This is a genomic window from uncultured Clostridium sp. (assembly GCF_963527835.1).
Taxonomy (GTDB): Bacteria; Bacillota; Clostridia; order Clostridiales; family Clostridiaceae; genus Clostridium.
Map to the genome: position 1 here is coordinate 1 of NZ_CAURTC010000022.1, position 57,671 is coordinate 57,671.

Sequence of the window (57,671 nt, forward strand, 5' to 3'; positions counted from 1 at the left end):
TTCAAATATGGGCTTTTTTTTTAATGTCGCACTTGATTATACAATTCATCATATATAAATTTAAGGCTTTGTTTTAGCAGAGTGTTAATATATGCATAAGTAAAGTGAATGGAGTAATATTTTTATTCTTTAGAAAATTATAAAAATCTTAAATCTGTGGATAATTTCTAGAATACCGTGTTTTAAAGGTATGAAGAGTACCTCTAAAGAATAAAAAATAATCATATGCCGCACCATTATTCCTGCACTGCGTTTGGAAAGGGTGCATGGCTAAAAAAATCGACGGCTCTAAAGTCGCCTTGGCGATTTTGCTCTATTTATATCTTGAAATATAAGATGAAGTAAATATTTTTTATGTGTTAGGAAATACTATTTAATATTAAATAGATAACTAAGGAGGAGTTAATATGAATTTTCCTAATTCATTTCCAGCACAACATCAAAATCAACATCCAGGATTTGAAGATGAAATGAGTCCAATTCCAATATATGATGATCTACAATATAATAAAAAAGGTGACTTATTAAATAATAAAGTCGCAATAATTACAGGTGGAGATAGTGGAATAGGAAGATCGGTATCAATAGCATATGCTAAGCAAGGAGCAGATATAGTAATCGTTTATTATAACGAAAATAGAGATGCAGAAGAAACTAAAAAACTTATAGAAAATATAGGAAGAAAATGCACTATTATAAATGGTGATATTGGAAGATCAGAGTTCTGTAATGATGTAATTAAAAGAACCATAGATGAGTATGGAAAGTTAGATATATTAGTAAATAATGCAGCTGTTCAATATGAATGCCAAGATATAAAAAACTTATCTGACGAGCAATTTGATAAGACTTTTAAAGTGAATGCATATGGAACATTTTATATGACAAGAGCTGCATTAAAACATTTGAAAAAAGGAAGTTGTATAATAAATACAGCTTCAGTTGTAGCTTTCAAAGGAAATGAAACTTTAATAGATTACTCTATGACAAAGGGAGCTATAACTACATTTACAAGGTCATTAGCACTTTCTCTTGCAAAGAATAGAAGTGGAATAAGAGTAAATGCTGTTGCACCAGGACCAATTTGGACTCCGCTTATACCATCTAGTTTTGATGCAACTAAAGTATCAACTTTTGGTTCAGATACTCCTATGGGAAGGGCGGGTCAGCCAGTTGAATGTGCAGGAGCATATGTATTTTTAGCTTCTGAGTGTGCTTCATATATTACAGGGCAAACAATACATATTAATGGTGGAGAAATAGTTAATTCATAATATAAATAATATTGTTTCTAAAATTGATAAAAATAAGGCTTGAATTTTGCGTAGAACAGGATTTAAGTCTTATTTTTAATTAAGCATGAATTATAAATAATTAAATTGATTTTTTATTAAGAAAAATAATATATAATTTTAAAAAAGAATATATCATTCTAGAGTGGAATTTTAAACTTAATTATCATATATCTATATTCAAATTACAATATTACAATATAATTTAAAATAAATAAATTGAGTCAGTATATAAGCAAGTACATGAGATATAAAAAGGAGAGTAAGCGAGTGAATAAATGATTTATAGTATCAAAGATGATTTCTAAAGTATATAGAAATCATCTTTTTAGTTTTATAAAAAACTAAATTATTTAGTAAAAAATATCAAAAAATAAAGAAAATATAGAATAAAATTCAAAAAATAGTATAATTTAAGTAATTATGGGTTGACATAAGATTAAATGTAGATTATTATAATATATGTTGGTAATATTTTACAATAAGGTATTTAGATAATTAAATAATATTTAATGATTATAATCTTTTTAAATAATTATCATGCGTTGAAAACAATTGGAATGGAGAAGTATGAATGAATATAAAGATAAGAGCTATAGAAACAGAATATCCAGAAAATATAGTAGATAATGAATTTTATATAAATCATTTTAAGCAGCAAGGAAAAGATATAAATAGATTATTAGAAGCTTTTGGAAGGAAAGAAAGAAGAATAGTAAATAATGATACAGATACAACAGTTAGTATGGGAATTAAGGCTTCATTAAAAGTATTAGAAAGTGCAAATCTTAAAGGCGAAGATATAGATTTAATTATATTTTCAAGTCAGTTTCCAGAATATATATGCCCAACTCAAGCGTTAATAGTACATAATGCTATAAAAGGAAAAAGTGATACTATAGTTATGGACTTGAATGTAAATTGTCTTGGTATGTTAGTAACTCTTGATACAGCATCAAGACAATTACTTCAAAATAATAAACTTAAAAGAGCATTAATAATAGGAGCAGATTATGCTTCAATTCACATGAAACGAAGTGATGAATTATGTTACCCAATGTTTGCAGATGCGGGTTGTGCAATGATTTTAGAAAAAACAGATGAAGATTGTGGATTCATTGATTCTGATTACTTTACTGATAGTAAAAAATATAATGCAGTAATGTATCCAGAATGTGGTTCATCTTCATATTATAAAGACGCTACATCTTATGATGATATGAAATTTGGATGGTCAGAATGTGATGATGATGTAGTTGAAATTGCAGTAAATTCTATTAATAAATTATTAAAAGACAATAATTTAAATGTATCAGATATAAGCGCTTTTTGTCTTTCACAATTTGCACTTCCTATAATAAATGGATGTATAGATAGATTAAGATTAGATTCAGAAAAAGTTATTTTTGTTGGGGACAAGTTCGGATATACAGGGACAAGCTCACCTTTTATGGCTTTTTATGATGGAATAAAGAGTGGAAAGATTAAACGAGGCGATTATGTAGTATTTTGGTCTATTGCAGCAACTAGAACAGCTTGCTCTGTTTTGTTTAAATATTAAGAAAAATGTTGATGTATGAATATGCAAAGTGGATGCAGTAATTAAATTAAGGAATTCTAAAAATAAGAATAAAATAGATTTTAATAAGAATATATTATATTTATATGAGTATATGGGGGAGAGAATTATGGAGAAAATTAAAAATTTAATTGAAGACTTTAGTAAAAGACCGGAAATAGAAAGTATTGCTCTTGGAGGGTCAAGAGCTACTAAATTAAATGATAATAACTCAGATTATGATCTGTATGTTTATTTAAATTCTGACTTATCTAAGGAAATTAGAAGAAATATTTTAGATAAATACTGCAATTATATAGAGTTAAATAATAATTATTGGGAAGCAGAAGATGATTGTTATTTAAATGATGGAACAATTATTGAAATTATTTATCGCAGTGTGGATGAATTTGAAAATGAATTAAAATCAGTAGTTTTAGATTGGAATGCACATAATGGATATACAACTTGTATGTGGTCAAATATTAATCAATGTGTAGTTTTATATGATAGAAATAATAAACTAAAAGAATTAAAGGATAAATATAATATTAAGTATCCTGAAGAATTAAGGAAAAATATTATAGAAAAAAATCTAAAACTATTAGATGGATACATTCCTTCATTCTCTATGCAAATAGAAAAGGCACTAGTTAGAGAAGATATAGTTAGCATTAATCATAGAATTACAGAATTTTTGGCTAGTTACTTTGATATAATTTTTGCAGTTAATGAGTTGCCGCATCCAGGAGAAAAAAGATTAATTTCAATATGTTTAAGTTCGTGTAAGTATTTGCCTAAAGATTTTGAAGGGGATTTAGATAAACTTCTTTCAGGAAATAGAAATAAAGAAGTTGTTATGGAAGTAGTAAAAAATATTATAGCTAATATAAAAGAATTAATTTTAAATATTAAATAATTAAGTTGGCTTTCAAAATTAATTATTTAATCAAAGTGAAAATAAGTATAAAAATATAAAAAATATATCCTTAAGATAAACTCCTAAGGATATATTTTTTTATTTATTAGCAGGTTCCCATTTACAACGAACTGGTGAGACTATTAGTTCTTCTTTTTTTAATTCTTTAAAAGCTTTATCAATATCTTTACGATCTAATCCTGAAAGTTTTTCAACTTCTCCAGCACTTAAGGGTTCATTTGCTTCATTCATAGTGTTTAATATTTGTTGCTTAAGATCCATGTTAAGTTACCTCCGTTTATAAATAATATATATTAAAGATTTTTACAATAATTATTATTAATTAATTTATTATATTATAACATAATAAATATCGATATAAAAGAATAAATTCAATATTTTACAAAAGTATATCAGTAGATTCCATATTTTCCGGTAGTGGAATCTATAAAAAGAGGTATTTTAGGTTGAATAAATGTAAATAGAGTAAATAAAAATATAGTTATGAAGAAGAGACTAGAATATAAACAATTATTACTTAAATCATAATTAGCATAAGCTTTAAATCCAATATATTGCCCTATAGTTACTCCTAAAACTAATGAGAATATATCTAAAACTAAAGAATGAATTCCAAAAGCACCAGTATAAGTATAGTAAAAAACAATTATTGTAATTGAAGCAATGATCATTGAAATTGTGCAGGTATAAAACCATTTTTTCCAATCTAATATTATATCATTGAAAATAATGTATGATATAATATACCAAATTATTGTTGGATATACTGCAAGTTTTAAGTGTTCCCAAATACTTTCGTTAACAGGGGTGAATATACCAACTAACAAAGAATTATTACTTAATTTGTATGTGTAATGAAAGAAGGTTGCTAGCAATGTTATAAAAGGAACTGACAATAAAAAATATAATTTATAATAAAAATACATTTCAAACATTATGATAAACCTCCTAATTTAAATATGTAAAGAAAATCTTTTTTATCATTACTATAATATATGGTAGTAATTCATTTAATTATGAGTTGTGTTTAAAATTTAATTTAAAATAAATTACATATTTTGTTGTTAGAGCAAGAGATTATTAAAAGATTTTTAGAAAAAATATTGAAAAATGCTAGTAGATTTTAAAGAAAATATCTATTAGAATATCTATTAAAGTAATATGCAATATATTTTTATAAATTGTAAAAAATACAATTATTATTGGGGGAATTAAAATGTTAAAAGTTACAAAAACAGATAAAGCACCAGCAGCTATAGGTCCATATTCTCAAGCAGTAAGCTTTGGAGATTTATTATTTGCATCAGGACAAATTCCACTAGATCCATCAAGTGGAGAAGTTATTGGAAAAAATATTGAAGAACAAGCTGCTCAAGTTATGAAAAACATTGGTTCTATATTAGATGCTAATGATATTAATTTTTCTAACGTTATAAAAACAACTTGTTTTCTTGCTAATATGAATGATTTTTCTAAGTTTAATGAAGTTTATGCAAAATATTTTATTAGTAATCCTGCACGTTCTTGTGTTGCAGTAAAAGAATTACCTAAAAATGTGTTATGTGAAGTAGAAGTAATAGCAGCTAAATATTAATAATTTAATACATTAAATAAGTAAAAGACTATACCTATTAAGAATGAATTTCTTAAGGCATAGTCTTTAATTAATTTAAGGAAAGATTTTAATTCATAGAAATAGTTTTTATTGTAACATTATTTTTTAATAATTCATTTTTAATATTTTCAGAAATATCATTATCATTGTTGCTTTTACAACTATTTAAATTTTTTCTAATTTTTATAAAAGGAATTTGGATTTCGATAATAAGAGTTGAAATGAATCCAGGAATACTGAGGATAGTATTATACAAATGATAATTAAATTTTAAAGATTGTCTAGCATTAGTAAACCATATCAATAATAATGGAAGTAAAACTATAATTAGTATTTCTAATAAAAATACTATATAGTACTAATGAAATTAACAAAAAGACCAATATGATGATAAAATCAAAATGAGCCTTAATATTTTAAGGCTCATTTTGGCGTCCCATTATCTTTTATGATGAGAATTAGTATTATTCATATTTCTATTCATGTTGTTCATATTATTTCTGTTCATATTATTCATGTTGTTCATGTTATTTCTGTTCATGTTATTCATGTTGTTCATGTTGTTCATACCGTTAAATGAATTGCCGCCATTATTTTGATTTCCCATAAGCATATTCATAAGGGGATTATTATTCATATTAGGACTATTCATCATGTTAGAACTATTCATCATGTTAGGATTCATTCCGCCCATAAGCATGTTTAAAAGGGGATTACCACCCATTCCTTGATTTTGGTTGTTATTTCCACCACCAAACATATTCATCATAGGATTACCATTCATCATTGGGTTATTTCCCATCATTTGATTTCCGCCCATCATAGGATTGTTTCCCATCATAGGATTACCACCCATAGCATTCATCATGCCAGATAGTGGGCTGTTAGGGAATAATGCACTAAATATCATACTTAATAATGGATTCATACTATATTCACCTCAAATATTTATTGCTGTTACTGTATAGTATTATGATTAAAGCTAAAACGTACTTAATTTATAGAAGATATAGTAATTAATAAATTTTTATATTTCTAAATTTTCTTGTGAATTAAAATATATTATTAGGATAAAATAACATAATAATATTATAGGAGGTGTGATTTTATGAATAATAATGAAGGAATGTTAGGGGGAGTACCAACTAATATTACTAAAGAAGTTACTACACCTAACAGTAATGCACAATCAATATCAGCTGTAATAAAAAATTCAGGAGAAATAACAGGATATGAACTTTCAAATGGTCAAAGAATATCCAAAGAAGAGGGCGTGAAAATGGCCAAAGATGGTAATATAGCTGGTGTATCAGTCAGTGTTTCTAGAAAAGGAGAAGAGTATCTTAGAAGTTTACCAGATCAAAATGAATCAAATAATTTAAGCGCGCTACCAACAATTAGTGAGTAAAAAATAGAAACATAAATAAATTTAATAGTAAATAAAAATAGTTGAGATTAAAATCTCAACTATTTTTATATAATGCAATTATTCTAAATTCAATTTATTTTTTATGATGTAATTAGTTATTAAGAAATAACATATAAAGAATATAGCATTAATAGCTATAGCAGAAATAAAAATTCCGTGAAATTGATTTATTGAAGATATATTCCATGAAATCATAGAATTAGAAATTTTATCTGAAAAAGTAATTGCTAAAGTAGAAAGTATTGTATTCATGATAAGATTTAAAACTATAAATGCTCCGAATGAAGACAATATTTTTCTTTTATTAAATAAGTGGCCTATTGATATAGAAGCATATATCATAATAATGCCCATGGCCATTTGAATTAATGCAGCAATTATAAATTCTAAACCAACCATATAACCACTTACACCCCAATGTTGATAAATAGATGAAAAAGCAGTATATAAATCCTTAAAGAAATTTGGGTTAAGTGCATTAGAATTAAATGCTAAAATTAATACTGAAAGTATTGCAACAATACCACTAACTATAGTCCACATAACAGCAATTAAAAGTTTACTAAATATATTTTGCCAAGGGGCTACAGGTAATGTATTCATTAAATAACCTTCATCCCCAAGAATGTTTTTATAAAATCTTTGTACAATTATAAAAAATGTTACTATAAATACTGCAGCCATAGTACATCCATAAGCAAATACACTAAGGAAAGCTGGAATTCCTCCTAAAGTATCTGTATTAATAACAGAAAAATCATTATTCATAAAAATTTTATTAATTAGTGCAAATATTAAAAGTGCAGCATAAAGTGGAAGTAATATTCTTCCAGTTGCTTTTGTCTCATATTTCATTAATTTTCCTAACATTTAAATACCTCCCTAAATAAAGCATCAACACTTTTCCCATGTTCTTCTCTAATTTCGTCAACACTTTTTGTCAAGTATATTTCACCATAAGATATAAATACAACATCATCTAATACTTGTTCAATATCTGATATTAAATGTGTAGATATAATTACAGTTGCATTTTCATTATAATTATTAATAATAGTGTTTAATATATAATCTCTAGCCGCAGGGTCAACTCCGGCTATTGGTTCATCTAAAAAGTAAAGTTCAGCCTCTCTACTCATTACTAAAATAAGTTGTACTTTTTCTTTTGTACCCTTAGACATAGTTTTTAATTTATCATTAGGATTAATATTCAAATTTTTTAACATATCATAAGCTTTATCAGAATTAAAATCTTTATAAAAATCCTTAAATAAATTTATAATATCAGATACTTTCATCCAATCATTTAGATAAGTTCTTTCTGGTAAATAGGAAACTATTTTTTTTGTTTCAACACCAGGTTTATTTCCATTAATTAATATTTCACCACTGGTAGGTGTTAATAGGGAATTAGCAAGTTTTATTAATGTACTTTTACCGCTACCATTTGGTCCTAAAAGTCCAACAATTCTACCACGATTAATTGTTAAATCAATTCCTTTTAATGCCTGTTTTCCACCATAATTTTTAACTAAACTTTTACATTCTAATATAGGTGTATTATTCATTATTTCATCTCCCTCATAAATTCATCCATAATATTAATTATTTCATCTTCAGTATAGCCTATATTTTTCATATTATTAAGAAAGCTTTCAATTTCTTTTTTAGCTAGATCATTTCTAATTTTATTAATCAAGTCTATATCCTCCGTAATAAATCTACCACTTGTTCTTTGTGTAAATACTAATTTTTTTCGTTCAAGCTCAGTAAGAGCTTTTTGCATTGTATTAGGATTAACAGAGGCTTCACTGGCAAGTTCTCTTACAGATGGTAATTTATCACCAGTTTTATATATACCTGAGATAATTCTTAATTGCAGCTGATCTATTAACTGTAGATATATCGGTCTATCATCTTTGAATTCCCAATCCATATTTTCAACTCCTTGTACTATTGTATTAATAACATAATACAATAGTACAACTATATACTAATTTTGTCAATACTATATTTGGAAAAAATATAATTAAATTTAAAAATAACAATTATTGATAAAATAAAAAGCACCTATAAAGTGTAAATTATTAATTACACTTTATAAGTACATAAATGCTACTTTAAAAAAATAATTTTCACTCAAATAATAAGTAGATTTATAATTTTATAAATCAAATAGGAATAAATATGTTTTTATGAAAGAGTGTGTATAAATGTGTTATTATAATGAAGCAACAGAACTAACAAGTTTATTTGATAAGCACTAAATAATAAGGTTATGTTTTAGTAGAATGTTGATATATGTATAAACAAATTGGACGGAGTAATTGAACTTAGGAATACTAAAATGAGTATAGTCCCATTTTAGCTTGTTCCCAATATAAAATTAAGACAAGCAGTAAATGTGACAATACTCATTAAGGATTCTCAAGGCCTAATTACAAGGCCGTTTTGTCTATTACATATATCAACACATATTTAAAACAGAGTGAATAATAAAAATAAGGGGCAATTAATGTTTGATTAATTGCCCCTTAATTATTATCATAGATATTATTCTAAAATATCTCCAGAAGTAGAAATGGTTACAATTTGCCAAGGTATTACTTTGCCACTTTCCATAAGCGCTTTTTTTATAGCATTAACTATTCCAGCACAACAAGGTACTTCCATACGGACTATAGTAATGCTATTTATTTCATTATAATTTAATATTTCTATTAGTTTTTCAGAATAATCAACATTATCTAACTTTGGACAACCTATCAAAGTAATTCTATTTTTCATAAATTTATTATGAAAGTCTCCATAAGCATATGCAGTGCAATCTGCTGCAATTAAAAGATTAGCACCCTTTAAATATTCTGCGTTAGGTGAAACAAGTTTTATTTGAACCGGCCATTGATTCAATTGAGAAGATACAATAGTTGTTTTTTCATTAATTAAATCATTATGTTTTATAACTTTAGCATTAGAACCAGGACAACCTTTAGGCATGTTTACATTATTATTTAAAGTTAAAGTTTTATGTATAGATGTTTTTTTATTTTCCATATTTAATTTGACTGCTTCCTCATCGTAGTCTAGAGCTTCTCTTTCTTCAAAAGAAATGGCATTTGTAGGACAAGATGGTAAACAATCTCCCAATCCATCACAATAATCATCACGCAATAATTTGGCTTTACCATTAATTAATCCAATAGCATCTTCATGGCAAGCATCAACACAAAGTCCACAACCGTTACATTTATTTTCATCAATTTTAATAATTTTTCTTATCATTAAATAATCCTCCATAACAATGAATATTTATTAAATTATGTATTTCATAATATTAATTATATTATATAGATAAAATATAATCTGTTTCAAATGTAACACATTTAAAGTGAACTTTAGAAAAGATAAGACGTTAACTTATATAATATTGACATTAATATAACTATCTGTATAAAATATTAATGATATTAAACAGATTTATAGTATTTATTTTTATAATTAGCATGTATAAAATTTTAATAATAAATAGTTAATTATTAAAAAGGAGGGACAAGATGAATAAAAGAGTTATGTACATAATGCTTCCTATTATTATAATGTTACTAACAGTTATTTCTTTAAATGTTTTTTTAGATAAGGAATTAAATGATATGTTAAATTCTAAAGATTTAACGAGTATAAATAAAGAATATGGGAGCATATATAAGGATAAAGGATTAGTATATAATGAGTATATTACTCAAAAAAATCAATTAGTATTACAAGGATCATCAGAGTTAGCTTCTCCAGTTTCACAATTACCTACAACATTTTTCCCTGTCAAGGGATTGGATGAACTTGTTACAAATGGAAGATCATATTCTCAACATTTACACCAATCATCTATATTAGGAAGTCAACAAGTTGATATGGAAGGTAAAAAAGTTGCACTAGTACTTTCACTACAATGGTTTATGGGGGAAAGTGGAATAGATTCAGATAGTTTTCAAGCCAATTTTTCACCAGTACAATTTTATAATTTTTTAAGTAATGAAAAAATAAGTGAAGGTAATAAAAAGCAATATGCAACTAGAGTATGTAGTTTATTATCAGGAAGTACTCAATTTGCACCTGAAAGATTGTATTCAAAAATGTATAGTAATGATAATTTTTTATATAACATGGCTGATATATTATGTAAGCCTTATTTTATTGCAAGAAAAGAGATTGTTGAACTTAAAGATAAGGGGTTACTGTATAAAAAGTTAAAAAAATTACCAGAAAAAAATGAAATTCAAAGTGAAGTAGTTAATTGGGATGAAGAATATAAAAGAGCAGAGGAAGAAGCAAGTCCACAAGTAACTAACAATGAATTTATGGTATATGATAGTTATTATAACAATAACTTAAAAAGCAATGTAGAATCACAAAAAGATTCAAATAAGAATGTTGATTTAATGAAATCAAAAGAATTTGAGGATTATGAGTTATATTTAGATACTTGTACTGAATTAGGAATAGAGCCATACATAATATTAATGCCAACAAATGGATTATGGTATGACCATACTGGGCTTAGCAAAGAAAAAAGAGATGAATTTTATGATAAAGTTCAAGAGATGGCAGAAGAAAAAGGTTTTGATGTCTTAAACTTAAAAGATGAAGAATATACACCTTATTTTATGTGTGATGTAATGCATTTAGGATGGAAAGGATGGCTTAAAGTAGATGAAGAACTTTATAAACGCTTTAAAGAATAATGAAGAATTAAAATTTGCTTTAATAAGTTCAATAATAGTGATTTTTGCTATTTTAATATTAGTATTTGAACCATTTAATGAGATTCCATTTATATACAATCAATTTTAAAGAAAGGTGTAATTAAAATGAAAATATTAGAAGGAATAAAGAAGTTTTCAAAAGGTGATAGAGTTGCATTAACTTGTGATGGACTATCTATGACATATAAAGAACTAGATAATATATCAGAAAGTATAGCAAGTTTTGTATTAAAGAAATTAGGCAATGATAGAACACCTATTATTATTTACGGAAATAAAGAAAATTTAATGATGGCACTTATGATATCAGCATTAAAGTGTGGGAGAGCATACATACCTATAGACATAAGTTATCCGAAAGAAAGAGTGGATGCAATTATTAAAGAGGTAAATCCTGAAGTTCTTATAGATTTTAGTGAAGGAAATACTTTCGATAATATATTAGTTTTAAAAGAAAAAGAAATTAAAGAAATAGTTAATGAATATAGGGGTTTAGAAGTAAAAACAGAAAATTGGGTAAAAGAAGATGAAAATGCATATATTTTGTTTACTTCTGGTAGTACAGGAAAACCTAAAGGAGTACAAATAAGTAGTAATAATTTAGATAATTTTGTTGAATGGATAGCAGATTATTTAAATTTAGATGAAAGCGAAGAAGTATTTATGAATCAAGCAGCATATTCATTTGATTTATCTGTAACTTCAATTTATCCAGGATTATGCTATGGAAAAACTCTACATGGATTTTCCAAAAATACACTTTCAAATTTAAAACAAATGTTTGAGGATATAAAACATTCAGGAATTAATATATGGGTATCTACGCCATCATTTGCTGGAATGTGCGTAACTGAGGACAACTTCAATTCAAATATGTTAACTAATTTAAAAGCTATGGTATTTGTAGGAGAAATACTTCCTAAGCCATTATGTGAAGAACTTTTAAATAGGTTTCCAAATACAAGAATGATAAATGGATATGGTCCTACAGAAGCAACAGTAGCGGTAAGTATAAATGATATAAATAGACAAGTATTATCACAAGAAGGAAGTTTGCCTATTGGATATCCTATGAAGAAATCAGTAGTTAAAATTGTTGATGAAGAAGGAAATATTTTAAAGGATGAAGAAAAGGGAGAAATTATAATAGTAGGTCCTAGTGTAAGCAAAGGATACTTTAATAATGAAGAAATGACTAAAAAATCATTTTATTATGATGAGTATAATGGAGAAAGATGTAGAGCTTATAGAACTGGAGATTTAGGATACTATGTTAATGGAAATTTATATTACTGTGGTAGAAAAGATTTTCAAATAAAACTAAATGGATATAGAATAGAGATAGAAGATATAGAAAATAATTTAGTAAGAGTAAGTAATGTAAAGAATGCAGCTGTTATTCCAGTAAATAAGGATGGAAAAATAGCATATTTAACTGCTTTCATTGAATTAAAAGAGGATAATGGATTAAGTGGATTAAAAAATGGAATAATGATAAAAAAAGAATTGGGTGAATTGATACCTTCATATATGGTTCCTAGAAATATAAAAATAGTTAAAGAATTTCCTACTAATATAAACGGAAAAATTGATAGGAAGAAATTAGCGGAGGAATTATAATGAAGTTAACGCAATATGGAGATTACTTTTATTTATATTTATTATTACTAACATTTATTCCAGCAATAATATTATCATTAAATGAAATTAAGCCAAAGTATTATGGAATAATGGTATCATGCATTATGATTTTATTAATCATGACTAGAAGCATAGGATTATTTTTATTCTTAATGTTTTTAGTTGTAGAAACTTTTATAATTTATGGATATTTGTTTATAAGAAAAAAAACAGATAATAAATACATATATTGGTTAGCATTATTTTTATCAATGCTTCCTGTTATTATAAGTAAATTGGCAGGGGTTACTAGATATTCATCAATTATTGGATTTATTGGTTTATCATATTTGAATTTTAAAGCTATTCAAATGATAATTGAAATTTATGATGGAAGAATTACAGAAATAAAATTCACTACATTTATATATTTTATAATATTTTTTCCAACTCTAAGTTCAGGTCCTATTGATAGATGGAAAAGATTTGAGGAAAACTTAAATAGTAAGATTGAAAAAGAAGAATATATAAATGAATATTTAATACCAGGATTTAAAAAAATAATTTTGGCCATAGGATATAAATTTATCTTAGCATATTTAATAGACACATATTGGTTATTAAAGATACCAGCAGATATAACTTTATTAAATAGCTGGAATTATATGTATGCTTATACATTATATTTGTTCTTTGATTTTGCAGGATATAGTTTATTTGCAATTGGAACTAGCTATATATTTGGAATTAAAACACCAGATAACTTTAATAAACCTTTTGTAAGTAAAGATATGAAAGAATTCTGGACTAGATGGCATATATCTTTATCAAGATGGTTTGGTGATTATATCTTTTCAAGATTCGTATTAAATTCAATGAGAAAGAAAAGATTCAAAAATAGAATTATAGCATCACATGTGGCGCAAATAATAACAATGTTTGTAATGGGATTATGGCATGGACTAACTACATATTACATAATTTATGGATTGTATCAAGGTTCAGCATTGGTTTTAACTGATATATATCAAAGAAAATCAACTTATTATAAAAAGCATAAAAAAGAAAAATGGTTTCAAATGATACAAAGAGTAGTAACATTCCATATAGTATGTTTTGGTATGTTAATATTCTCAGGATATTTGTTTAAATAAAGAAAATATTGTTATAGTAAATATTAAATGAATTTAATATTATCATTTGCTATACTATAGGTTAGAAGGATGTGTATTAATTATGAAAGATAAAGTATTAGAAATGTTTATTGAAGTTACTGGAAATGATGAAATTGCAGAAGATTTAGATTTAAATCTTTTTGAAGCAGGATTATTAGATTCTTTAGCAATAATTGAAATGTTACTTCAAATAGAAGAAAAGCTAGGAATAAAATTACAACCTACAGACTTAGAAAGAGAAGATATGTCAACTGTAAATAAGTTAACTAAGTTCTTAGAAAGTAGATAAACAAATTAAAAGTTCTTTTTTATAATTAAAAATTATAAAGAGAACTTTTTTGTTTTATTATAAATTTAAAGCTCTGTTTTAGTAGAGTGTTGGTATATACATAAGCAAAGTGGACTGAGTAATTGAACTTAGGAATGCCACTTTACCTATTGTATATATCAACACATATTTAAAACAGAGCCAAATTTAAAAATTAATCTATTGTAGATGATTATAAATAAAAAAATTCTAATTTTAAATATAGAATCTATTTTCTGTAATTTTTGTATTAATATGATATTTGACATTATATTTTTTATACTATATAATTTAGGAACAAAGAAAAATTGAATAATGAAGTTTCAAACTTCGTTACTAACATGGGGGCGTTTTGGCTTCGACGGGGGTAAGAGGAGTTTGATAAGCGAGTCGAGGCAGCATGTCACCTCGTTAATCAAGTATGCAAAAAGATAAACGCAGAAGACAATTTTGCAATAGCAGCCTAATTTAGCGCTGTTCATCAGCCCGGGGTGCCCACGCTTCGGATCACTGGTGTCATTAAAGTGGGAAACGAAGTTTAGCAAAGCTTTGAGCTAGAGGGGTATTTATGAAGCTAGCAAGTATGTTGCCTGTCTGTAGGCGTTCATATGAGCGAATTTTAATATATAGACTACACTCGTAGAAAGTCAGATGCATCTACTTTCGGACAGGGGTTCGATACCCCTCGCCTCCACCAATGATATGTACAAAAAAGAAGATAAGGTTTAAATCAACCTTATCTTCATGTACTAAAACAGATTCTACATAAGTGTTAATGATTGCTTTTAAATCATTAGCACTTTTATTATTTATAACCTTAATATCTTTTATTAAATACTGCTGTATAAGATTTTCATTAAGTTCACTACTATTCATTGTGGCTTTAATTTCATTCATGTAGCCAGACACTCTACTTTTTTCAGATTCTAGGTTATCCATCTTTTCTTTAAAAGATATATGAAACATTCCTTGTGATATAGCAATGACTATATTATCTATTTCAAACTGAAGTTCTTTAAGTCGTTTCTCTAAACTTTTTAATTCATCAGTGTTAGAAGTCATCATTTTTTTATAATGAGCGATAAGTTTTCTAGATAAGCTTTTAATGGAAGAAGGGTTTAAGATTTTATTCTTAATTTCAGTTAATACGATATCTTCTATAAAGTCTCTTGAAATATTTTTCATTTTACACTGTTTTGTTCTATATCTGGTTCCACAATTATAAGTTGAATATTTAGTTTTATTTCTTCCGGAACAGCTTGTATGGCCAATCATAGATGCACCACAGGAGCCACACAATATCTTACCTGACAATATATAAGGTTCTTTAGCTTTATTAGAAGCATTTCGTTTGTTGCTTATCATTCTTTTTTGAACTTTATCAAAGGTTTCAGTATCTACAATAGCTGGCATACCATTTTGAATCTTTATTATTTCTTCATCCTTTTTAGTTCTATGAGAGTTTCTTTTTCCATTTAACATTTTAGCGGACTTATTAAAAACATATGTACCTACATATTTTTCATTTCTTAGTATTTCTGATAGGCTATTCTTGCCAAAGGTTCTACCAGTCTTGGTTTTATATCCTAAGAAATTCAATCTATCTATGATTGGGCTATAGCCATAGCCTTCGGTATACATTTCAAATATAATTTTAATTGCTTTAGCTTCTTCTAAATTAATGACATATTTCTTATTAGATGGATCTACATTGTATCCAAGAGGAGGCAGTCCTCCAGTATGTTTACATTGAAGAGCTGTTTCATTCATTCCCTTCATAACCTCTCTAGCTAGGTTTTTAGAATAATATTCAGCCATACCTTGAAGAACTGATTCAAGCATAATGCTTTCAGGGCTATCATCTAAGTGTTCTAGGACTGATATAATTTTTACACCATTCTTTTTTAGTAGTCTTTTATAGTGAGCACTATCGTATCTATCTCTGGAGAAACGATCAAGCTTATGCACTATTACGGCATCAAATAAATCAAATTCACTATCCTTTATCATTCTAAGAAAATTTGGTCTGTTATCTGTGGTAGCTGATCTTGCCTCATCAGTGTAAATTTTAGTAATTATAATACCATTTCTATGGGCATAGTCTTTTATAGCTCTTATTTGAGCATCAATAGATTCTTCTCTTTGGTTGTTTGAACTGTATCTTGCGTAGATTGCTGCATTCAATATTAACACCTTCCTTTGTAATTTTAGAAATATAGATTTAAATAATTAAGCAGCCATAAAAGCTGTTATTTAAAATTAAGATTAGATTTTATATGTGCTATCTTACCAAGTACTTTAATGTTGGAATTTTTAAACTCGCTATTAAGATATGCAAATGAATCAAATTCAGGATTTTCTGCTTGAAGCATGATTATATTATTAACCTTGCTGAATCTTCTTATATATGATTCACCTTCAATCATTACAACTACTATATCCCCATTATTGCCATAATCCTGTTGTAAAACAAAAACTAAATCACCTTCTAGAATTCTTGCATTAGACATACTATTATCATCTACCATTAAGTAAAAAGGAGTTTCATTGTTTGTTACTTCATCTGATGTAACATAAAGCCAGTGAGAAATATTTTCATCATTCTTATTTATTAAATTCGCAGTATTCTCTATGTACTTTAACACTGGAACTTTAATAGGTGAAATATCCTTTTGTTTACTTTTTCTATAGATTTCATCATATTTTAGATTATCTAATAAATCTTTTTTGTCTACAGTATCATTACCTATAGCTTCAATCTCTTCTATAAGGTGTAATTGTGGATCTTCTATGTAGCCAGCTGCAATTAAAAAATCAGTTTTAGTTATACCATTACGTGCATTTTGTGAAAATTTATTAATTATATCTTCAGAAGGAGCTTTGTCTAATTTACAATTAAGAAATTTAGATATATAGGGTCTAGCAACATTGCAATTTGTGGAGAATTCCGTAATTGTTCTTGTAGAACCTATTGCGGTTTTTAATAGAGAACCAAATTCTTCTTTGTTGAATTTATTCATAGAATCACCTCATAAGTAGTATAATACATAAAATTTTAAATTACAATAAATATATTTTTGTAACCTAGTTTACAAAAAGTGAAACACATGTTATTATATGAATCAAACAACGGAAAATGTAAAAATGTACTCTAGGCAACAAAAAACAATGGAGGTAAGTAAAATTTAAGATATAAAAGCTTGTCAATGCCGACATGAGTGTTAAAGACAATGTTAATCAATTATATAAGAGGTGATAATAGTGGATGTAGTAATAGTTAAAGTGACATATGATCGAAAATCAAAAACTAAATTAAGTGAAGAACTAGCAGAAAAGAAATCAGTAACAGATGCATTTGATATGCAATTTATTAGTATTCTAATTAAAAGTCTTGTTGATGCAAGAGTAATTAAGGGAATAGGTACACAGGCTGATACTATATTGCAAAGTGATGTAGCATGATTTATGAAGAATAAAATTATAGGAGTGATACAAGTGTTTGTAAATATAGCAAATAATATATATAGTGAAATTGTTATTAATAATTTAATAGATATATTTAAAGATATAGAATTAGATGGATTAAAAAGGAAGGATTTGCAAAATATCATGGCATTCATAGATGGAATACAGAAATACTTAGATTCTATAAAGCAAAGAAGTGAAAAAGGGCAAATTTTACTTGATGTAAATGAAATAACAGATTTATTAGTACAAGCACGTGTTGTGTTGATGTGTATAAATTCAATTTAATAGGAGATGTATTAATGATAACCAAAATAAATGAATTTTTAAAAGTGTTACAGGGTAATAATAGTTGCATAATCAAAGTGGATGCTAAAAGAATCATTCAAGTTAAAGATATTGATCCTGAAAATAGAAAGGGTGGAGATATTTACTTTGTAGTTAACAGTGGAGGTACTAAAGATAAAGAAATTCATACATTTAATGCAGTATTTTTAGACTTTGACTGTGGTAAAGATAGAAATGGTGACTATAAGACTTTAAAAGAAGTAGGATTATATAAACAAGGGGTTATGAGTAGGGTTCAGGAGTTTGAACTTGAACCAAGTTATGTAATAGAAACTAGAAATGGATATCATGTTTACTGGTTATTGAATAACAACGATATAAAGGTTACGGTAGAGCAATGGCGAGAATGTATGCACCTACTTATAAATTATTTTAATTCTGATCCAAAAGTAAAGAATCCCTCAAGGTTGATGAGAGTTCCTTATACTTTATGGATGAAGGATAAGAATAATCCTTTTCGAGTAGAGATGATTAATGAAACTAAGAAGAGATACAGAATCGAAGAAATAAAAGATTATTTTAAAAGACAGTCCATCAATAGCAAATCATGTAATAAAGAGAAGGAGAGTTTTCAGTCGATACATAATAAAAATATTATAAATATCTTACCTTATGTATCGACTGAAAACTCAAAGTTAATAAAATATAGACAAGTTAATGCTTTAGAGAATAGGTTGAAAGCAGAGAGTAAAGTCTTTAATACCAATAATGAATGTATAAGATACATTACACATGAAATAGATATTAGAGTTTTCTTAGGTATAGAAGTTAACGGAAGTAAGAATTTTAATTGTATATTTCATAACGATAAAAGACCTTCCGCTAATATAATATATCCTTCCATTAATGGTGAACATCTTTATGTGTGCAACAGTAATTCTTGTGGATTTAAAGGCAACATAATTACTTGTGTTGAAAAATTGCAAGGTTGCAGTAGATTGCAAGCTATTGAATTTATTAAACAAGTGTACCACCTCAGAGTTGAAGAGTCAGAATGGGTTATTAAGACAAAAGATATATTAGATGAAAATATCAGAATTATTCTTGTTAGAGAATGGGAAGATAGCATGAATGAAATGCACTCTATCGTTAGAAGATATTATAATGATCTAGTAACATTAACTGAGATAGCACGTAATAATATATGTACATCAGAGTTTTCTGATTATAAAGATAATGTTATATTTTTTGTAAGTCAGAGATATATGGCAAGTTTACTAAATAGATCTCAATCAAGTGTAGCTGTGAGATTAGCACTTTTTGCTTATCTTAAGCTAATTACTAAAATCGACGACGATAAAGTCCCTGCACGATTGAAGAGGAAGGCTTTAGAATATGCTAAGTGTAATAATTTGAAGGATACAATTCAGTTCTATTCAATACCATCATATGGTTATAAAGCATTAAAAGAATCAACAGAAAGAGCAAAGCTATGGAAAGAAACAGGGTGCACGATAAAAGGGATGTCGCAAGAAATGCTACATAGAACCTTTGGAGAAGAAATAGCTAATGAGGTTTATCCAAAGAGAAAGGATGTAAAACCTACAGGGAAAGCAAATCGATTTAAATTACTATTTGAAAAATATTTAATTATGATGATTAATGAGAGAGGATATGCAACAGAAAAAGATGTTTTGAAAAGAATATCTGGTATAAAAGTTGTTAAAGAAATAAAAGAAAAAAGAGTACTCTGCCAAGTACTCACACAAAACAATCTTACCCGTATTAGAAGTAATAAAGAATTAAAAGAAAAATTCAATATTAAATCAAAAGGTTATCCGTTTATAATTATAAAGCAAAGTATAGGCTATTGCAACTGTGCATAATCTATAAAGTTTAAATTAAAGATAAACTAGAATTTAGCCTCATGCGTAGCAATAATTTACAGTGTGCTATGGATGAGGCTTTTATAATAAAGTTTAAATAACATTTTATTAGTTTTAAGAGTATTGTCTTTAACTGCTGTAACTATATAAAACTTCTTAAAAATATGCTATACAAGTTCATATTATACAGGTAGGATCTTAAATATAGCTATATGCTATTGTATTGGTTACAACCTAATGGATTAGCTGGTATATCTAAGGGGTTTACTAGGCTGATTTAGTAACTATCTTTAAATGCTTTATTATCAATAGTTGCTTTAAAGATAGTAACAGAATAATCACAAAACACCACAAAATAAGTTTAAGGGTAGTATAGGGGGGAAAGAAGTAAATGTACTAGTGAAAATAACCGTAGCATTAAAGAGAATTGAGAGGTTATTTTTATTCTTTTTATGATAACTTTAGAGTGGTTATTAGAGGGGGTGGTAGATTATGGAACTATTATTTAGGTTGTTATTAATAGCTAAGTAGTGAAAGAAAACATATTTTAAAAATCATCTTATAAACAAGCTAATTTAGAGTATAATTGATAAAATAAGATAGAAAGGAGGTGTGATAACAATTAATATTAAAGATGTTGTTTTAGGTATAGTTCTAGGAATATTAGTACATGTATCATTTGTATTAAGTATAATTATATATGTCACTAAAAAGCATAAGGTATCCATAAATTATGATAAAGATTTAGATAAGTTTATGGATAATGCATATCATCAAGCTAAATGGAAGAAAGGTAATATAAAGTTAGTGGATGGATTCAATATAGTTAATAATACGCTTCCATTTCATAACATAACTATAGAACCAAAGGATGAAGGGTACTGTTTAGGATATTGTTATTTTACGAGAGCGGTATTTGAGAGAAATTTGCCTAAAATTATTAGAAAGTATTTTAAGGAAGTATATAATGTTTCATTTTTAATCAATGCAGAACTAAATATATACACAATAAATGAGATAAGAACAGAAAAAAAGGTTAAATATGAGGTAAGTAAAAATATCTTTGAGATACTAAAGGCTGTGCGTTACTATCAGAGAATGATAGAAAACAAGGGGCTATTCTATAAGAGTGATGGGGTGATGCCCCAAAGATATATAAGTATAAAAACTGCTGTAATGTTTCATTTTAAATATCTATTAAGTAAAATGAGGATTTACAGAGTAAAGATACATAATAAGCTAGACCTAAATAAGTTTATACTACAAAAAGTTGAGGCAAATGAACTAGTTATGATAAGAATGAATGGATATTGTATAGAAAGGGATGTAGGACATTGTGTTTTAGCATATAAATATGAAATTCTTAGTGATGATGAGGTTAAAGTATTTGTTTACGACTGTAATATACCAATAACATATGAAAATGATGTAGCAGATGATGTATTTATATTATTTAAACTAATTAATGGAGAGTGGGAGTATCTATATAGACCTGTTATAGATAATACAGACTACTATAAAGATAGTAATTATAACTCATATTCACAAGAATCAGTTATTGTCTTCAGCTAATGAAGGGATCTCTATATAGAGGTCTAGAAGAGTTGTTAATTCCGACACATAATTTATAGATAAAAGCATTTATTTCTAAAATGTTTTTCTGTGTAAATAGGAGATGTAAAGACACTTAGGGGTTGTCAGAATTTTAATAAGAGATAGATGCCAGTTTGGATATGTTGGCATCTTTAGGAACTACTTAACTGGCTTCACAACTTTAATTTCAACACATTGATTGTCAAATTTTGTTCTTGTTTATCATCAATTAATATAGTATCAGCTGCAATAAGATTATCTTTTACAGCAGGATACATCACATTAAGTATGTTAGAAAAGAACTTCAATGCTTCTCGAAGCATAGGTTCAAATTGACCTTGTCTCAAATTTAATTCCTTTCTACCTGATTCAGTAATGGCATAGTACTTCTTATCAGAAATAGTTTTAACATTTTCTATGTATCCATATTTCATCAGCTCTTTTAAAACTGGATAATGAGTACCATGTGAAGGCGTCCAAACATTAGCATTCACAGCTTTTTTAAGCTCCGCTAAAATTCCACGACCGTATAAAGGTTGATCCTTCTTGTCTAGTATAAACAGTGTGTATAATGATAAAAAGCTTGAACTTGACATCTTAGTTGGAAACATCCTGTTATATTCAGCTTTATAGACATGCTTAGTGTCCTTCATTACACGATTATAGCAACCTAATAAGTTTAACTTTTCACTGGTTCCTTTTGTATTAATCATAATATAACCTCCTTCTTAATCAAGCAGTTTAACGTCCTACTTAGGACAATTGAATAGTTGAGTAGTCGTCAATATCACAGCCTACAGGTTTGATGGCATTGTTACCAATAGACTAACATTTTGAAAATAACCATCACTAATGCCCTGCTAAGGGCAACTTCTTTAAACAGAGGTAGGGAGACAAATAAAAGCCAATAAAGGTAATCAGATAAACCTACAGAATAATGTCTATATCTATTGAATGCTATGATGCTAAGAAATACACGGGTTGATATAGTTAGAATTGTAAAGTTAGTTTGGGGGATGTTGATATCAAATGGTTCTGGTAATAGAGAGTATAATAGCACAAGGATAAATTAGGGGAATACAATATTATGCAAAATATGACGTAGGAATAAATGCCATATATGTAGCAGTATCAGCAGATGTTCCGAAGGAATATGGATAGTGTTATTGGATACAGAGCGACGGTACCAGTTTGGCTTTAGTGATGATAGAGTGTCTAATGACTACGGTAAGAGCTTAGTATTGGTAGAATAAGACAATCGTGAACTTATCTAACTTTCTTCTCAGGAGGGGGTGGGGCATTAAACTATAGAATTGACTTCAATACATATAGCCTGGTACTGGGAGAATTTATATATAGTTTTTTTGTGTATATATGAGAGATTTATTTATATACACTTAATTACTATCAGTATTTTAGTATTGACATACTAAATTTCAAACAGTACAATATATATTATACTAATTTAAAAATATTGAAAGGAGGATTACCTTGAATATAAATATAGATGTAGCTTTAAATAAGTTATACCAAAGACAAATAGTTACCAGAGAACAGCTCTTAAATGAAATGTTAAGAGTTAAATTAACAGAGAAAGAATTGCAGCTAAACAATAAAAACACATATGATAAAGATAAGCTGTTTCGATTTATGAAAAAGACAACAGAAGATGAGCTAGGCTTCTTCCCAGCAGATAGAGATGACTTTGTAGATATTTATGAAGTTTTAAAAGAAATTGATATTGTAGACTTTACCCTTGAAATATTTAAGGATGATAGAATGGGAACTATTATTTCACCAAGTTATCTAACAACATATATAAAAGATAAGGCACAAAAGGTTAATCCTAAAAAAATACTTATAACTGAGGCTGAGAAACATTTAGCAGGGTTAAAGGAATTTGCAGACGAGTTTTCGAATGTAGAAAGTACATTAACTACTGAATCAAAGCAAATGTATTTACTTCTAAAGCTCATATTCAGTGATTATCAAAACATTAGAATAATATTTGAGTCCATATACAGTGATTGTTTGATAGATGAGAAGTTCGACTATATATACTCACTGCCTACCTTTGGATACAAGCCAGAGAATGCTTTACGTAAGTTTATTACAAGAGATAGTGATGGTATAGCTATGGAAAATATGCTAGAGCATTTAGATGAAAAAGGCACTTTAGATATCATTGTGCCTGCAAAGATAACTTTTACTAGCATGGGTTATGAAAAGCTAAGAGCGTTTATAACAAATAATTATAATGTAAAAAGTATATTTATATTGCCAGAAGGTACTTTTAGGCCATCAACAGCTATTAAAACTTACTTATTTACTCTTACTAAATGTAAACAAGATGAAATTGAAATAGGAACATTAAAACCAGATAATGAAATATTCTATAAGGAAGCTCCTACTCCTAACGTCATAGGAGTAAGCGATTCACACCAAAAGCAAGTTTTTGGTTCTCTGCTTATAGAAGACAAAAAACAAATAAAAACTAAAGAATTTTTGTCTCATGAGGATTGGAGGGTAGAACTTCTACTTTCTGGTGATGATGAAAATATACAAAAGTTTAAAAATTCTAACTTAGAAAAGGTAAAACTTAAAAATGTAGCAGAAGTCTTTAGGGGTAAATCTATTTTAAAGAAGGATACTACAGTTGGAAGTATTTCAGTTCTTAATATATCCAATATAGAAAATGGAGAGATTAACTATGACTGTATGGGTACCATTGATGAAGAAGAACGTAAAATTAAGAGATATGAACTAATAAATAATGATGTATTGATTTCTTGTAGAGGCACAGCTATCAAATCAGCAGTATTTAAACAGCAAGATAAGCTGATTATTGCTTCAGCTAATGTAATTGTAATTAGACCAAAGGAAAAAGTACTTGGTGAATATATAAAAATATTTTTTGAAAGTCCTATTGGTATGGCAATTATTAAAAGTTTCCAAAGGGGAACAACCATAATGAATATTAATCATTCAGATATTATGGAAATGGAGATACCATTACTATCTATAAATGAGCAGAAGGAAATGATAAAAAATTACAATGAAGAATTGAACATCTATAAAGCTGTTATAAGTAAGGCAGAAAGTAGATGGGATAATATAAAAAACAAACTTTACAATAAATTAATATAGGGGGATTAGTATGTTTAATAAAGAATTAATTGAATCTATTGGTAAAAGTTATCCTGAGAGAGTAAAGGATATTGGGGAAAGTCTTGGATTAGTAAATATAGTTATTGATGAATTATTAGGTAATATAAATGAAGATGTTACTAAAGCCTTAGATGATAGAAATCATGAGAGAGCTACTAACTATATAGATATGCATTCTAAAATATGTGAAATTTATGATAAAAATATTAATCTAATAGCATCTCTAGAAACTAATGAAAAAGAGGAAGATGTTATTGAACAAACTGATGAAGAAGAAAAACGAGTGATACCTGATTATAACAAATATGTTGTTGATCATACCATACCGCATGCATTATATGAGGATTTTGAGTTTAAGAGACCTATAAGTTTTAAACTAAAAGACAATGAAATGAAAGTATCAACTTGGATTGATGTATTCCTATTAACATGTGAAATTTTGTGTAAAATAGATTCACAAATATTTAAAAGCTTTATATATGACAAGAACATGAACGGAAGAAAAAAGAGCTATTTTTCAGTTTCAAAGAATAACATACGCAAACCTAGAAAGCTAGAATGTGCTGATATTTATATTGAGAGCAATCTAAGCGCTAATTCTATTAAACAAATTATTATTAAGATGCTAAGAAAATACAATATAAAGATTACTGACTATATAGTTTATTTTAGAGCCGATTATACAGAATTAAATAAGAATAATGGAGGATTAAAGTAATGGCGGTAAATTTAGAATTTGAAAATAGGCTATGGGAAATGGCAGATAAGCTAAGAGGGAATATAGAGAGTAGTGACTATAAGCATGTTATATTAGGTCTTATATTTTTAAAATATATATCCGATGCATTTGAAGAAAAATATGCAGAGTTATTAGCAGAAGGTGATGGTTTTGAAGAAGATAGAGATGCTTATGCAGAAGACAGCATATTCTTCGTGCCACCAAGTGCTAGATGGGAATTTATTAAACAAAGTGCAAAACAAAGTACAATAGGGCAAATAATTGATGATGCCATGATAGCAATTGAAAGAGAAAATGCTTCTTTAAAAGGAGTACTTCCTAAAAACTACGCAAGACCTGAAATAGATAAAGCAAAGCTAGGTGAGCTTGTAGATTTATTCTCATTTGATTTAGGTAGCAAAGAATCAAGAGCACAAGATGTACTAGGACGTGTCTATGAATATTTCCTAGGGAAATTTGGAAGTTCTGAAGGGGAATTTTATACGCCACCATCAATTGTAAAACTTCTTGTAGGAATGATTGAGCCATTCAAAGGCAGAGTATATGACCCTTGTTGTGGATCAGGTGGTATGTTTGTACAATCAGGAAAGTTTGTAGAAGAACATCAAGGAAGAAAAGATGACATTCACATATTCGGTCAAGAATATACAGCTACAACATGGAGACTTTGCAAAATGAACCTTGCCATTCGTGGACTTGATGGAAATTTAGGTGAAAGAGATGCTGATACCTTTGGTAATGATCTTCATAAAAACCTAAGAGCAGATTATATCTTAGCTAATCCACCTTTCAACATTAGTGATTATACATTAATGCAAGATGACGTACGTTGGAAACATGGTATTCCACCACAAAATAATGCTAACTATGCTTGGATAGAGCATATGATAAGCAAGTTATCACCTAGAGGTATTGCAGGTTTTGTATTAGCTAATGGTTCTATGAGTACTACAACAAAGGCAGAAGCTGAAATTAGAAAAAACATTATAGAAGCAGGACTTGTAGATTGTATTGTAACAATGCCAACTAACCTTTTTTATAATGTAACAATTCCGGTATGCTTATGGTTTGTTTCTAAAAAAAGAGAAAATAGAAAAGATAAGATTCTATTTATTGATGCTAGAAAAATGGGTACAATGGTTACTCGTAAGCATAGAGAGTTATCAGATGAAGAAATAAAAGAGATATACGATACATATCATGCTTGGCGTGATGAAAATGAATATGAAGATATTAAAGGCTTCTGTAAATGTGCTAGTCTTGAAGAAGTTAGAGATCATGAATATATTTTAACTCCTGGTAGATATGTAGGTATCGAAGAAGTAGAAGATGATGGAGAGCCATTTGATGAGAAGATGACAAGACTTACTGGTGACCTTGCTGAGATGTTTGCTAAATCTCACCTTTTAGAAGATGAGATAAAGAAGCGATTGGGGGCGATTGGGTATGAGCTTTAGTGAATGGAAAGAGGTTGTATTAGGAGATGTAGTAACTTTTAACCCTCGGGAAAGCATCCCTAAAAAGCAAATAGCTAAGAAAATAGCAATGGAAAAGTTAAAACCTTTCACTAAATTTATAGATAACTATGAATTTGCTGAGTTTAAAGGAGGGACAAAATTTAGAAATGGTGATACATTATTAGCACGTATTACCCCTTGTCTTGAAAATGGGAAAACATCTCAAGTCACAATATTAGATGATAATGAGGTAGGTTTTGGATCTACTGAATATATAGTTTTAAGAGAAAAGGTAGGAGTGACTAATAAGGATTATATTTACTATTTATCAATAAGTCCTAAGTTTAGAGACATTGCCATTAAATCAATGGTTGGTTCATCAGGTAGACAACGTGTGCAACAGGATATGTTGCAAAGTACAGAAGTATTGCTTCCGTCACTTATAGAACAAAAATCCATAGCTGATACTCTATCTTGCCTTGATGACAAAATAGAGCTAAACAATCGTATCAACAAAACCCTTGAAGAAATGGCACAGGCTATTTTCAAAAACTGGTTTGTGGACTTTGAGCCATTTCAAGATGGGGAGTTTGAGGGTAGTGAGTTAGGCATGATTCCTAAGGGGTGGAGTGAAAAAGCTCTTTACGATTTTGCTGAATATATTAACGGAACTTCATTTAAAAAGGATCAGTACTCTGATAGGGGCTGTCCTATTGTAAAAATCACTGAGCTAAAAAACGGAATAACAAGTGCGACACAATATTTTTCTGGAACTAAAGATGAAAAATATTATATTAAAACAGGTGATATTTTGTTTTCTTGGTCGGGAAACCCACAAACCTCAATAGATACCTTTATATGGTGTTGTGGTGATGCAATTCTAAACCAACATACTTTTAAAATTTCTATAAAAAACAATGATTATTGTTTTTTATATTTATTATTGAAATTTTTTAAACCAGAGTTTACAAGAATAGCAAGTAGTAAGCAAACAACAGGCCTTGGACATGTTACGGTTAGTGATTTAAAAAGACTGAAGTTTCCATATAATCACAAGGTTGTTAGTGAATTTTGTATTTTACTAAACCCAGTAATACAAATGTATGTAAAAAACTTACTTGAAAATAAAAAGTTGAATTATATTCGTGATACCCTACTTCCAAAGTTAATGAGTGGTGAAATAAGAGTGCCAACTGAGGAGGCGTAATAGCCATTGGAATTGTTAAATACTACAATCCACTTGGTGTAATAACAATCAAGGATTTATAATGGTTGTACTGACTACTATTTACGTAGTGGCTACTATATTTATAGTGCAAATAGTAAAAGTGCAAAAGCTACTGAAGAAACTCTTAAGCAAAATAGTGAAATACAGAAGCAAAATGTAAATATTCAATTATTTAATGATAGATTTGATTTGTATAATAGCATTAAGAGTATTTTAGATGATAAATATAATAGAATTTCGCAACCATTTGATAAGTTGAATAATGTGGTATCAAAAGTAAACTACAATAAAGATATTGAAATTAATATATTGAAAGTAAAATATCTATTTACAGATGAATGCTATGAAAAATTGTCAAAAGTAGTAGAAACAATTAATGAAATTTCATCTATATGCCACGATATAAACTACATCTATGAGTTAATTGAGAGAGATGTAGATGATAGTGATTTTATTACTGAAATTAAATCATTTGTTCAAGGATATGAACATGATCAAATAACAGATTTACAAGAAGAAAACTTTAAGAAGTTATGTGATGATAAGGAATTATATGTTGCAATAATATCAGATGAATATAGGCATTATAATTTTTATGAGATGTACAAAAAAATGGGGGAATTAGAGATGAAACTTAGAGAGGAAAAATGTATTCTATTTAAACATTTTGAAAGTGAATTGGATATTGGAGGTGCAATAAAATGAAAGAAGTAAATAAATATGATCTATTGGCAATTGATGCTGATAGTTGTCCAGAAAATGATCAACCAATAATTGATAAAGAATGTTCTGGTTGTAAGTTTTATAAAGGTTTTGAACTTTATAATGGGCAAAGATGTATTAAATGTTCAGCTTATCGAATCTGTTAAGCTGTTATGAAAAAATAGATTAATTTTTCATAGAATTACTCGCTCTTTGAAAATTATATAAGTTTGAATATTTTATTGCATGGCAAATAAGCCTGCAATAAAATGGATTTTTGCAGGTTAATCAAAGGTATTAAGTTTAATTTATGCCGCTGAAAACCAAGATGTTTTATTTAAGTTATCGCTGACGAAACCAGCAACTTCAGCTGGAGTTAAGCCATTTAATGAACCATGAGGCCTTATAAAGTTATAGTGAAATATAAAAAGGTATATTAAGTTATTAGCTTTTTCAAATGAGTTAAAGCCTTTTTTAGCTTTATACCATGCTTTAAAAGTTTTATTGAATGACTCAATTAAGTTATTGTTGGTATCACTAGACATAGGTGCTACAGGTGTATGCATTGTATTCGGCAAAATCGTAGCGGCAGCTTCATTATATGAAGGAAGTCTATCAGTTATAAAATTAGTGGGCTCACCAAAGCTTTTAGCTTCATTTATTAATGTGTATGCTGAATCAGAACTTCTTGATTTAGTTAAATGAAAAGCTAGAATAAATCTAGTTTCTGAGTCTATAGCTAACCAAAGATAATATCTTTCACCATTAATAAATACAACAGTTTCATCAGCGTGCCAATCGTTAGATTGTAAATCAAGACTAGCTTTAAATTTATCAGCCTTTTGTTTGAAAAAAGGTGCAAATTTATTAGTCCAACTAGCTATTGTAACGTGAGATACCTTGATACCAGAGTTTATCATCAAGAACTGAGATATAGCTCTAGTTGATGAATTATTTAAAAAATATAGCGTTAATGCAGTTAATATAACATGTAGTGGAAATCGCATACCTTTCATAGAAAGGGAGCCGATAATCAGTTCACTAGAGGCTTTATCTATATTGCATGTATGATGTTTAACTATTACATGGTTACATTTCTTATTTCCGCATCTGTAGCGATTATAATGTTTATATTCGTGATGCAAGTAGGTTGCTTTGTTACATTTAGGACATCTAGGATATTTAGATATTATCGGGGAACTGATGGAGTCAGGTGCGAATTGACGCTTACATTTTTTACATTGATACTTTTGATTAGCCTGCTTATCTAAACCAAACTTATATAGTTTATCAGAATGGCAGCGAGGACATTTTATATTAGTTTTGCTCATTGTTCTTCTCTCCTTTTTTAGGGGGATAATTAATTATTGTCAAACTTATTGTATTTCCTAAGGTTGAGAAGAGCAATGTTCATATAACTTAACAGATCGAACTTATCATGAGGGGGAAATGGTAAATGAAAAATAATTTTTGTGAATCACACTTAGAGGAAGCTACTCTTGAGTGGTTTGAGGAGCTAGGCTACGAGTTAGTCTTTGCTCCTGATATTGCTCCTGAGGGAGAGTATTCAGAACGTGAGGATTACAGTGATGTTATACTTAGTGAAAGGCTAAAGGATGCTCTTTCAAGGATTAATCCTAAAATGCCAAGTGATGCTATTGAGGAAGCTTATCGTAAGATTTCAATACCACAAAGTCCAAGTTTACTTATGAATAATAAAGCATTTCAAAAGATGGTAACTGATGGTATAGATGTTCAAGTAAAGAAGAAGGATGCTAGTTATAAGACTGAAAAGATTTATGTCTTTGATTTTAAAAAGCCACTAAATAATGAGTTTATGGTATCAAATCAGTTTACAATTATTGAACATGGAAAGGAAAAAAGACCAGATGTAATTGTATTTGTAAATGGTATTCCATTAGTAGTTATAGAGCTTAAAAGTGCTAGTGATGAGAATGTAGATATAACAGATGCTTATAATCAGCTTCAAACTTACAAGATGACTATACCTTCTTTGTTTACTTATAACTCATTTATGGTAACTAGTGATGGAATTAATGCAAGAGCTGGTACTTTAACTTCTGATGAGGACAGGTTTATGGCATGGCGTACCATTGATGGTGAGGATGTTGCACCAGTATCTATTCCTCAACTTGAAGTATTAATTAAAGGAATGTTTCAGCGAGACCGTTTCCTTGATATTATTAAGCAATTTGTATTATTCCAAAGTGATGGTAAGGATACCTATAAAATACTTGCAGGATATCATCAATACCATGCTGTAAACAAGGCAGTAGAAAGTACAGAACGTGCCACTATGGAAAGTGGTGATAGAAGAATAGGTGTTGTTTGGCATACTCAAGGTAGTGGAAAAAGTTTATCTATGGTGTTCTATGCAGCAAAGCTTGTAATTAGTTCAGAACTTGGAAATCCAACTATTGTGGTTATTACAGATAGAAATGATCTTGATGACCAACTGTTTGGTACATTCTTAAAGTGCAAAGATATACTTAGAACTACACCAGTTCAAGCTACAGATAGAACAAATCTAAGGGATTTACTTAACAATAGGACCAGTGGAGGAATTATATTTACAACTATTCATAAATTTGCGCCAGAAGATAAAGGTGATGCTGCACCTGTACTTACAGACCGTAAAAACGTCATAGTAATGGCTGATGAAGCACACCGTAGTCAATATGGATTTGGTGCAGATATTGTAAAAGGTGAAAATGGTGCTGATGTAAAATACGGTTATGCAAAATATATGCGTGATAGTTTACCTAATGCATCTTATATAGGATTTACTGGTACACCAGTTGAACTTACTGATAAAAATACTCGTGCAGTATTCGGAGATTATATTGATGTTTATGATATGACAAGGGCTGTGGAAGATGGTACAACTGTTAAGATCTTCTATGAAAGTAGGATTGCTAAACTTGAACTTCCAGATGAATTAAAGCCTAAGGTTGATACTGAATATGATGAAATCACAGAATATCAAGAGGTAGGTCAAAAGGAAAAGTTAAAGAGTAAATGGGCAAGACTTGAAGCTATTGTTGGATCAGGTGAAAGAGTTAAGTTAATTGCAAAGGATATTGTTGAACATTTTGAAAAACGTCAAGAAGCTCAAGAAACTGAAGGTGGTAAAGGCATGATAGTTGCCATGAGCAGAAGAATTGCTATTGATTTATACAAAGAGATTACAGCACTTCGTCCAGATTGGCACAGTGATGATTTAATGGCTGGTAAAATTAAAATAGTAATGACAGGTAGCTCATCAGATTCAGCTGAGTGGCAACCTTTTATAGGTACAAAATCAAACAGAGAGACACTGGCTAAACGTATGAAAGATAAAAATGATGAATTACAACTTGTTATTGTACGTGATATGTGGCTTACAGGGTTTGATGTACCAAGTATGCACACTATGTATATTGATAAACCAATGAAAGGTCATAACTTGATGCAGGCCATAGCAAGAGTAAATCGAGTATTTAAGGAAAAACAAGGTGGACTGGTTGTTGATTATATAGGAATTGCTGAAAACTTAAAAGAAGCACTTTCACAGTATACAGAAAGTGATAAAAAGACTACAGGAGTTGATACAGAAGTTGCATCTATGGTACTTCTTGAAAAACACGACCTAATTAAAGAGTTACTTCATGGACATGACTATAGTAAATTCTTTACTGGTAAAGCTAGTGAAAAAATGCAAGCAATTGTAGAAACAATGGACTTTATCATTGGACTTAGAGAAGATAGGAAGAATGATTATATTAAGCTAGTAACAGAACTTGCAAGAGCATATTCCCTATGTGCAACAACAGACATTGCAGAAAGATTGAATGATGAGGTTGGATTCCATAAGGCAGTTAAAGCAAGTATTGTTAAAATGATTAACGATAATAACAAGAAGAAAACAACATCACAGCTTGATAATGAATTAAATCAACTGATATCTAAATCAATATCTTCAAATGAAGTAGTAGATATCTTAGGATCAGTTGGACTTAATAAACCTAACATTGCTATTCTGTCAGATGAGTTCCTTGAAGAAGTTAAAGGAATGAAGCAGAAAAATTTAGCTGTAGAACTACTTAATAGATTGCTAAAAGGTAATATTAAATCTTTCTCTAAACGTAATCTTGTGCAGTCTAAGAAATTCTCTGAATTACTAGAAGCTGCTATTATAAAGTATCAAAACAGAACCATCGAAACTACACAAGTTATTATGGAGCTTATAGAACTTGCAAAAGAAATCACAGAAGCAAAAAAACGTGGAGAGTCCACAGGGCTTACTCCTGATGAATTAGCATTTTATGATGCTTTATCAGACAATGAATCTGCTCGTGAAATTATGGGTGAAGATATACTAAAGCAAATAGCTAGAGATTTAACTGTTTCCATAAAAAGAAGTATAAGTGTTGATTGGGCAATTCGTGAAAGTGTGCAAGCTAAGATGAAGATGACAATTAAAAGGCTGCTTAAAAAATATGGTTATCCACCAGATAAGACAATGAAGGCAGTAGATATTGTAATGGAACAAACAAAGCTTATGTGTTCTAATGAAGTAGTGTATGCACCAAGTACTAAAGATAATTTTTATGCTGATAAGGTTGCAGAAGAAAGAAGCGGTTATTAACAAATAATATAAGCAGAGATGTTAGTTAATATTTCTGCTTATATGAATATTAACTAAAGGAATGGAGGTATTAATTATGGCAGATATTAAGTTTGAAATAGAAAAAGAATTAGGAACTATATCAGAATCAGCAAAAGGTTGGAAGAAGGAATTAAACCTAATTAGTTGGAATGGTAAAGAAGCTAAATATGATTTGAGGGAGTGGGCACCTGAGCATGAAAAAATGGGTAAGGGAGTTACTTTATCAGCAGATGAATTGAAGAAGCTTAAAGATATACTTAATGGTATGGATTTATAACTTAAAAATTAGGAGTTAAGAGCTATTTATAAAAAATTAAGTGAAATAAAGGGATTGATCAAAAGTTTGTACAAAACTTAAGACAATATTGAATATTAAAGGGGATTGAGATTATGAAGAATGAATTAGTATTACCAAAAAATGAATTAATATTGCCCAAAGTGGAATGCGGAACATTACCAGCTGTTAGAGAGATAATTGAAGCATTAAACGTACCAAGAGAAGTTTTAGCAAGTGATGAAGAGATAGTATATGCATGGAATGGGTTGCCAAGAGAGTTAAGCAAAATTCCACTAGAACTACGAGGAGAATTGTTAGCTAGAATGTGTATAGCAACTTCAGTAGGACTATTTGATGGATCTATAAATTATGTATGGAATGCATCTATAAATAATTTAAGAAAAAAGGTTAAGGATTTTGGATATAATGTAGTTGGACAAATATTACAAAAGCAATTTGAAGAAAAGAATTTATATGATATGAAAGATTCAGAATTGCTTGAATTATGCTTAAAAATAAACTTGATTTCAGAGGAAGGATTTTATTTTCTTGATCAATGTAGAGATATGAGAAATAACTTTTCAGCAGCTCATCCCAATATGGGTTTAATTGATGATAGAGAATTGATAGTATATATCAGCAGATGCGCTAAGTATGCTCTATCAACTACAATTAATCCACAAGGCGTTGACATAAGCGATTTTATGAGAACTATTAGAAGTGCAAGATTTAGTAAAACGCAGAAACAGGCATGGATAACTAGACTTAATAATACACATGAAGCACAAAGAGATGTCATTTTTACTATGTTACATGGATTATATTGTGATTCGTCATCAAGTGAACAAACAAGGTTAAATTCGATTGATATATGTATCAATTTCAAAGATGAGTTTACGTCTAACACAATATCTGAACTGTTAAATAGGCATTATGAATATCAAGTAAAGGATAAAACAGACAAATATAGTGCATCTCAACAGTTTTTTGAAAAGCTAGGTCTTATAAGTTACTTCACAGAAATAGAGAGACATACTATAGTTTCAAAAGCTTGTGGTAGATTAATGGGAGTGCATCAGGCCTATGATAATTTCTATAATGAAACACCATTTGCAGAAAGATTGCTTGAATTAACTAAGTCAAATCAGGTACCAGAATCAGCAAAAGAACAATTTGTAATAGTTGTTGTAACATGCTATGTGGGGAATAAATATGGACAGTGTAGAGCTGCATTGAAGTATTATGAAGAAATTATAAAGAATTTTACACCTAAGGAAATAGAGATTATGCTTAAAATAGAGAATAGCAATAGTATTGTTGCAGATCGAATAAAGTCTCATTCAAGGTGTAGAACGGCATATAAAGAGGCAGTTAGATTAATAAATAAGGAGAGTATACCAGTATCACTAATGGTTAAATACTTGAGTATATTAAGATAAGAACTTTTAAAATGTAAAACACAGGTAAAGAAGATGAATAATCATATTTATAACACATAGACGAGTAATTACAATAGTTATAACATATAAGCAAAACAAAACACTAGGTGTAATATTGGTATCGGGTGTTTTGTCTTGTTGCTCTTTATCAGAAGAACTTATTTGTGGACTGGTTCCATGGCAACCTAATAAGTAATAGGTACTTCAAAGGGGTGGGGCTTGAAACTATGAAATTATTATCATAGAATATATCCTAGTACTACGAGAATTTATATGATGTTTTTTAGACATGAGAGTTTGAATGTAATGATTAGTGTGGAATGAGTCCTTAAACATATATATATAAATATATATATATGTCTACCTACAAATGTAGATATATCTACATTTGTTTATCTATAAGGGGCAGCGTCAACATTGTAGTAATCTTAAGCTTATTTATAAACTTATAAGTAAAATAGAAAGTTGCTCTATTCCAAAGCTTAGCGAACTGTGATACAAAAGGATTTTTAATCTCTCTGTAGAATAAATGAAGACAAAGGAGTGATTATATGGAAGATAATAATAAATTTGATATACCTAATATGGGAAATTTACTTAAAGATCTTGATTTATCTAAATTTGAGTTGTCAAAACTTCAAGTTCCTATAATTGACCATTCTGTTATTAATAAACAAATAGAAGAATTCCATAGGGAGCGGCAAAGAAAAGAAAATCTGCGTGATGGATGGTTAAAGACTATTGCAGAAAATGTGCTTGCTATAAAGAACAACTCAGATGGATTAGTTCTATCTATGGAAGATTTAATTCAAACTATAGTTATTAGTAATAAGATTACAGAGGCTAATCTTGCTATAATTGAACAGCAACTAGAAAAGATTAAAGATAATGGTCATGTTAATAAAGTTGACGAAATAAAGAAGGCTACGTTAGCTCTTGCGACTCAGAAAGGGTTAGAATGTGGTTTCGTATTTATTCTAAAAGCGTTGGAGATGCTAGGGAATTAGCAGTCGTCTATTGCTACATAGGGAGGCTTTTAAATGATTTACTATAAAATGGCATGTGTAGATGATACATATTCTATTTCCTACGACAATTATTATAATACCAAGAGTATAGAGTGCATTCAAGCAAGGTAATCAGTATAATTTAATGTATCTTTACTAGCTAGATAGTACAAGTTAGCATGACTATCGAGAATATATATATCAATCATTGTTAGATGATAAAACTAACTGCGAACCAGTTGGTCAGGAGCTCGGATATTCTCTGACACACATAGAAAACCTAGAAGTTGTAAAGCTTCTAGGTTTTTCTGTTATTAACTAAAGAGTGAATCCTAACATGTGGTACTTTAATAGGAAAATAAGAATAAATTTTGTAGTTTTATAACAGAATAAATATATATTACTCATATAAAAGGGCGGCATGTTATGAATGAGATTAAATTAAGAAAAATTTTAAATAGACTAATTAAACTAACTAAGAAGTATGATATAGACAAGATAAAAGAGGTACTATCAAACCAAGAGGATATTCATATTAAAGGTGTAATATTAGAATATTATTTAAGAGAATTATACACAGGAAATGGATACTGTGCTGAAGTAGTAGGTGGTGCTGATGATGGTAAGGTAGATTTAATAATATATACAAATAAATATACTAAAGATGTTAGCGTATGTATACAAGTTAAAAATCATAGTAGATCCTTAAATAGAACTAATGCATTAAAGGAATTTAACACCTTTCTAGTGAAGGGAGCACTAAAATATAAGTGTGATAAGTATATGATTATATCTGTTCAAGGGTTTACCACTCCAGCTAAAAGATTAGAAGTACAAAATGTAACCTTATGTGGATGGGAATATATACAACAACTTATCAAAGGTTATAATCCTGGAGTAAGCAAGAAATCAGGAAGGTTACTTAGTATTTGTGACAAGCATTTTCTTAAGATATTTAATCAATTAGTAGAATATAAAAATAGAACAGGACATTGTATAGTTCCGTATTCTTGTTGTGGTGAATTTGCTAAGTTATCACAAGATGTTTCTGAACTTAGAATGAAAAAGAGAAGGGGAGAGCTAGAAGTGGAAAAAGTAAGTTTGTTGGATTCTATAGGGTTTTGTTGGGAGCCGTTACAAAAAATATGGAATGAAAGTTATTTACAGCTTAAAGAGTATTGGGAGAAGCATGGTCATACAAAAATTAGAAATGGTCAGGGTCCAACAACTAGAAATTGGGCAAGAGTACAAGTAACTAAATTTTTAAATCATGAATTAAGTGCTATGCAAATTAATAAGCTTAAGGAGATTAACTTCTTTGAAGATTGGATACCAGCAATATAGTAGTTTATATGTGTATTGCACGGTCAATCTTAATATTTATATTTTATTTGCACTAAGAGTAGGGCTTACTGAATGTTAAGGTAAAGTATATAGAGTTTTAATTATATACTTTACCTAGGAGTCTAAAATATTTAACGATGCCTATAATCTTCAATAGATATTGTACATTTGATACGATACGGTTCGCCTCCACCATGAAACCCACGAAAATCTAAAATTTGGATTTTCGTGGGTTATTTTATAGAAATAAATTTATTAATAAGTACATTGCTGGTGTATTTTCATTACTAAGCATGGTATCAATATGGGCAAAAGAGGCTGCAGATAGAGAATAATTGCTATTGAATTTATATACTCTTTACAGTAATAATATATGGATAGTTACAATTTGATTGAGTAAAATTAAATTGTGAAAATTCAAAATTCATACAGATTCTTTAATACTTTTAAAAAGATAAATTTAAGTTTTTGTATTTTTCTAAAAATCTGTTATTTATAGTTTTAGGCATATGCTTATGCTTATGTAAAAAATGGAGACTTACAAAGAAATAATATTATGAATGTGCAAAGGAGGGGATTATGAAGATTGTTTCAGATATTTTAGTCATTGCAGTAGCTGTTGAGCACATTTTTATAATGTTGCTTGAGATGTTTTTTATTAAATCTGAAAACGTTAGAGCATCACTCATCCCAGCAACTATTTTTCCGAAATCAATTTCATTTAATAAAGCTAATTGATTTCGAAATAATACGTAATCCTTTATCTCACCCTTTTCTTTTAAGTTTTTAGCATATGACCCATCTACTGTTCCTGCTTGAACTGCAATCACCTTGTCTTTTAAATCCTCTTTAAACCGTATATTAGAAAACTCAGGAACAACAAAGATTTCATAATTTCTATACCATAAAGTTGTAAAGTTTACTAGTTTTCTACGTTCAGATGTATTAAATGTTCCATTAACAGCCTAATCTATTTCATCGTCAGCTGGTAGCTTAGTAAATAACTTATTATATGGAGCAATTTTCATTTCTCTTTTATTATGTATTATATATTTTTGGAATTTCATATCATTTGTATTCATTTCTATTTTTATTTCTATGTGTCTATCAATTAGGGAATACATCAAGTGAGATTGATGCTAAAAAATTTGACAAAATAAATAGAAAAGAATAAAATACTTGTTAAGACAAGTATTTAAAAGGAGAATTTAAAAATATGCATAAATTTGAGAATTCGTTAGGGTATATGTTAAACATTGCTGCAGCCTTAAACAAGAATGCACTATATTCTGTTTTAGCACCATATGAAATTACGCCAGAACAATTTACTTTACTTACCAAACTTGATGTAGATGGAGAGGGAAAAACACAAAGGCAATTATCACAGGAATCGTATAAAGATGAGGCAAATATAGCTAGAATTTTAAAAAAATTAGAATTAAAAGAATATGCCAAAAAAGTTTCAGATAATAAAGATAAAAGAAATAATCTTGTTTTTATTACCCCAAAAGGGCAGAAGTTAATTGAAATGCTGCATCCATTAGTAAATGATTATAGAAAACGTATGTTTAAAAATCTTTCAGAACAAGAGATTTTGACAATGGAGACAATATTGAAAAAAATTATAAAAAATTAACAATATTGCTTTAAATTCATATGTTTTTCCAATATGAAGACTTATTTTTTCTATTTTTCTTACAATATTACTTGTCTTGACAAACAATTTGAATTAAACAATGGAGTGAGAAAACATTAATAGATTAAGAATATTATCAAAAATAAAAAAAAGGGGATGATCGTCATAATAGAAACTAAGCAAAAATTAATTATAGGAATTACAGGTGCAAGTGGTATTATCTATGGAATTAGAATCCTTGAAATATTAAAGAATTTAAATATTGAGACTCATTTAATAGTATCAAAAGCGGCTGAAGCAACCCTTCAATTGGAAACTGATTTAAAAATAAATGATTTAAAAGAGCTTGCTTCAATTACATATTCCATAGATGATATTGGTGCTGCTGTTTCAAGTGGATCGTTTCAAAATATGGGAATGATAATAGCACCGTGTTCTATTAAAACTTTGTCTCAAATTGCATACAGCATTAATGATAATCTAATTACTAGAGCTGCTGATGTTGCATTGAAAGAAAAAAGGCGACTAGTTTTAATGTTAAGGGAAACCCCTTACAATCTATCACATATTCGTAGTATGCAAGCAGTGGTTGAAAATGGAGCAGTAGTTTTTCCACCTGTACCAGCTTTTTATGCTAAACCACAGACTATATCAGATATTGTGGATCAAACAGTTGGCAGAGCATTAGGCTTAGTTGGAATTGATACAGGTAATGTCAAACGTTGGGGAGACATATAGGAAAATAAAAAATCTCAGTAAACTAAGTAAAGTATTTGAAATATATTTTAAATACTTTATTAAAAAAAATAAATAAAATGTAAATTTAGGAGGTTATCTTATGAACAGAATTAAAAGTTTTCGTGAGTATATTGAAAGATTAAAAGAAATTGGTGAAGTAAAGGAAATTAATGAAGAAGTTAATTGGAACTTAGAAATGGGAGCAATTATTCGTTGGTGTAATGAAAATGGTGCTCCAGCACCGCTTTTTAACAATATTAAAGATATTGAGAAAGGGTTTCGTGCTTTAGGAGCTCCAGCTGGAGTAAGCAGACAAAAAGATTTATATCTATCACGTTATGCATTATCAATAGGAATGAAGCCTGATGCAACTGCAAAAGAAATACTTGAAGCTTTAATCAAAGGATACAGCCAAAAACCTGTTGAACCAATAATAGCTTCAAAGGCTTTTTGCAAGGAGAATGTATTAGTTGGTGAAGCTGTTGATTTATATAAGCTGCCAGTACCATATGCACATGATGGTGATGGTGGACGTTATATAAATACTTGGGGAACAATTATGGTGCAATCTCCAGATAAAAAATGGACTAATTGGTCAATAGCACGTATTATGATTCAAGATAAAAAAACTATGGTAGGTATGGTTGCAGGTGGACAACATATTGGAAAGGTAAGAAAAATGTGGGCCGATTTAGGTAAGGATACACCATTTGCTATAGCTTTTGGAACAGAACCTATGATTCCACTTGTTGCAGGTTCAACCTTAGTTTCAGAAGGTAATAACGAAGCTGATTATATAAGTGGATATTATGGAGAACCTATTGAGCTTATTAAAGCAGAAACTAATGATATACTTGTTCCAGCTAATTCGGAAATTATTCTTGAAGGTAGATTATCTTCAAGTGAAACAGCAATGGAAGGACCTATGGGTGAATATTCAGGGTATCTTATAAAGCAATCTAAATCTGAAAAACCTATATATCATGTAGACGCTATAACTTATAGAAATAATCCTATTTACCCTATTGTTATAGCAGGAGCACCAATTGATGATGACCATTCTGTAATGGGTATAGGGGCTTGTGCGGAAATATTAAACAGCCTAAGAAAACATGAGATTCCAGCAACTATGGCTTGGATGCCTTTTGAATCTGCTTGTGCTTGGCTTGTAATTACAATGCCTAAAAAGTGGAAAGAAAAAATGAATTGTAATTCTGATGAACTAATAAAGAAGATAGAAGATGCTATACATGCTTGTAAAGGAATTTTCCTTTCACCTAAAATAATTGTTGCAAATGATGATATAGATTCAACTAATATAAACCAAGTAGTTTGGGCATTTGCCACTAGAAACCATCCATCTAAAGAAATTTATTTTAGACCAGATAGCAGAGTTATAGGTCTAATGCCATATATAGACTCAGAAGAGAAAAGAGTATTTAAGACTACATCATGTATATATAATTGTTTATGGCCAGAAGATCTTCCTTATGAAGAATATCATATTACAAGTTCATATAAAGGAGCATTCCCTAAAGAAGTTCAAGAAACTGCAATGAACAAATTAACAAAAGCAGGTTTTTTATATAAACAAAAATAAAGTTACGTAATACAAGATAAAAAGGAGCTTGCTAGAATGAGAGAAGAAATTATTCCAGACATACTAGTAGAAACACATTTTGCAGGAGAAGATATAATTTTTATAGTTACTGGTGGCAAAGCACATATTGGAGCTGTTGCAACAGCATATTATGAGGAAAGTGATGTTTCCGTATCTTGCAAACAGCTTCCTCATCATAAAGAAGGAGAGCTTGCTGAAAAGATGGCTAAATCTGCAGCAATAAAATTAAAGGTTAATGTTACAGTTATTGTAGGTATTCATATTAACAATGCTACCTATACACAAATACTAACTTTAATAGATATGGCAGAAAATAAATTTGAAGAAACACTTATTACAGAGGAGCTTTCTAGAGGTAAACGGAATTGAACTAGTTTGTAGTGATGAAGATATTATAAATCTTTGATTAGGAGTTGCATCAGGAAAATATGATGCTGAATATGTAAAAGGATGGATTATTACTTTTAGTAATAAATAGGGATGAATTTTATTAGTGGATTTCAGAGGTCATGCTTCGTCTCCACCATAAAATCCACGACCATTTGTATGTGGCTTGAATAGCTGCTTACAGGTGGTCGTGTTTTTTATTGTCGCGGGTAGTGTCATAATCAAAACCACGAAAATTCAAAAATTTACAATTTAGTGAGATACCCCTAACTTTTTTGTTATTGCCACAAAAATTTTACGAATACCTAAAAAATATAAAAATGTTGACGTTTTCTTTAGTTCATGCTACACTTTACTCATAACATAAAAAGTATATAAATATCAGGCATGTGACTGGTAATGCAGGCAGGACTTGAATACGCTAATATTATATTAGTTTATTTGAGTCCTTTTTTATCTTGGCCAAATAAAAAAGTCTGCGAGCATTATTTAATGAGAGGAGACAAATAATATGAATTATAAAGAGGTAGCATCAAAAATATTGAAGGCTGTAGGTGGAGATGAAAATGTTCAACATCTTGAACACTGTTCAACAAGATTAAGATTTTCCATTATTGATAATAGCAAAGTAAATGTTGAAGAACTTAAGAATATTCCAGAAGTATTAGGTGTTAAGCAAAATGTACAATGTCAAGTAATAATGGGAAACGCTGTTATTGAATTATATGATGAGATTAAAAAACTTATTTCTGATAAAGGAATAAATAAGAAAAATAATAAAGAGAAAAGAAAAATAGGTACAATAGCTTTAGACTTTGTTATAAGTGTATTTCAACCATTGATTCCAGCAATAGCTGGAGGTGGTATTTTAAAGTCACTTTTAATGCTTTTAAACATGCTCGGTATTTTATCAAATACAACGCAGACATACCAAATATTGAACTTTGTAGGTGATGCACCATTATATTTCTTACCGATTTTAGTAGCTATTACAACTGCTAATAAAATGAAAGTTAATCCATTAGTTGCGGTGTCTGCTGTTGCTGCACTGTTAACACCTAATTTAGCCAAGATGCTAGGAGATGGAACTTTATTTATTAATATACCAGTGCAAAATATAACATATGCATATCAAGTTTTTCCAGCAATATTATGCGTATTATGTTATTCACAGCTAGAAAAATTCTTTAATAAAATTAGCCCAAAGGTTATTCGTAGTTTTTTTGTTCCAATGATGTCTTTACTTATAACTGTACCAGTAACGTTACTTCTTCTTGGTCCTATAGGTTATAATTTTGGGCAAGGGTTTGCAAGTGTAATCTTATTTATTTTTGCTAAATTTGGCTGGATAGCAGTAGCAATCTTAGCAGCATTCTTGCCATTTATGGTTACTACAGGTATGCATAAGGCAATGATTCCTTATGTTATTACTTCTTTAGGTCAATCAGGGAAAGAATTAATATATAATGCTGCATCGTTAGCACATAATATTTCAGAAGCTGGTGGATGTTTTGCTGTAGCTATTCGTACAAAAGATGAAGCATTAAGATCTACTTCTATCTCAGCTGGTATATCAGCATTATTTGGAATTACTGAACCAGCATTATATGGTGTTACAATCCTACATAAACGTGTACTTTATGGTGTAATGATTGGAGCTTTTACTGGAGGTGCATATTTAGGAATTAAAGCTGTCGAAGCATATGTAGCAGTAGGACCTGGTTTAGTAAGTTTATCAATGTTTATTTCTGAAACATTACCAAATAATTTGATGAATGCAATAATAGGTTTAGTGGTTTCATTTGTAGTTTCTTTTATTGCAGTAGCAGTTTTATGGAAAGAAGAAGTAACTAGTAATGAAGATGAAAAAGTTGAAAATAAAAAAGAAAAATTTAATGCACCTCTAGAAGGAGAATTAATTTCTCTAAGCGAAGTAAAAGATGAAGTATTTTCTAATAAATTAATGGGAGAAGGCTTTGCAATAATTCCATCTAAAGGAGAACTATATGCTCCAATAGATGGTACAATTGAAATGATTTTTGAAACAAAACATTCTTTAGCAATGAAGTCAGAATATGGTACTGAAATTTTATTTCATGTAGGATTAGATACAGTGAATTTGAAAGGGAAATATTTTAATCCAGAAGTTTCTGTTGGAAAAAGTGTAAAGCAGGGAGATTTATTATTAAGTTTTGATTTAGATAAAATTATTGAAGAAGGATTTGATCCAGTAACTGCAGTAATTATTACAAATAGACCAGATGCCAAGATAGAAACTGCAGAAAGTAAAAAAGTTAATAAGAGAGATAATGTATTTACAATAAATTAGATTGGAGTTGATGTATAAAATGTCATTTAAAAAAGATTTTTTATGGGGAGGAGCAATCTCAGCTAATCAAGTTGAAGGAGCATTTGATGTTGGTGGAAAAGGGGCGTCAGTGGCTGATGTGGCAAGCTATAAGCCAAATCTGAGTGTAGAGGATTATGCAGGACATAACAAGGTTACTTCAAGAATGATTGAGGAAGCACTAGAAGATAAAACTACAAAATTTTATCCAAAGAGAAGAGGAATTGATTTTTATCATCATTATAAAGAAGATATTAAGTTGTTTGCTGAAATGGGATTTAAGGCTCTAAGGATTTCTATTGCTTGGACAAGAATTTTTCCAAATGGAGAAGAAAGTGAACCTAATCGAGAAGGTATTAATTATTATGAAAATATATTTAAAGAACTGAAGAAATATAATATTGAACCAATTGTTACATTATCACACTATGAAATGCCGTTGCATCTAAGTTTAAAATACAATGGATGGGTAGAGCGAAAATTAATTGATTATTTTGTTAAGTTTGCAAAAGTTTGTTTTGAGTCTTTTGGAGAATATGCCAAGTACTGGTTGACATTTAATGAAATAGATAGTGTCGGCAGACATCCATTTACAACAGCAGGAATTATTCCAGATAAATGTCCAGAAGGAAAGCTTGATGAAGCTGTTTATCAAGCTTTACATCACCAATATGTTGCAGCAGCTTTAGTAACAAAAGAATGTAGAAAGATTATTAAAGACAGTAAAATGGGATGTATGCTAACAAAGCTGACCACATATCCTAATACTTGTAATCCAGAGGACGTATTACTTTCGTTAAATAGTAATTTAGGAAATCATGTTCATGCTGATATTCAGATATTTGGGGAATATCCTAGATTATATAAAGTCTTCTTGAAAAATAATGGAATTCAAATTAAAATGGAAGAAAATGATGAAGAAATATTAAAGGAGAGTACAGCTGATTATCTTTCTTTCAGTTATTATATGTCTAGAACAGAATCGGCGGACACAACTAAAGAAAAAGCATCTGGAAATACTATAATGGGTGTGAAAAATCCTTATCTGCCTTCTACAGAGTGGGGCTGGCAAATAGATTCAGTAGGGCTTAGAATATCACTAATTGAATTATATGATAGATATAGAATTCCATTAATGATAGTAGAAAATGGAATGGGAGCTAAGGATGTTAGTGAAGAAGATGGAACCATTCATGATTCATATAGAATTGAGTATTTCAGAGAACATATAAGGGAAATGAAGAAAGCAGTGGAAATGGGCGTTGATTTAATAGGTTATACTAGCTGGGCACCTATTGATTGTATAAGTGTTTCTACTTCTCAGATGAGCAAGAGATATGGATTTATATATGTTGATCAAGATGATGAAGGAAATGGAACATTGAAAAGATTAAAGAAAGATTCTTTTTTCTGGTATAAAAATGTTATAAAAACAAATGGAGAAATTCTAGACTAGAAATAATAGGGGGAATGTTTATGAAAATAAAAAGAGTTCTAAACTCTAGTGTTATTTTAGCTGTTGATGAACATAACAAAGAATTTGTTTGTTTTGGAAAAGGCATAGGATATGGAAAGAAAAACGGAGATACTGTTGAAAAAAAGATTGTTGACCAGATTTTTATGCCTATTGAGAATGCTCAGATAAAAGAATATGTAAAATTATTAGATTCAATTCCCCCAATATATCTAGATATAACTCAGAAAATTGTTTCAAAAGCTGAAAAAGAGTTAGATTCTAAGCTTAATATGAGTATATATTTTACATTAAGTGATCATTTAAATTTTGCAGTAGAAAGAGCAAAGAAGAATATTAATATAACAAATCGTGTTTATTGGGAAATAAAAAATTATTATTCAGAGGAATTCAAAATTGGAAAATATGCTTTAAATCTTTTAAATGAATTAATAGATATTAAGCTTCCTGAAGAAGAGGCTGCCAATATTGCATTTCATTTAATAAATGCTCAATCGCAAAGTAATGATTCAAGAGATAGCATGAAATATGCTAAAATGATTGGCGGAATTGTTAACTTAGTAAGGTATTCAATTGGCAGCCACTTAAAGATGGAAGGAATTCACTATCAGCGTTTTATTATACATGTTAAATTTTTTACAGAGAGATTCTTTAATAATGAAATGTTGAGAGACGAAAATGATGCCATGTTTGAACAAATAGCAACATTATATCCAGAAGCAATGGAAATTGCTTTTAAAATAAAAGATTATATAAAAAAGGTTTATGATGGAGTTATTCCTAAAGACGAATTAACTTATTTAGCTGTTCATATAAATAGATTGCAGGCTTATAATGAAATAAGTAAATAACTATATGATGCTACTTTAATTCAATTTATGAAATAATGAAGTGATTTTTTTATAAGCAAAATTATTAATATATTTAATATAATATGACAAAATTGATAGGTGGATTTTAAAGGTCATGCTTCGCCTCCACCATAGAAAAAACTGTACATTTATTTGTACAGTTTTTTATTTTAGAGCCATAAATTCATTATAGAATTCCTCTTTAAGTTTCAATCTCGCCTCCACCAATGAAACCCACGAAAATCTAAATTTGGATTTTAGTAGGTTATTTTAATTTACAAAGTATACAATGGATAAAATTAATCTTGGTGGGATATTTTATAAAAATAAATTAATAATTGAAATGTTGTAAAAAATTATATAATATACTCCTAACATAATTAAAATTACCTTTTATTGCATAATATGCAATAAAAACGTAGTTTGATGTCATTGTAAATTGATGGTAAGATATAAAATAGCAATAATTTATATAGGAGTGATAAAATGGTTTTAATTATTCTAGTATTTGTAGTAGGATTTATTACAATGTTTCCCTTAAAAAAATTAGCACAAAAGATTTATAATGAAACTGGATATAATGGAGTAAAAGGTTTACCTAAATTCTTAACAGTTCTTTTTGGAATAGTAAATATATTTTTAGCAGTTGTTATTTCAGTAGCAATTGAAGAACAATATTATAGTTTAGCAATGATTGTAGTAGCAGTTTTTTTATTACTAATTGCTGTACTTACATTAGTAAATAAGAAAGCTGGATTAAAAGATGCTATTTTATTATCAACTTTACAGACTATTAGTGGAGCAATTATGATAATATTATTATTTGCCCATCATTTTTTAGGAGGGATTTCATCTAGTGGCGTTCTCGACATTTTATCAATAGATGAGAGTATTAATAATTAATTAAGAAAATGTTCATGTTATTTGTACCATAAAATCCTCAATAATACAGAAATAAATATCTTGTCGAGGGTTTATTTATTGGCTATGTTTTAATATGGTGTTGAAATATAGCCAAAAAAATTATAGGTGAGATTGTTCACCTATAATGCTCAATATAAGAATATTAAGAAGTTTCTATATCCCAATCAATTTTATAACTTCCTTTGTGGTTTCCTTCAACTTTTAATTTATAAGTACCATCTTTATTGATTTCAATTGTTTTAACAATCTCATCTTTGGGATTTCCTACTTTAAATAACTCATCATCATTTTCGTCAATTAAAGCTATTTTTAGATTACCTTCTTCTGTAGTTACTTTAATATTCAAATTTAATTTATCACCATTCTTTAATTTCAGGGTAGTAAATTTATAACCTTCAAAATTTGAATATGACATCACCATACTATTATTTGTATTATTTTCAATAGAGCTTTTAATTTTATAACTACCCCCAGAACATCCTACTAAAAATAATGTTATTAATAAAATATTCATTAGTATTATTATTTTAGTTTTTAAACCTTTAAACATAAATCCTCCAATATATTTTTAAAAATCTATTAAATCACAATAATTTACTATTATAATTTTACACGACACTTATTATAACATAATTTACAAAATATCACACAGTATATATATAGTGGCTCTCTATTTTTTAAATCTTTTACTTTGATATATGAATATACTATATTGCTTTGAACTATAAAGTTCTTAGCCTTTATTATCTATTTATCTGTATCAAATATTTGAAGCCATTCGAACCACGTGATATAGTTACTAATGTATTTAGTTGCAACACCATTAAACCTATTCATCCATTTTTAAAAATTACTATATAAAGCATTAATATTACAAGGAAAGTAAGATATAGGTAAAATAAGATTAATAAGAAAGCTAATACCTATGTATGTTAAAACTACACTAGAGCTAGATCCAAATGATAAGAATAAAGTTTATCAATGTATAAAGTATTGGATATGTGAACTAGGTGAGTTAAATTTAACTCTTAAAAAAGATTTAGCAAAGTTAAAAGCTTTTATAACTGAGCAAGTGGATGAATTTAGAATAGAGTTTGATTGGGATGCTGATAAAAATAAGTGGAATTGGAAGTCTTCTGCTGAAATAGCAAATAGACTACGTTTAAAATCTAGCAAAAATAATGTTTTTGTGAACACGCAAACTTTTAATAAAATTAAGTTCGTAATTTGCTTTAATAGGAGATTTATTACAAGTGTATGAGATGGGAATAATTAAAGATTTTGTATCAGCTAGTTTTGATTATAATGGTGCTAAATAAAGAAAAAGTCTCATAAGATATTATAAAAAGTAAATTTAGAGGTGAAGTATGAGAAACTATAAAAGACAACAAGAAAATTTATATAAATATACTTTAGCTAATACTAATCTAAGAAAAGAAAAGTCTACTTACTCAAATGTAATCACTGTAATACCTGCAGGATCTAAGGTTCAAGTTAACGAGGCTGAAGAAGATTGGTATGAAGTATCATATGATGGACAAAGAGGGTATGTATATAGTGATTATTTATCCAAAACAAAATATACATGGACAGATGTTACTTTAAGATCTTATCCATCTGCTGAGTCAAATCCAGTAATTATAATTTCTCCAAAATCTATAGTACAAGTGTTATCTGTAAATGGAGACTGGAGTCATGTTATGTATGATGATCAAGAAGGATATATATTTAGCTATCTCCTTTCTGATGATGGAAATCCACCTGAAGAATATGATTTTAAGTACTTTTACACAGATATGACAAGGTTTGTAAATGATAATCAAATTAAAAGCCCCACTATAAATTTAATTACAACAGATTTAGAAAATAAGTTTACTTATATATTCGAAAAAAATTATGATGGTTCATGGAATTTACTGTATAAGTGGTCATGTACAATAGGTAAACCTAGTACACCAACTATTAAGGGCACTTTTTATCTTAACGGTAGAAAGCCTTACTTTGGCTCTAATACTTATAGAGTGAAATACGCTACTAGAATTCGAGGTAGCTACTATTATCATTCAATTTTATTTAATGCAGCAGGAACTCAAATAATTGATGATAGACTTGGGATGGCTTTGAGTCATGGATGTATTCGATTAGCTGTAGAAAATGCTCAATGGATTTATGATAATATATTAGATAGAACTACTATAATTATAAACTAATTTAATATATAAGCTCTGTTAGGTAATTGTATAACAGAGCCTATATTTATCAAATTTAAAAAATAACTAGGAAACCGTTGGCATGCATGCACTAAAGTTAATCGGTGATAGTAAGGGAATTGATCTTCCTGAAGATGAAGCAGTATCAATTAATAGAAAATAATATAGAACCTCTTGTAACACTATATCATTTTGAGTTACTTATGAACTTAGTACATAAATATGAATCATGGAACAACAGAAAGCTTATAGATTTCTATTTAAGATATAGTGAGACTGTAATAAGAAGATTTAATAACAAGGTAAAGTACTGGGTTACATTTAATGAGATGAATCATATTGATCCTCAAACAGAACACTCTGATATTTTTGCGTGTTAAAGGCATTTTTAGACAATGACCGTGACTATTATCTGTGTAGCAGAAATATACCAGACTTTCAATGGCCAAAGTTTAACTCTGTATAGTGGATTTCACCAACCATGCTTCGCCTCCACCATGAAACCCACGAAAATCCAAAATTTGGATTTTCGTGGGTTGTTTTAGTTTGTAGATATTTAGAGAAAGACTTAATATTTATAACCACTATCCCAAATATATTAAAGGATAGCAATAGAAAATATTTTAAAATGAGCTAATAAGAATCTATATAATAAGTAAATTATATTAAAAATTGATGGCAGACTTAAGCAAATCATTTTAATCCTTAACAATATTTATATATTTACATTAAACTAAACATTTGACAATATATACAATATGTTATAATATTTAATTAAATTTGAATTAAGTTTCAATAAATGAAAAATATGTAAGTAAGGTGTGGATAAGATAGATTTGCGTAAGAATATTAAAAGAAAAAAGTTATTACAAGCGGATACAAAAATAATTTCAACTGATATGCTCCCTTTATAGAAACAGTTTTATTATTTTAACTGTCTACTATAAAGGGAACATATCAGGTTATTATATTTATAAGGATTTAGAGAAAATATTTATCACAGGGTCAATTTTCTGATTCACATCTATTTTTTACTCAAAATACAGCTAATAATGGATGAATTATAAAATTTAGTCACTTTATATAAAGTGGCACTACATAGATTTATAAAGTGAGTTCATTCTTCCTAATGTTAAAATAGTTTTTATATGTTTACGGGTATTTTATAAAAGACTCTTTAGATAGTATATTTTTGACATTTGGATAAATTTAGAATAAAAATTATTAGATAGGAATAATAATAATGTAAGAATTAAATTTCTAAGATGGGAAGATTGTTTCAAAACAAATAGTCCATGTTAGATTATAAAACTTTGGAGGTGTATAGAGAAATGACAAAGATTAAGACAATACAAGAAGCAGTAGAAAATATTAAAGATGGAATGAAAATTATGACAGCAGGTTTTTTAGGAGTAGGTGCTCCATTAAAGATGATAGATGCATTAGCAGAAACAAATGTTAAAGACCTTACACTTATTCAATCTGTATCAGCTCATCCAGGAGAAACTCACGATATTGGCAAGCTTGTAGCAAATAAACAAATAAAAAAGTTTGTAGGTTCACATATTGGAACTTGTCCTGAAATACAAGAACAATACAATGCAGGTACATTAGAAGTTGAATTTATACCTATGGGAACTGTAGTAGAATGTATAAGAGCTGGGGGGGCTGGACTTGGTGCAGTTATAACTCCAACTGGCCTTGGAACTGAAATTGAAAAGGGAAGAGATAAACTTACTGTAGATGGAAAGGAATATTTAGTATTTCCACCAATAAAGGCAGATGTTGCACTAATCAAGGGGTATAAAGCTGATAAACTTGGGAATATAGTATATAGAGGAACAACTAAAGGAACAAATACAAGTATGGCACTTGCAGCTGATTTAGTTATAGCTGAAGTAGATGAAATTGTAGAAGTGGGTGAAATTTCACCTGATAGTGTTGGAACACCAGGAATATTGGTAGATATAATAGTTCAAGGCGACTCTTTTGACGAGAGAAAGAAATATTTTGAAGATTTATGGACAAGAACTAACAAAATGAAATAGGGGGGAGAAATGATGAATAGTAAAGAGATAATTGCAAGAAGAATCGCAAAAGAGTTTAAAGAAGGAATGGTTGCTAATTTAGGATTCGGCATACCTAATATGGCTGCAAACTATTTGCCAGAAGGAATGGAAATAATACTACAATGTGAAAATGGTGCATTGAAGTTTGGTGCAACTCCAAGCATAGGTGAAGCTGATCCTGACTTAGGTAATTCTGGTGGAGCTCCAATTACTTTATTGCCAGGGGCATCAACATTTGAAATGGATCTATCTTTTGCAATAATAAGAGGTGGACATGTTGATATAACTGTATTAGGCGCTTTAGAAGTCGATCAAGAAGGAAATATTGCAAACTGGAAGATACCGGGGGTTTTTGCGCCAGGTATGGGCGGCGCAATGGACCTTTTGGCAGGAGCAAAATATGTAATAGCTTCTTTAAGTCATAGTGATAAAAAAGGTAATCCAAAGGTGCTAAAGAAATGCACATTACCTTTATCAGCTAAAAAGTGCGTTGATCTTATAATTACTGATAAAGCAGTTATGAAGGTTACAGATAAAGGATTAGTATTAATGGAAGTGGCACCAGGTGTAACTGTTGATGAAGTAGTAAAGATCACTGAGGCTGATTTACTAATAGCTGATGATGTTCATGAAATGGAAATATAATATGATTATATACAAGATGAAGAATTTTTAAATCTTTATATATAAGTGTTTATAGATGCAAAATGCTACTTCGTATTTATAGTAATTATTAGTTTTTGTCTGAAGAAGTATATCTTATCTACGGTCGGCGCTTTGAGGGAATCTTAAAAGTTAGGCTGTACTCAGAGAAACATAAATCAATCTATTTTCGAACGTGGATTCGATACCCAGCGCTTGCGTCATAAAACCCACGAAAATCTAAAAAAATGAACTGCCTCCTGTCAAGTAGACAGGGTAAATAATAAAAAATTATGCTACTAAAGTATGACCTCGATATTCTATTGGAGTCATACTTTTTAACTTTTTCTGTAATCTTTTTGTATTATAAAAATCTATATATTCATCAATAGCTTGCTCAAGTTCTTCGTATGTATCGAATTTTTTTAGGTAATACATTTCAGATTTAAGTGTACCCCAAAATCCTTCCATCGGACCATTATCTATGCAACGACCAACCCTAGACATACTTTGAGTTAGATTTGAAAGTGATAAGAAATATATTTATTGATTAATTTGTAAACTAAATTTGATTTAGTAAACATAGTATGATAATACAATAATTGAATTAAATGATAAATTATTGAATAATATGCTGATGTTACAAAGTGGAGTGGTAAAATGGATGGAATAATAATTGTTGGAATAATACTTTATATTTTATATATAGTGTTTTTCGGTAGAGATAAAGGATCGGATATATATAAAGAAATGACAACTCTTACAATGAAATTTATAGGGGCTGCTGGTTATAATACATATGCAAATGCAGATTGCAATGGAGTTGATATAGGTGGGATGTATGTATGCTTATGGGCTAAAAAGCATATGAAAAAACTATTAAAAAGTGGTTGGAATATAAAAAATAGAGATGATTTAGAATCTACAATTGCATGGCTTTTTAATGAAGGTCATAATGAAGAATGTATGTAACTTATGAAAATATATAAGGACAATCCTGAGTCAAATCGTATAAAAAAGAAACAGAAAGAGCTGTTTGATACATTATGTTCAGAATATGAAAATCAGGGAATATTAGCGTGGGATATATGCAGAATATGTAATCTTGCAGGATGGGGATTCCTATCAGGATATATATCATATCAAGAAGCAATAAAAGTAAGTGTTGATGCGTGCAAAGTATTACAGGCAAATTACACATCATGGGATCATATGATGAACAGCTATTTTTGTGGATTAGCTTTTTGGAATGGCCCAGCACAATCATCACCAAAAAGCAGAGCTCAAAGCTATAATTCAACTAAACAAAGTAAAAATAGTATTTATAATATCCCATGGGATACAGATCTAGATGCAAAAGATTTTATAATGCCAAGAAAAAATGAAAGAAAAAATGTAAAATTGCTAGAATTATAAATTTTATTTTTAGTAAAAATACTATAAATGCTAGTGTGATAAACATATTTTTATGATAAATTTAATATGAAAATAACTTCTTGTTGCTAATAATCAAGATAACGAATTATTACAAAAGAGGTTATTTTTTATTTTAGAGCCATAAATTCATTATAGAATTCCTCTTTAAGTTTCATTAATACTTTAAAGCTTTATATCGAATAGAAGGACGTCCACCTGTTTTATAATCTACATCGCTAGAGATTTCTTTACATTCTATTAGATAATTCATATAACGTCTTATAGTAACCTTAGATAAATTAATTGCAGAGGATATTTCCTCACTTGTCAAATAGCGAAATTTATTTGAAATCATATAGTCTCTTATTAAGTTTAATGTTTCCTTTTGAAGTCCTTTTGAGAGGTTATCATCATTTGCTTTAAAAGGTTTTGAGTTTGAACTTATAAGTTCATCAATGGAAGACTGATTAAGTTTTTTTTGGTTAGTTATCATTTCGTATTTCATAATAAATTTATTTATGGCACTTTGAAAGCGTTCATATTTGAAAGGTTTGATCAAATAATCAAGAATGCCAAGCTTTAAAGCTTTATCAATATTAGCAATGTCATTAGCAGCTGTTACCATGATTACATCTGTGCGATAGTTATTAGTTCTTATTATTTCTAAAAGTTTCATACCAGAAAGATTAGGCATGTACAAATCTAAAATAACTAAATCTACGCTATTAGACTCTAGATATTTTAATGCATCAGCCCCATTAGTAAATGTAGCACAAACAATTATTTTTTTAGTTTTTAGAATATAATTTTTATTAATTTCTGTTACCATTAGATCATCTTCAACAATTATTGCTTTTAACATAATAAAATCCTAACCTTTCATATAATTTTTTTTTATTTATCATTATTGTAATTGAAGTACCAACATCTAATTCAGATTCAACATCGATAGTTCCATTACAACTTTCAACAATATTATATACAAGATTTAAACCAATTCCACGATCATTTCCTTTTCTTGAAAATCCTCTTTTAAATATATGTTTTATATCGTCTTGTGAAATTCCTGTACCTGTATCATCTACAATAATAGTAAGACATTTGTCATCGCTATGTATATAAAGAGTTACTTCTCTTATAGAATCCTTATTGTTTAATGCATCAAAAGAATTTTCTAAAAGATTACCAATTATAGTAACTAAGTTATTTGTTGAGACAAATTTATTGTGACTATCAAGAAAGCTTGTAGACTGAAGCTTAAAATCTATGTTTAATTCTTTTGCTCTGTTTACTTTTCCTATTATCAAAGCTGCTAAAGTACGATTTTTAATTTGAGAGATTATAAAGCTATAGTTTTTTTTGTGATCTTCAGTAATGCAGCTTATGTAATCAATAGCTTTATCTGTATCTCCAATTTGAAGAAGACCTAATATTATGTGAAGCTTGTTCATCTGTTCATGTATATTTGCACGTAAAGCCTTTATAATATGATTTACACCTGTAAGTTCTTCTGCTAATTTTTTTACTTCAGTTTTATCTCTGAATATTGAAACTGAACCAATGAGATTTTGCTTATTATAAATAGGTATTCTACTTGTAAGTATAGTCGTATCATTTATATTAATTTCTTTATTATATTCATAATTACTCATAACAGTATTATTAATTAAATTAGAGCTTACAAATTTATCTATCAATTCATCAATAGAAGTATTATTTTCTTGGATTCTGAGCATATTGATAGCGGCATTATTGTATAATATACATTTTCCAGTATAATTTACAGCTATTATACCTTCATCAAGGGAATCAAGTACTTCTTTTTTGTGTAAATACATTTCTGTAAATGTTGCAGGTTCATATCCAAGCAGAGTCTTTTTAATACTTTTTGATATGATAAATGAAAGAATCAAACCTATTATAGTTGATATTATAAATAAAAATAAGGAGTGAAATATTATTTTAGATCGTATATCATTTATGGAAGCAGAATATGAGCTTACCATAACAAATCCTATAATATTATTACTGTAATCCTTTATTGAAGAAAAAGCACGTCTTTGCTTTGAATGACTTCCTATGGTTTCAGTTATATAATTGTTAGAACCTTCAAGAATTAGATATTCATCTCTACCTAAGAAGGGCTTTCCTATTAGAGTATGATCAGGATGATATAAGCGGATATCATCTTTATTTGTTATTACAATAAAATCTATTTTAGGAATTAAAGTAGTTAATGTATCTAAATAATCATTAATATGTTCATCTGGCATATTAGATAATGCAAGCTTTTTTATTTGTTTATCATCAGAAAGAAACTGTGCGTAGTGAGAAATATTTTCATCAATTTCTGTATTTAAATCATTTATATCCTTAAATGCATTATAGCTTACTGTAAATGTCAGAATTATAAAAATTAATATGAAATAGGACATAAGTATTTTGTTCATTACTGACATAGACTTTAATCTTTTTTTTAACATAATATATATACTCCTTATCTCTTTTTTTATTCCATAATATAGTATTAATACACATAATTCATAAAATAGATATAATCACTATTTGATAATTCAATTATATATTAAAATTCAGAAGTTTTGATTTTTTTTACTTACAAAAGGTTTTATAGTTACTAAATATTTAAATTTTATATAATTGGAGTTAGAGTAAACGTATACAGAAAAGAAAATATATAAAATCATAGGTAAAGAGGGGTTTTGAATATGGATTATAACAAAATGGCTTTAGAAATGCATGAAATAAATAAAGGAAAGGTTTCAGTTAAATCAAAAGTAACAGTAAAGACAAGAGAGGATTTAAGTGTTGCCTATACACCAGGAGTAGCTGAACCTTGTAGAAAAATCAGAGATAACAAAGAAGATGTGTACAGATATACAGCAAAGGGAAATCTAGTTGCAGTAGTATCTGATGGAACAGCAGTACTAGGTCTTGGAGATATTGGACCAGAAGCAGCAATGCCTGTTATGGAAGGAAAGGCTATTTTATTTAAGGAATTTGCAGGCATAGATGCATTTCCAATATGCTTAGATACAAAAGATCCAGATGAAATTGTGGAAACAGTTAAGCGCATAGCTCCAACATTTGGAGGAATTAATTTAGAGGATATATCAGCTCCAAGATGTTTTGAAATAGAGAAAAGATTAAAAGAAGAATTAGACATACCTGTATTTCATGATGATCAGCATGGAACAGCAATCGTAGTTTCAGCAGGAGTATTAAATGCATTAAAGGTTGTAGGTAAAAAAATATCAGAGGTTAAAGTTGTTATAAATGGAGCAGGATCAGCAGGAATATCTATATGCAAGTTATTATTACAGCTTGGAGTAGGAGATATAGTATTAGTGGATTTAAAGGGTGCACTTGCTCCAGGTGAA

56 protein-coding genes, 1 other RNA gene and 2 pseudogenes (1 of these 59 running past the window's edge) are annotated in these 57,671 nt (G+C 28.8%); 42 read left to right on the forward strand and 17 right to left on the reverse strand.

What is annotated here, in order from left to right:
- Positions 1–407: 407 nt before the first annotated feature.
- The 3 genes from RYM86_RS11210 to RYM86_RS11220 all read left to right on the forward strand — a co-directional run bounded on the left by RYM86_RS11210 (position 408) and on the right by RYM86_RS11220 (position 3,769).
- Complete coding sequence (locus RYM86_RS11210) at positions 408–1,274, forward strand: SDR family oxidoreductase (protein ID WP_315080529.1); 867 nt, start codon at positions 408–410, stop codon at positions 1,272–1,274.
- 592 nt (positions 1,275–1,866) lie between these two features.
- A complete protein-coding gene (locus RYM86_RS11215) occupies positions 1,867–2,853 on the forward strand; it encodes a ketoacyl-ACP synthase III (RefSeq protein WP_315080530.1) in 987 nt (328 codons plus the stop codon).
- Between the two features lie 127 nt (positions 2,854–2,980).
- A complete protein-coding gene (locus tag RYM86_RS11220) occupies positions 2,981–3,769 on the forward strand; it encodes a nucleotidyltransferase domain-containing protein (RefSeq protein ID WP_315080531.1) in 789 nt (262 codons plus the stop codon).
- A 99-nt stretch (positions 3,770–3,868) separates the two neighbouring features.
- On the opposite strand, the gene RYM86_RS11225 is transcribed toward RYM86_RS11220, so the two are convergent.
- Together RYM86_RS11225 and RYM86_RS11230 are read right to left on the reverse strand one after the other, a co-directional pair.
- Positions 3,869–4,051, reverse strand: a complete 183-nt coding sequence (locus tag RYM86_RS11225) for a transcriptional regulator (RefSeq protein ID WP_315080532.1) — start codon at positions 4,049–4,051, stop codon at positions 3,869–3,871.
- A gap of 131 nt (positions 4,052–4,182) precedes the next feature.
- Positions 4,183–4,725, reverse strand: a complete 543-nt coding sequence (locus RYM86_RS11230; protein WP_315080533.1) for a DUF6512 family protein — start codon at positions 4,723–4,725, stop codon at positions 4,183–4,185.
- A gap of 281 nt (positions 4,726–5,006) precedes the next feature.
- On the opposite strand from RYM86_RS11230, the gene RYM86_RS11235 reads away from it, so the two are divergent.
- Positions 5,007–5,384, forward strand: coding sequence for a RidA family protein (locus RYM86_RS11235; protein WP_315080534.1), 378 nt, complete (start codon positions 5,007–5,009; stop codon positions 5,382–5,384).
- A 460-nt stretch (positions 5,385–5,844) separates the two neighbouring features.
- On the opposite strand, the gene RYM86_RS11240 is transcribed toward RYM86_RS11235, so the two are convergent.
- On the reverse strand, positions 5,845–6,333 hold the full coding sequence (locus RYM86_RS11240; RefSeq protein WP_315080536.1) for a hypothetical protein: 489 nt from the start codon (positions 6,331–6,333) through the stop codon (positions 5,845–5,847).
- A 180-nt stretch (positions 6,334–6,513) separates the two neighbouring features.
- Between RYM86_RS11240 and RYM86_RS11245 the strand changes: the two genes are divergently transcribed.
- Positions 6,514–6,813 (forward strand): DUF3892 domain-containing protein, encoded by a 300-nt coding sequence (locus tag RYM86_RS11245; protein ID WP_315080538.1) that lies wholly within the window; start codon positions 6,514–6,516, stop codon positions 6,811–6,813.
- 78 nt (positions 6,814–6,891) lie between these two features.
- On the opposite strand, the gene RYM86_RS11250 is transcribed toward RYM86_RS11245, so the two are convergent.
- The 4 genes from RYM86_RS11250 to RYM86_RS11265 all read right to left on the reverse strand — a co-directional run bounded on the left by RYM86_RS11250 (position 6,892) and on the right by RYM86_RS11265 (position 10,116).
- Entirely contained in the window at positions 6,892–7,704 is an 813-nt protein-coding gene (locus RYM86_RS11250; protein ID WP_315080539.1) for an ABC transporter permease, read from the reverse strand.
- Positions 7,698–8,402, reverse strand: a complete 705-nt coding sequence (locus RYM86_RS11255; protein ID WP_315080540.1) for an ABC transporter ATP-binding protein — start codon at positions 8,400–8,402, stop codon at positions 7,698–7,700. Before RYM86_RS11255 ends, RYM86_RS11250 begins: the two co-directional genes overlap by 7 nt.
- Entirely contained in the window at positions 8,402–8,770 is a 369-nt protein-coding gene (locus RYM86_RS11260) for a GntR family transcriptional regulator (protein WP_315080541.1), read from the reverse strand. The genes RYM86_RS11255 and RYM86_RS11260 overlap by 1 nt, the downstream gene beginning before the upstream one ends.
- A 617-nt stretch (positions 8,771–9,387) precedes the next feature.
- Entirely contained in the window at positions 9,388–10,116 is a 729-nt protein-coding gene (locus tag RYM86_RS11265; RefSeq protein ID WP_315080543.1) for a 4Fe-4S binding protein, read from the reverse strand.
- A 272-nt stretch (positions 10,117–10,388) separates the two neighbouring features.
- Here RYM86_RS11265 and dltD point away from each other — a divergent pair, with 272 nt between their 5' ends.
- The 6 genes from dltD (at position 10,389) to ssrA (ending at position 15,393) form a co-directional block, all read left to right on the forward strand.
- A complete protein-coding gene (dltD, locus tag RYM86_RS11270; RefSeq protein ID WP_315080544.1) occupies positions 10,389–11,573 on the forward strand; it encodes a D-alanyl-lipoteichoic acid biosynthesis protein DltD in 1,185 nt (394 codons plus the stop codon).
- Positions 11,542–11,682, forward strand: coding sequence for a hypothetical protein (locus tag RYM86_RS11275; protein WP_315080545.1), 141 nt, complete (start codon positions 11,542–11,544; stop codon positions 11,680–11,682). Before dltD ends, RYM86_RS11275 begins: the two co-directional genes overlap by 32 nt.
- A gap of 17 nt (positions 11,683–11,699) precedes the next feature.
- Positions 11,700–13,214 (forward strand): D-alanine--poly(phosphoribitol) ligase subunit DltA, encoded by a 1,515-nt coding sequence (dltA, locus tag RYM86_RS11280; RefSeq protein ID WP_315080547.1) that lies wholly within the window; start codon positions 11,700–11,702, stop codon positions 13,212–13,214.
- On the forward strand, positions 13,214–14,368 hold the full coding sequence (gene dltB / locus RYM86_RS11285; protein WP_315080548.1) for a D-alanyl-lipoteichoic acid biosynthesis protein DltB: 1,155 nt from the start codon (positions 13,214–13,216) through the stop codon (positions 14,366–14,368). Before dltA ends, dltB begins: the two co-directional genes overlap by 1 nt.
- A gap of 82 nt (positions 14,369–14,450) precedes the next feature.
- On the forward strand, positions 14,451–14,678 hold the full coding sequence (gene dltC, locus RYM86_RS11290) for a D-alanine--poly(phosphoribitol) ligase subunit DltC (protein ID WP_315080549.1): 228 nt from the start codon (positions 14,451–14,453) through the stop codon (positions 14,676–14,678).
- 361 nt (positions 14,679–15,039) lie between these two features.
- Positions 15,040–15,393: a transfer-messenger RNA gene (ssrA, locus tag RYM86_RS11295) on the forward strand.
- Here the strand turns inward: ssrA and RYM86_RS11300 are convergent.
- Positions 15,354–16,889 (reverse strand): recombinase family protein, encoded by a 1,536-nt coding sequence (locus tag RYM86_RS11300; RefSeq protein ID WP_315080550.1) that lies wholly within the window; start codon positions 16,887–16,889, stop codon positions 15,354–15,356. The two genes, ssrA and RYM86_RS11300, sit on opposite strands and share 40 nt — an antisense overlap.
- Positions 16,890–16,945: 56 nt before the next feature.
- Positions 16,946–17,716 (reverse strand): S24 family peptidase, encoded by a 771-nt coding sequence (locus RYM86_RS11305; protein ID WP_315080551.1) that lies wholly within the window; start codon positions 17,714–17,716, stop codon positions 16,946–16,948.
- Positions 17,717–17,957: 241 nt separating this feature from the next.
- On the opposite strand from RYM86_RS11305, the gene RYM86_RS11310 reads away from it, so the two are divergent.
- The 4 genes from RYM86_RS11310 (at position 17,958) to RYM86_RS11325 (ending at position 21,907) form a co-directional block, all read left to right on the forward strand.
- On the forward strand, positions 17,958–18,158 hold the full coding sequence (locus tag RYM86_RS11310) for a hypothetical protein (RefSeq protein WP_315080553.1): 201 nt from the start codon (positions 17,958–17,960) through the stop codon (positions 18,156–18,158).
- Between the two features lie 3 nt (positions 18,159–18,161).
- Positions 18,162–18,449, forward strand: a complete 288-nt coding sequence (locus RYM86_RS11315) for a hypothetical protein (protein ID WP_315080555.1) — start codon at positions 18,162–18,164, stop codon at positions 18,447–18,449.
- A gap of 14 nt (positions 18,450–18,463) precedes the next feature.
- Positions 18,464–20,335: a hypothetical protein gene (locus tag RYM86_RS11320; RefSeq protein ID WP_315080556.1), complete on the forward strand. Its 1,872-nt coding sequence runs from the start codon at positions 18,464–18,466 to the stop codon at positions 20,333–20,335.
- Positions 20,336–20,947: 612 nt separating this feature from the next.
- Positions 20,948–21,907: a hypothetical protein gene (locus tag RYM86_RS11325; protein WP_315080557.1), complete on the forward strand. Its 960-nt coding sequence runs from the start codon at positions 20,948–20,950 to the stop codon at positions 21,905–21,907.
- Positions 21,908–22,101: 194 nt separating this feature from the next.
- On the opposite strand, the gene RYM86_RS11330 is transcribed toward RYM86_RS11325, so the two are convergent.
- The gene (locus tag RYM86_RS11330; protein ID WP_315080558.1) at positions 22,102–22,641 is read right to left on the reverse strand and encodes a PadR family transcriptional regulator; all 540 of its coding nucleotides are present in this window, start codon (positions 22,639–22,641) and stop codon (positions 22,102–22,104) included.
- A gap of 778 nt (positions 22,642–23,419) precedes the next feature.
- On the opposite strand from RYM86_RS11330, the gene RYM86_RS11335 reads away from it, so the two are divergent.
- The 6 genes from RYM86_RS11335 to RYM86_RS11360 all read left to right on the forward strand — a co-directional run bounded on the left by RYM86_RS11335 (position 23,420) and on the right by RYM86_RS11360 (position 29,389).
- Positions 23,420–25,075, forward strand: coding sequence for a restriction endonuclease subunit S (locus tag RYM86_RS11335; protein WP_315080560.1), 1,656 nt, complete (start codon positions 23,420–23,422; stop codon positions 25,073–25,075).
- 10 nt (positions 25,076–25,085) lie between these two features.
- Positions 25,086–25,814, forward strand: a complete 729-nt coding sequence (locus RYM86_RS11340) for a hypothetical protein (RefSeq protein ID WP_315080562.1) — start codon at positions 25,086–25,088, stop codon at positions 25,812–25,814.
- Positions 25,814–27,292: a class I SAM-dependent DNA methyltransferase gene (locus RYM86_RS11345; RefSeq protein WP_315080564.1), complete on the forward strand. Its 1,479-nt coding sequence runs from the start codon at positions 25,814–25,816 to the stop codon at positions 27,290–27,292. The genes RYM86_RS11340 and RYM86_RS11345 overlap by 1 nt, the downstream gene beginning before the upstream one ends.
- Positions 27,282–28,499 (forward strand): restriction endonuclease subunit S, encoded by a 1,218-nt coding sequence (locus RYM86_RS11350; RefSeq protein ID WP_315080566.1) that lies wholly within the window; start codon positions 27,282–27,284, stop codon positions 28,497–28,499. The genes RYM86_RS11345 and RYM86_RS11350 overlap by 11 nt, the downstream gene beginning before the upstream one ends.
- A gap of 210 nt (positions 28,500–28,709) precedes the next feature.
- Positions 28,710–29,225, forward strand: a complete 516-nt coding sequence (locus tag RYM86_RS11355) for a hypothetical protein (RefSeq protein WP_315080568.1) — start codon at positions 28,710–28,712, stop codon at positions 29,223–29,225.
- Complete coding sequence (locus RYM86_RS11360) at positions 29,222–29,389, forward strand: hypothetical protein (RefSeq protein WP_315080570.1); 168 nt, start codon at positions 29,222–29,224, stop codon at positions 29,387–29,389. Before RYM86_RS11355 ends, RYM86_RS11360 begins: the two co-directional genes overlap by 4 nt.
- Before the next feature lie 141 nt (positions 29,390–29,530).
- On the opposite strand, the gene RYM86_RS11365 is transcribed toward RYM86_RS11360, so the two are convergent.
- Entirely contained in the window at positions 29,531–30,553 is a 1,023-nt protein-coding gene (locus RYM86_RS11365) for an IS6 family transposase (protein ID WP_315080572.1), read from the reverse strand.
- Between the two features lie 125 nt (positions 30,554–30,678).
- Here RYM86_RS11365 and RYM86_RS11370 point away from each other — a divergent pair, with 125 nt between their 5' ends.
- The 5 genes from RYM86_RS11370 to RYM86_RS11390 all read left to right on the forward strand — a co-directional run bounded on the left by RYM86_RS11370 (position 30,679) and on the right by RYM86_RS11390 (position 37,958).
- Complete coding sequence (locus RYM86_RS11370; protein ID WP_315080573.1) at positions 30,679–33,870, forward strand: type I restriction endonuclease subunit R; 3,192 nt, start codon at positions 30,679–30,681, stop codon at positions 33,868–33,870.
- A gap of 76 nt (positions 33,871–33,946) precedes the next feature.
- Positions 33,947–34,168: a PC4/YdbC family ssDNA-binding protein gene (locus RYM86_RS11375; protein ID WP_315080574.1), complete on the forward strand. Its 222-nt coding sequence runs from the start codon at positions 33,947–33,949 to the stop codon at positions 34,166–34,168.
- Positions 34,169–34,281: 113 nt separating this feature from the next.
- Positions 34,282–35,607, forward strand: coding sequence for a hypothetical protein (locus tag RYM86_RS11380; RefSeq protein ID WP_315080576.1), 1,326 nt, complete (start codon positions 34,282–34,284; stop codon positions 35,605–35,607).
- A gap of 551 nt (positions 35,608–36,158) precedes the next feature.
- Entirely contained in the window at positions 36,159–36,614 is a 456-nt protein-coding gene (locus tag RYM86_RS11385; RefSeq protein ID WP_315080577.1) for a hypothetical protein, read from the forward strand.
- Between the two features lie 426 nt (positions 36,615–37,040).
- The gene (locus RYM86_RS11390) at positions 37,041–37,958 is read left to right on the forward strand and encodes a Helicase associated domain protein (RefSeq protein WP_315080579.1); all 918 of its coding nucleotides are present in this window, start codon (positions 37,041–37,043) and stop codon (positions 37,956–37,958) included.
- A 554-nt stretch (positions 37,959–38,512) separates the two neighbouring features.
- On the opposite strand, the gene RYM86_RS11395 is transcribed toward RYM86_RS11390, so the two are convergent.
- Complete coding sequence (locus tag RYM86_RS11395) at positions 38,513–38,788, reverse strand: hypothetical protein (RefSeq protein WP_399547672.1); 276 nt, start codon at positions 38,786–38,788, stop codon at positions 38,513–38,515.
- A 386-nt stretch (positions 38,789–39,174) separates the two neighbouring features.
- Between RYM86_RS11395 and RYM86_RS11400 the strand changes: the two genes are divergently transcribed.
- The 8 genes from RYM86_RS11400 (at position 39,175) to RYM86_RS11435 (ending at position 47,915) form a co-directional block, all read left to right on the forward strand.
- The gene (locus tag RYM86_RS11400; protein ID WP_315080581.1) at positions 39,175–39,594 is read left to right on the forward strand and encodes a transcriptional regulator, SarA/Rot family; all 420 of its coding nucleotides are present in this window, start codon (positions 39,175–39,177) and stop codon (positions 39,592–39,594) included.
- Between the two features lie 156 nt (positions 39,595–39,750).
- On the forward strand, positions 39,751–40,332 hold the full coding sequence (locus tag RYM86_RS11405; protein ID WP_315080582.1) for a UbiX family flavin prenyltransferase: 582 nt from the start codon (positions 39,751–39,753) through the stop codon (positions 40,330–40,332).
- 100 nt (positions 40,333–40,432) lie between these two features.
- Positions 40,433–41,932 (forward strand): UbiD family decarboxylase, encoded by a 1,500-nt coding sequence (locus RYM86_RS11410; protein ID WP_315080583.1) that lies wholly within the window; start codon positions 40,433–40,435, stop codon positions 41,930–41,932.
- A gap of 36 nt (positions 41,933–41,968) precedes the next feature.
- Entirely contained in the window at positions 41,969–42,322 is a 354-nt protein-coding gene (locus tag RYM86_RS11415; protein WP_315080585.1) for a hypothetical protein, read from the forward strand.
- A 529-nt stretch (positions 42,323–42,851) separates the two neighbouring features.
- Complete coding sequence (locus RYM86_RS11420) at positions 42,852–44,669, forward strand: beta-glucoside-specific PTS transporter subunit IIABC (RefSeq protein WP_315080586.1); 1,818 nt, start codon at positions 42,852–42,854, stop codon at positions 44,667–44,669.
- Positions 44,670–44,688: 19 nt separating this feature from the next.
- On the forward strand, positions 44,689–46,143 hold the full coding sequence (locus tag RYM86_RS11425; RefSeq protein WP_315080587.1) for a glycoside hydrolase family 1 protein: 1,455 nt from the start codon (positions 44,689–44,691) through the stop codon (positions 46,141–46,143).
- 20 nt (positions 46,144–46,163) lie between these two features.
- The gene (locus RYM86_RS11430; protein ID WP_315080589.1) at positions 46,164–47,012 is read left to right on the forward strand and encodes a PRD domain-containing protein; all 849 of its coding nucleotides are present in this window, start codon (positions 46,164–46,166) and stop codon (positions 47,010–47,012) included.
- Positions 47,013–47,498: 486 nt separating this feature from the next.
- Positions 47,499–47,915 (forward strand): hypothetical protein, encoded by a 417-nt coding sequence (locus RYM86_RS11435; protein WP_315080590.1) that lies wholly within the window; start codon positions 47,499–47,501, stop codon positions 47,913–47,915.
- Positions 47,916–48,078: 163 nt separating this feature from the next.
- On the opposite strand, the gene RYM86_RS11440 is transcribed toward RYM86_RS11435, so the two are convergent.
- Together RYM86_RS11440 and RYM86_RS11445 are read right to left on the reverse strand one after the other, a co-directional pair.
- The gene (locus RYM86_RS11440) at positions 48,079–48,486 is read right to left on the reverse strand and encodes a hypothetical protein (RefSeq protein ID WP_315080591.1); all 408 of its coding nucleotides are present in this window, start codon (positions 48,484–48,486) and stop codon (positions 48,079–48,081) included.
- Between the two features lie 50 nt (positions 48,487–48,536).
- Positions 48,537–48,809, reverse strand: a pseudogene (locus tag RYM86_RS11445) (hypothetical protein); the annotation flags it as partial.
- Positions 48,810–48,834: 25 nt separating this feature from the next.
- Here RYM86_RS11445 and RYM86_RS11450 point away from each other — a divergent pair.
- The 5 genes from RYM86_RS11450 to RYM86_RS11470 all read left to right on the forward strand — a co-directional run bounded on the left by RYM86_RS11450 (position 48,835) and on the right by RYM86_RS11470 (position 52,860).
- A complete protein-coding gene (locus tag RYM86_RS11450) occupies positions 48,835–49,197 on the forward strand; it encodes a VapE domain-containing protein (protein WP_315080605.1) in 363 nt (120 codons plus the stop codon).
- A gap of 106 nt (positions 49,198–49,303) precedes the next feature.
- Positions 49,304–50,146 (forward strand): SH3 domain-containing protein, encoded by an 843-nt coding sequence (locus RYM86_RS11455; protein WP_315080592.1) that lies wholly within the window; start codon positions 49,304–49,306, stop codon positions 50,144–50,146.
- A 134-nt stretch (positions 50,147–50,280) separates the two neighbouring features.
- Positions 50,281–50,526, forward strand: a complete 246-nt coding sequence (locus RYM86_RS11460; protein WP_399547676.1) for a family 1 glycosylhydrolase — start codon at positions 50,281–50,283, stop codon at positions 50,524–50,526.
- A gap of 951 nt (positions 50,527–51,477) precedes the next feature.
- On the forward strand, positions 51,478–52,194 hold the full coding sequence (locus RYM86_RS11465; RefSeq protein ID WP_315080594.1) for a CoA transferase subunit A: 717 nt from the start codon (positions 51,478–51,480) through the stop codon (positions 52,192–52,194).
- A 12-nt stretch (positions 52,195–52,206) separates the two neighbouring features.
- Positions 52,207–52,860 carry a 3-oxoacid CoA-transferase subunit B gene (locus RYM86_RS11470; RefSeq protein ID WP_315080595.1) on the forward strand — a complete coding sequence of 218 codons (654 nt, stop codon included), beginning with the start codon at positions 52,207–52,209 and terminating at the stop codon, positions 52,858–52,860.
- 288 nt (positions 52,861–53,148) lie between these two features.
- On the opposite strand, the pseudogene RYM86_RS11475 reads toward RYM86_RS11470, so the two are convergent.
- Positions 53,149–53,382: pseudogene (locus tag RYM86_RS11475) on the reverse strand (transposase); the annotation flags it as partial.
- A gap of 135 nt (positions 53,383–53,517) precedes the next feature.
- Between RYM86_RS11475 and RYM86_RS11480 the strand changes: the two are divergent.
- Together RYM86_RS11480 and RYM86_RS11485 are read left to right on the forward strand one after the other, a co-directional pair.
- Positions 53,518–53,829, forward strand: a complete 312-nt coding sequence (locus RYM86_RS11480; RefSeq protein ID WP_315080596.1) for a hypothetical protein — start codon at positions 53,518–53,520, stop codon at positions 53,827–53,829.
- A 3-nt stretch (positions 53,830–53,832) separates the two neighbouring features.
- Complete coding sequence (locus RYM86_RS11485; RefSeq protein WP_315080597.1) at positions 53,833–54,273, forward strand: DUF1266 domain-containing protein; 441 nt, start codon at positions 53,833–53,835, stop codon at positions 54,271–54,273.
- A gap of 175 nt (positions 54,274–54,448) precedes the next feature.
- Here the strand turns inward: RYM86_RS11485 and RYM86_RS11490 are convergent, their stop codons facing one another.
- Both RYM86_RS11490 and RYM86_RS11495 read right to left on the reverse strand, forming a co-directional pair.
- Positions 54,449–55,135 carry a response regulator gene (locus RYM86_RS11490; RefSeq protein WP_315080598.1) on the reverse strand — a complete coding sequence of 229 codons (687 nt, stop codon included), beginning with the start codon at positions 55,133–55,135 and terminating at the stop codon, positions 54,449–54,451.
- The gene (locus RYM86_RS11495) at positions 55,113–56,756 is read right to left on the reverse strand and encodes a sensor histidine kinase (RefSeq protein WP_315080599.1); all 1,644 of its coding nucleotides are present in this window, start codon (positions 56,754–56,756) and stop codon (positions 55,113–55,115) included. Before RYM86_RS11495 ends, RYM86_RS11490 begins: the two co-directional genes overlap by 23 nt.
- Before the next feature lie 243 nt (positions 56,757–56,999).
- On the opposite strand from RYM86_RS11495, the gene RYM86_RS11500 reads away from it, so the two are divergent.
- On the forward strand, positions 57,000–57,671 hold the 5' portion of the coding sequence (locus RYM86_RS11500) for a malic enzyme-like NAD(P)-binding protein (RefSeq protein ID WP_315080600.1). It continues 501 nt past the right edge of the window; the window shows 672 of its 1,173 coding nt (coding positions 1–672); the start codon lies at positions 57,000–57,002; the stop codon falls past the right edge of the window.

Coding starts and splice junctions, on each gene's coding strand:
- RYM86_RS11210 (WP_315080529.1), top strand. CDS start 408: ATGAATTTTCCTAATTCATTTCCAGCACAACATCAAAATCAACATCCA.
- RYM86_RS11215 (WP_315080530.1), top strand. CDS start 1,867: ATGAATATAAAGATAAGAGCTATAGAAACAGAATATCCAGAAAATATA.
- RYM86_RS11220 (WP_315080531.1), top strand. CDS start 2,981: ATGGAGAAAATTAAAAATTTAATTGAAGACTTTAGTAAAAGACCGGAA.
- RYM86_RS11225 (WP_315080532.1), bottom strand. CDS start 4,051: ATGGATCTTAAGCAACAAATATTAAACACTATGAATGAAGCAAATGAA.
- RYM86_RS11230 (WP_315080533.1), bottom strand. CDS start 4,725: ATGTTTGAAATGTATTTTTATTATAAATTATATTTTTTATTGTCAGTT.
- RYM86_RS11235 (WP_315080534.1), top strand. CDS start 5,007: ATGTTAAAAGTTACAAAAACAGATAAAGCACCAGCAGCTATAGGTCCA.
- RYM86_RS11240 (WP_315080536.1), bottom strand. CDS start 6,333: ATGAATCCATTATTAAGTATGATATTTAGTGCATTATTCCCTAACAGC.
- RYM86_RS11245 (WP_315080538.1), top strand. CDS start 6,514: ATGAATAATAATGAAGGAATGTTAGGGGGAGTACCAACTAATATTACT.
- RYM86_RS11250 (WP_315080539.1), bottom strand. CDS start 7,704: ATGTTAGGAAAATTAATGAAATATGAGACAAAAGCAACTGGAAGAATA.
- RYM86_RS11255 (WP_315080540.1), bottom strand. CDS start 8,402: ATGAATAATACACCTATATTAGAATGTAAAAGTTTAGTTAAAAATTAT.
- RYM86_RS11260 (WP_315080541.1), bottom strand. CDS start 8,770: ATGGATTGGGAATTCAAAGATGATAGACCGATATATCTACAGTTAATA.
- RYM86_RS11265 (WP_315080543.1), bottom strand. CDS start 10,116: ATGATAAGAAAAATTATTAAAATTGATGAAAATAAATGTAACGGTTGT.
- dltD (WP_315080544.1), top strand. CDS start 10,389: ATGAATAAAAGAGTTATGTACATAATGCTTCCTATTATTATAATGTTA.
- RYM86_RS11275 (WP_315080545.1), top strand. CDS start 11,542: ATGAAGAACTTTATAAACGCTTTAAAGAATAATGAAGAATTAAAATTT.
- dltA (WP_315080547.1), top strand. CDS start 11,700: ATGAAAATATTAGAAGGAATAAAGAAGTTTTCAAAAGGTGATAGAGTT.
- dltB (WP_315080548.1), top strand. CDS start 13,214: ATGAAGTTAACGCAATATGGAGATTACTTTTATTTATATTTATTATTA.
- dltC (WP_315080549.1), top strand. CDS start 14,451: ATGAAAGATAAAGTATTAGAAATGTTTATTGAAGTTACTGGAAATGAT.
- RYM86_RS11305 (WP_315080551.1), bottom strand. CDS start 17,716: ATGAATAAATTCAACAAAGAAGAATTTGGTTCTCTATTAAAAACCGCA.
- RYM86_RS11315 (WP_315080555.1), top strand. CDS start 18,162: ATGAAGAATAAAATTATAGGAGTGATACAAGTGTTTGTAAATATAGCA.
- RYM86_RS11320 (WP_315080556.1), top strand. CDS start 18,464: ATGATAACCAAAATAAATGAATTTTTAAAAGTGTTACAGGGTAATAAT.
- RYM86_RS11330 (WP_315080558.1), bottom strand. CDS start 22,641: ATGATTAATACAAAAGGAACCAGTGAAAAGTTAAACTTATTAGGTTGC.
- RYM86_RS11340 (WP_315080562.1), top strand. CDS start 25,086: ATGTTTAATAAAGAATTAATTGAATCTATTGGTAAAAGTTATCCTGAG.
- RYM86_RS11345 (WP_315080564.1), top strand. CDS start 25,814: ATGGCGGTAAATTTAGAATTTGAAAATAGGCTATGGGAAATGGCAGAT.
- RYM86_RS11350 (WP_315080566.1), top strand. CDS start 27,282: ATGAGCTTTAGTGAATGGAAAGAGGTTGTATTAGGAGATGTAGTAACT.
- RYM86_RS11360 (WP_315080570.1), top strand. CDS start 29,222: ATGAAAGAAGTAAATAAATATGATCTATTGGCAATTGATGCTGATAGT.
- RYM86_RS11365 (WP_315080572.1), bottom strand. CDS start 30,553: ATGAGCAAAACTAATATAAAATGTCCTCGCTGCCATTCTGATAAACTA.
- RYM86_RS11370 (WP_315080573.1), top strand. CDS start 30,679: ATGAAAAATAATTTTTGTGAATCACACTTAGAGGAAGCTACTCTTGAG.
- RYM86_RS11375 (WP_315080574.1), top strand. CDS start 33,947: ATGGCAGATATTAAGTTTGAAATAGAAAAAGAATTAGGAACTATATCA.
- RYM86_RS11380 (WP_315080576.1), top strand. CDS start 34,282: ATGAAGAATGAATTAGTATTACCAAAAAATGAATTAATATTGCCCAAA.
- RYM86_RS11385 (WP_315080577.1), top strand. CDS start 36,159: ATGGAAGATAATAATAAATTTGATATACCTAATATGGGAAATTTACTT.
- RYM86_RS11390 (WP_315080579.1), top strand. CDS start 37,041: ATGAATGAGATTAAATTAAGAAAAATTTTAAATAGACTAATTAAACTA.
- RYM86_RS11400 (WP_315080581.1), top strand. CDS start 39,175: ATGCATAAATTTGAGAATTCGTTAGGGTATATGTTAAACATTGCTGCA.
- RYM86_RS11405 (WP_315080582.1), top strand. CDS start 39,751: ATGATCGTCATAATAGAAACTAAGCAAAAATTAATTATAGGAATTACA.
- RYM86_RS11410 (WP_315080583.1), top strand. CDS start 40,433: ATGAACAGAATTAAAAGTTTTCGTGAGTATATTGAAAGATTAAAAGAA.
- RYM86_RS11415 (WP_315080585.1), top strand. CDS start 41,969: ATGAGAGAAGAAATTATTCCAGACATACTAGTAGAAACACATTTTGCA.
- RYM86_RS11420 (WP_315080586.1), top strand. CDS start 42,852: ATGAATTATAAAGAGGTAGCATCAAAAATATTGAAGGCTGTAGGTGGA.
- RYM86_RS11425 (WP_315080587.1), top strand. CDS start 44,689: ATGTCATTTAAAAAAGATTTTTTATGGGGAGGAGCAATCTCAGCTAAT.
- RYM86_RS11430 (WP_315080589.1), top strand. CDS start 46,164: ATGAAAATAAAAAGAGTTCTAAACTCTAGTGTTATTTTAGCTGTTGAT.
- RYM86_RS11435 (WP_315080590.1), top strand. CDS start 47,499: ATGGTTTTAATTATTCTAGTATTTGTAGTAGGATTTATTACAATGTTT.
- RYM86_RS11440 (WP_315080591.1), bottom strand. CDS start 48,486: ATGTTTAAAGGTTTAAAAACTAAAATAATAATACTAATGAATATTTTA.
- RYM86_RS11455 (WP_315080592.1), top strand. CDS start 49,304: ATGAGAAACTATAAAAGACAACAAGAAAATTTATATAAATATACTTTA.
- RYM86_RS11460 (WP_399547676.1), top strand. CDS start 50,281: ATGAAGCAGTATCAATTAATAGAAAATAATATAGAACCTCTTGTAACA.
- RYM86_RS11465 (WP_315080594.1), top strand. CDS start 51,478: ATGACAAAGATTAAGACAATACAAGAAGCAGTAGAAAATATTAAAGAT.
- RYM86_RS11470 (WP_315080595.1), top strand. CDS start 52,207: ATGAATAGTAAAGAGATAATTGCAAGAAGAATCGCAAAAGAGTTTAAA.
- RYM86_RS11480 (WP_315080596.1), top strand. CDS start 53,518: ATGGATGGAATAATAATTGTTGGAATAATACTTTATATTTTATATATA.
- RYM86_RS11485 (WP_315080597.1), top strand. CDS start 53,833: ATGAAAATATATAAGGACAATCCTGAGTCAAATCGTATAAAAAAGAAA.
- RYM86_RS11490 (WP_315080598.1), bottom strand. CDS start 55,135: ATGTTAAAAGCAATAATTGTTGAAGATGATCTAATGGTAACAGAAATT.
- RYM86_RS11495 (WP_315080599.1), bottom strand. CDS start 56,756: ATGTTAAAAAAAAGATTAAAGTCTATGTCAGTAATGAACAAAATACTT.